Genomic DNA, 56,533 nt, shown 5'->3' on the forward strand with positions numbered 1-56,533 from the left:
GATCCCTGAAAGATGATCAGGTTGATAGGTCAGAGGTGGAAGCGTGGCGACATGTGGAGCTGACTGATACTAATAGATCGAGGACTTAACCAACGCTTTAGAAAATGAAAGGCCTTCTTATTATCTAGTTTTGAAGGAACAACGTTCCTCATATGTTTGGTGACGATAGCGAAGAGGTCACACCCGTTCCCATTCCGAACACGGCAGTTAAGCTCTTCAGCGCCGATGGTAGTTGGGGGTCTCCCCCTGTGAGAGTAGGACGCCGCCAAGCCATTTCAAGATCAGCCATCCGGCTGGTCTTTTTTTGCGCCATTATTTGTTCGTTTTTTGGGGAAAAAGGGAAAACAACTGATAATTCGTCCTTCAATTGAAATAAATCGACCCGGACAGCCAATAATTCGGCCTTCGATGAGATAATCCGTCCCAGACAGCCAATAATTCGACCCTTAACCTAATCATGCTATTATTAGTCGGTTTTAGTATTAATTTCTTGCCTTTCCTTGCTCTTTTCTTTATACTAGGAAGAATTTCAATGAACGGAAAGGCAAACAATAAATAGAAAAAGAAAGGGAACGATAGTGTGAGTAAAAAGGGTAAGCTGAAATTTGAAGTTAATGAGGGCGAGACGATCGATGCTTGCCTGGACCGAATGAAAGCGTTAGGTTACTTTCCTGTAAGAAGGACCGAAGAACCGATATTTGCCGAGAGAATGGAGAACGGAAAGGTCCATTATGAGCCAATTGATAGGAAAATTGTATTTGAAGCAAAATTAATTGAGTAAAACCCGAACAATCAATTAGCGTTTTCATAAAATATTCGATTTTAACTTGACATTAAAATAGCCGGACGGTAAGATGAAGGTACATTAATACATCTCATATAATCATGGGGATATGGCCCAAAAGTTTCTACCTGATGACCGTAAATCATCGGACTATGAGAGAAGCATCTGACTAATTCGGAATCTAGCCAAGTCTTTTTGTGTTTTCTTAAAAGGCTTTCTTTTCCGGACGGATTGCTTCCTCAACAATGAGGAAGCAATCCGTCCGGTTTTTTAATTTATATGTGATAGATAATGAGAAGCGTCCATCTGCATATTCGGACGCGACAACTTGAGTGTTGGAGGGAAAGATGATATGAAACCGCAGGTTGGGGTTATTATGGGAAGTGTCTCGGATTGGGAAACGATGAAATACGCTTGTGAATCATTGGAACAGCTTGACATTCCCTATGAAAAAAGAGTCGTTTCCGCCCACAGGACACCGGATTTACTATTTGAATATGCAGAGAGTGCAAATGAGAGAGGCATTAAAGTTATCATTGCCGGGGCAGGCGGGGCAGCGCATCTTCCCGGTATGACAGCCGCCAAAACGATCGTCCCTGTGATAGGCGTCCCGATACAATCGAAGGCATTAAACGGGATGGATTCATTATTATCCATCGTGCAAATGCCTGGCGGTGTACCGGTTGCGACGGTAGCAATCGGAAAAGCCGGCGCAATCAATGCCGGTTTGTTCGCAGCCCAAATGCTCGCGGCCTTCAATCCTGAAATTGCAGGAAGATTGGAAGCTTTAAGAGACGAAACGAAGGAAAAGGTGTTAAGAAGCAGTGAACAACTTAAATAATACAACCATTTTACCGGGACAGACCATTGGGATCATCGGCGGTGGGCAATTAGGCAGGATGATGGCCCTGTCGGCCAAGGCATCGGGATTTAGGATAGCGGTCCTTGAGCCGACTGCAGAAGGTCCATGCGCGCAAGTCGCGGATATTGAAATAATTGGTGCTTATGACGATATAGATGCATTGAAAAGATTGGCGGAGGTCAGTGACGTCATAACTTATGAGTTTGAGAATATCAGTTCAGAGGCGTTGGATTGGTTAAAGCAGCATGCATATCTTCCGCAGGGCTCCGAATTATTGAAGCTGACACAGGATCGCCTTACTGAAAAAAAGGCCATTTCTGATGCAGGGGCATCGGTTGCTCCCTATCAGGAAATACACGATATTTCGGAAATTCACCTTCATATAGAAAAAATAGGGTACCCTAGTGTGTTAAAAACGACCCGGGGCGGTTATGATGGAAAAGGGCAGTTGGTCATTAAGGAAGAAGCCGATATCAAAAAGGCTGAATCCCTGCTCAAAACAGGTGTATGTGTGCTGGAAGCCTGGATTCCTTTCGTAAAAGAAATCTCCATTATCGTGACACGTAAAGGAAATGGTGAGGCAACTCATTTCCCGATAGCGGAAAACATTCATATTGATAACATTCTTCATAAAAGCATAGTTCCGGCCCGTATTAGTCAACAAGCTGAAAGGAAAGCGATCAATGAGGCTTTGCAACTTGTAGAGAACCTTGAATTGATCGGGACATTGGCAGTCGAAATGTTTTTGACCGATCAGGATGAAATCATCATTAATGAATTGGCGCCAAGACCTCATAACTCGGGACATTATACAATGGAAGCTTGTGAGACTTCACAGTTCGAACAGCATATAAGGGCTGTCTGCAATTGGGAGCTTGGAAATACGGCATTATTGAAGCCGGTTGTAATGGTCAACATCCTAGGCGAGCATATCGGGCCTTTACTGGATGAAATCCCGACGCTTTCGGATTGGAAGGTTCACCTTTATGGAAAGAAGGAAGCCAAGCTTAAGCGAAAAATGGGGCATGTGAATATTTTACGTCCGACGATTGAGGAAGCTCTTTTGGAAAGTGATCGAAGCAAAATTTGGAAACAACAGGTTGAAACGGAGGAAGTAAAATGATTGAACGTTATACCCGCCCAGAGATGGGCAACATTTGGACAGAGACGAACCGATTTAACGCGTGGCTGGAAGTCGAGATTTTGGCTTGTGAAGCGTGGTCTGAACTTGGTGTCATTCCGAAAGAAGATGTGAAGCTGCTTCGTGAAAATGCTACATTCGATGTGGAACGCATCAATGAAATTGAAAAGGATACCCGCCATGATGTTGTAGCCTTTACACGTGCTGTTTCTGAAACGTTAGGTGAAGAACGGAAGTGGGTACATTACGGATTGACTTCCACTGATGTAGTCGATACAGCTCTTTCATATGTGATTAAGCAAGCCAATGAGATTCTTGCGAAGGATTTGAACAACTTCGTCGAGATCCTGAAAAATAAAGCAAAAGAACATAAATACACGGTTCAGATGGGGCGTACGCATGGAGTTCATGCCGAACCGACTACTTTCGGTTTGAAGCTGGCATTGTGGTATCAAGAAATGAAACGCAATGTCGAACGCTTCGATGAAGCGAGAAAGAACATCGAGGTTGGGAAAATTTCCGGTGCTGTCGGAACTTATGCAAACATCGATCCGTTTGTAGAAAAATTCGTTTGTGAAAAGCTTGGACTTGAAGCAGCGCCCATTTCGACGCAAACATTACAGCGCGATCGCCATGCACATTATATGAGCACGTTGGCGCTGATTGCGACATCGATTGAAAAGTTCGCAGTCGAAATCCGCGGCTTGCAAAAAAGCGAAACACGTGAAGTGGAAGAGTTCTTTGCAAAAGGGCAAAAAGGATCGTCGGCAATGCCTCATAAACGGAATCCGATCGGTTCTGAAAATATGACGGGGATGGCCCGTGTCATCCGCGGTTATATGATGACAGCTTATGAAAATGTGGCATTATGGCATGAGCGTGATATTTCGCATTCTTCAGCTGAGCGCATCATTTTACCGGATGCAACGATCGCTCTGAACTATATGCTGAACCGTTTCAGCAACATCGTTAAGAACTTAACCGTCTATCCGGAAAACATGAAACGCAACATGGACCGTACCCTAGGATTGATCTTCTCGCAACGTGTATTGCTTTCGCTTATCGATAAAGGGCTTGTCCGTGAAGAAGCTTATGATACGGTTCAGCCGAAAGCGATGGAAGCATGGGAGCAGCAGGTTCCATTCAGAAGCCTGATCGAAAAGGATGATAAGATCACGAGCTTGCTTACGAAAGAAGAGCTTGATGATTGCTTCGATCCTACGCATCACTTGAAAAATGTTGATGTGATCTTTGATCGTTTAGGTTTATAAAAAAAGCAGGCGGCAAACACGGGACATACCCTGTCCGATGTTTGCCAAGCCTGGCTAATGATAGGAAAATTCATAATATTCACAATGTGGGGGTCTTGACGGATGGAAAAACGAGAATTGTTGTATGAAGGAAAAGCGAAGCAGATTTATGCAACGGACAACAGTGAAATAGTATGGGTGGAATATAAGGATTCGGCAACGGCGTTCAATGGTGAAAAAAAGTCGGAAATCGCCGGCAAAGGCAAGTTGAACAATCAGATTACCAGTTTACTATTTTCAAAGCTTGCCCAAGAGAATATTCCGTCCCATTTTATTGAAATGCTTTCCGACAGGGAACAGTTAGTCAAAAAAGTCTCCATCATTCCCCTTGAAGTCGTCGTCAGGAATACGGCTGCAGGCAGTTTTTCCAAAAGAACGGGGATAAAGGAAGGGCAGCCCCTCAAGAAAGCATTGACTGAGTTTTACTATAAAGATGACGAGCTCGGCGATCCTCTGTTAACAGAAGACCATATTGAAGAATTGGAACTTGCTAGCAAGGAAGATGTAGCGATTTTAAAAGAAAAAGCACAGGAAATAAATACCGTCCTGACCTCGTTCTTTAAAGAGCTGGATATTAGACTGATAGATTTTAAATTAGAGTTCGGAAAAACACCGAATGGAGATATTCTACTGGCTGACGAAATATCACCCGATACCTGCCGGTTATGGGATGCAGCAACGAACGAAAAATTGGACAAAGATGTATTCCGCCGTGATTTAGGCAGTTTAACAGATGCTTACGAAAAAATTCTAGCAAAATTGGAGGGCATTCAACATGCATAAGGTTAAGGTATATATCACACTAAGGGAAAGTGTATTGGATCCACAGGGAGCAGCTGTCCAACAATCACTTCATAGCATGACCTATAACGAAGTGAGTGACGTTCGAGTGGGGAAATACATTGAACTGACCATTGAGGATACGGATCGTGATTTAGATCAGCTTGTAAAGGAAATGTGTGAAAAACTTTTGGCCAACACGGTAATTGAAGCGTACCGTTATGATGTTGAGGAGGTTATCACCCAATGAAATTTGCTGTCATAGTTTTCCCAGGCTCCAATTGTGATGTCGATATGTATCATGCGATAAAGGATGCCCTGGGGGAAGAAGTGGAGTATGTATGGCATTCCACAAACAACCTAGATCAGTATGATGGGATCCTTCTTCCTGGAGGTTTCTCTTATGGAGACTATTTACGCTCCGGAGCGATTGCCCGTTTTTCGAATGTGATGGCCGAAGTCGTAAAAGCGGCTAAAGCAGGAAAGCCTGTTCTTGGTGTCTGCAATGGTTTTCAGATTTTACTTGAAGCAGGCCTTTTACCAGGAGCGATGCGCCGAAATGAAGGTTTGAAATTCATTTGCCGCAATGTAGGTTTGAAGGTTGAAAACAATCAATCGATGTTTACATCAGGCTACGAATTGCATGAAACGATTACGATCCCGGTTGCCCATGGTGAAGGGAATTATTACTGTGATGCTGAAACATTGGCTGAATTGAAACGAGATAACCGCATCTTGTTCACTTATGATGGTGAAAATCCAAACGGAAGCTTGGAACAAATAGCGGGAATTGCAAACGAACAAGGAAATGTCCTCGGAATGATGCCTCATCCCGAACGTGCTGTTGACTCACTGCTTGGCAGTAAAGACGGCTTAAAGATTTTTCAATCCATCGTAAAAAACTGGAGGGAATCACATGTTATTACAGCTTGAACCAAGTCCGGAAAAAATTAAATCGGAGCTATTGTACGCAAGTATGGGGCTATCCGATGAAGAATTTGCCATGGTGGAGAAAATCTTAGGCAGACTGCCGAATTATACGGAAACAGGATTGTTTTCCGTTATGTGGTCAGAGCATTGTTCCTACAAAAACTCAAAACCCATCTTAAGGAAATTCCCGATTACGGGGGAGAAAGTGCTGCAAGGTCCTGGTGAAGGAGCGGGCATCGTCGATATCGGTGACGACCAGGCCGTCGTTTTTAAAATTGAAAGTCATAACCACCCATCAGCGATTGAACCTTACCAAGGTGCCGCTACTGGTGTCGGCGGAATCATCCGTGACGTATTCTCCATGGGGGCACGTCCGATTGCGATGCTGAATTCACTTCGCTTTGGCGAACTTGATAATGATCGCGTGAAATACTTATTCAAAGAAGTCGTTGCCGGGATTGCCGGTTACGGGAATTGTATCGGGATACCGACTGTCGGCGGTGAAATTCAATTCGATCCTTCTTATGAAGGAAATCCGTTAGTCAATGCCATGTGTGTCGGCTTGATCGATCATAAGGATATAAAAAAAGGCCAGGCGCACGGAGTGGGCAACACCGTCATGTATGTGGGGGCAAAAACTGGACGCGATGGCATTCATGGAGCCACATTTGCATCTGAAGAGCTGTCGGAGTCTTCCGAAGAGAAACGCCCTGCCGTTCAAGTGGGAGATCCATTCATGGAGAAGCTCCTTCTGGAGGCCTGCCTTGAATTGATTCAAAACGATGCCCTTGTTGGCATTCAGGATATGGGAGCGGCAGGACTTACCAGCTCATCTGCCGAGATGGCAAGTAAAGCGGGCTCTGGCATTAAAATGAACCTGGACCTTGTCCCTCAGCGTGAAACGGGCATGACGGCTTATGAAATGATGCTTTCCGAATCACAAGAGCGGATGCTCATCGTAGTCACGAAAGGCCGTGAACAGGAAATCGTCGATTTGTTCACGAAGTATGATTTAGAAGCAGTTGCAGTTGGTGAAGTGACGGACGATAAAAAACTGATCTTAACGCATCAAGGTGAAATCGTTGCGGAGGTTCCTGTTGACGCCTTGGCGGAAGAAGCTCCGATCTACCATAAGCCATCCGCGGAACCGCAATATTTCCGTGACTTCCAAAGCATGAAGGCTGAAGTGCCGGTCATTGAAAATTATAAAGAAACACTATTGGCACTATTGAAGCAACCGACCATTTCAAGTAAGGAATGGGTTTACGATCAATATGATTACATGGTCCGTACGAATACGGTGGTTTCACCTGGTTCCGATGCAGCTGTAGTACGTGTCAGGGGAACGAATAAGGCCCTTGCGATGACGACGGATTGCAACTCCCGCTATATTTATCTTGATCCTGAAACAGGCGGAAAAATCGCGGTCGCTGAAGCAGCCCGCAATATCATTTGTTCAGGTGCGGAGCCATTGGCAATAACGGATTGCTTGAATTTTGGCAACCCGGAAAAACCTGAAATCTTTTGGCAGCTGGAAAAAGCGGCTGATGGCATGAGTGAGGCTTGCAGGAGTTTAAGCACGCCAGTCATTGGCGGAAATGTTTCGCTTTACAATGAAACGAATGGCGAAGCGGTTTATCCGACACCTGTGGTAGGAATGGTCGGCCTTGTTAATGAACTTGAGCATATCACTACACAAACGTTTAAGACTGAATCCGACCTGATTTACGTTGTCGGTGAAGCAAAAGTGGAGTTTGGCGGCAGTGAATTGCAAAAAATGCTTGAAGGGAAAATTTTTGGACGCGCACCGGAACTTGATTTGACTGTTGAACAAAAACGTCAGCAGCAAATCCTCGCGGCGATCCAAACCGGTCTTGTTGCATCAGCACATGATCTTTCGGAAGGCGGTCTGGCAGTCGCATTAGCTGAATCTTTATTCGGTTCAGGCAAGCTTGGGGCGAAAGTGACTATTTCCGGCGAAGCGGTATCCGAACTATTCAGTGAAACGCAATCACGCTTCTTGCTTTCCATCAAACCTGAAAACAAGGAGGCTTTCGAAGCGCTTGTGGAAGATGCGATATGCATAGGCTCTGTAACGGAGGATCGTAAGCTGGTCGTGATTGCAGGCACGGATGGAACTGTATTGGAAGCGGACGTTAATGAATTGCAAACAGCTTGGAAGGGAGCTATACCATGCTTGCTGAAATAAGGAGCCTTAACGAAGAATGCGGCGTAGTCGGAGTCTGGGGGCACCCTGATGCAGCGCAGCTTGCTTATTACGGGTTGCATAGCTTGCAGCATCGCGGACAAGAGGGAGCAGGCATCGTCGTCACGGATGGCGAGCAGATGTCGATCTCTAAAGGTGAAGGTCTCGTCACGGAGATCTTCACGGCTGAAAAAATGCAAGCACTTTCCGGCAGCGGAAAAGCGGCCATCGGCCATGTCCGCTATACAACGGCAGGCGGCGGCGGGTATCAAAACGTCCAGCCCTTCTTGTTCAATTCACATACGGGCGGCCTGGCCCTTGCCCATAATGGGAATATCGTCAATGCCAATCAGTTAAAAGCACAGCTTGAGGGACAGGGAAGCATCTTTCAAACGACATCGGATACGGAAGTCCTAGCCCATTTGATTAAACGGTCCGGCTACTCAGATGTAAGGGATTCAGTGAAAAACAGTTTGAGCATGCTGAAGGGGGCCTATGCTTTCGTCATCATGACAGAAAACCAAATGATCATGGCAAGAGATCCGCATGGCTTCCGCCCGCTTTCCTTAGGTAAAATAGGCGATGCTTATTTTGCCGCATCCGAAACATGTGCTCTTGATATTGTAGGTGCAGAATTTATCCGCGATATTGAGCCTGGTGAACTTGTTGTCATTAATGATGAGGGAATCTCGTCCGAATACTTTTCGCTTTCCAGTCAACAGGCAATGTGCACGATGGAATATGTGTATTTTTCCCGTCCGGATAGCAATATCGATGGAATCAATGTCCATACGGCCCGCAAAAACCTTGGCAAACAAATGGCACTGGAAGCCAAAATTGAAGCGGATGTCGTAACAGGGGTACCTGACTCGAGCATTTCAGCAGCGATTGGCTATGCTGAAGCGGCAGGCATTCCTTATGAAATGGGCTTAATTAAAAACCGTTATGTCGGACGGACATTCATTCAGCCATCGCAGAGCCTGCGTGAACAGGGCGTGAAGATGAAACTTTCACCTGTAAGAGGGGTCGTGGAAGGCAAGCGGGTGATAATGGTGGATGATTCAATCGTCCGTGGAACAACGAGCAGAAGGATTGTCCGCATGTTAAAAGATGCAGGAGCTAAAGAAGTGCATGTTGTCATTAGCTCACCTCCGATCAAGAATCCTTGTTTTTACGGAATAGATACGTCTAAAAAAGAAGAACTGATCGCAAGCTCTAAATCGGTGGAGGAAATAAGGGAAATCATTGGTGCTGATTCTTTAACGTTCTTAAGTGTCGAAGGTATGGTCGAAGCGATTGGCCGTCCTTTTGCTGGAGAAACGCGCGGGTCATGTCTAGCTTGTTTCACCGGAAATTATCCGACTGAAATTTTTGAATACGAACGAGAAAAGACAAAATGTTAATCATGTCGGAATTAAAAGAATGATTTTCGGAGGGGGATTCCAAATGGCTAATGCCTATAAACAGGCTGGTGTGGATATTGAGGCTGGTTATGAAGCGGTAAATCGGATGAAAAAACATGTGAAGCGTACATTTCGTCCGGAAGTAATGAATGGACTGGGCGGTTTCGGGGGCATGTTCGATTTGTCTTCCTTGAATCTAAAAGAACCTGTGCTCATTTCGGGTACAGATGGAGTCGGTACGAAACTTTTGTTGGCGTTCATGATGGATAAGCACGATACGATTGGAGTGGATTGTGTAGCGATGTGCGTCAACGATGTTGTCGTTCAAGGTGCTGCACCTTTATACTTTTTAGATTATATAGCCTGCGGTAAAGCCGATCCGGAACGGATTGAAATGATCGTCAAAGGAATTGCGGATGGCTGTGAACAGGCTGGATGTGCCTTGATCGGCGGTGAAACGGCGGAAATGCCGGGGATGTACGAAGCTGAAGAATATGATGTCGCAGGTTTCACTGTCGGCGCAGTCGAAAAACCACGTCTGATTACGGGTGGGTCGATTCAGGCGGGCGATGTCGTGATTGGGCTGGCTTCAAGCGGCATCCATAGCAACGGTTATTCGCTGGTTCGTAAAATTCTCCTTGAAGATGCAGGGATGGTCCTTCATGATTTCGTCCCACAGCTTGATTGCAAGTTAGGCGAGGAGCTGTTGAAACCGACCAAGATTTATGTAAAATCCATATTAGCGACATTGGAAAAATTTGAAATCAAGGGCCTTGCCCATATCACGGGCGGCGGGTTCATTGAAAACATCCCACGTATTCTACCAGAAGGATGCGGTGTGGAGATTGAGTTGGGAAGTTGGAAAATACCAACTATATTTTCTTTCCTTGAAGAAAAAGGAAACCTTGTGAAAGAGGAAATGTTCAATATATTCAATATGGGAATCGGGATGACGGCCATCGTGAAGAAAGAAGAAGCGGCCGATGTGCTGGCCTATCTGCAAGCCTGTGGTGAAGAAGCATCGATCATTGGGACGATTGTATCGGGAAATGGAGTGTCGTTCAAATAATGAGGCGTCTTGCTGTCTTTGCATCAGGTAACGGTAGTAATTTTCAATCAATTGCAAATGCGATAAAAAGCGGAAAGGTGGAGGCGGAAATCTGCCTGGTCGTTTGCGATCGCGAAGATGCATATGTGCTAGAGAGGGCGAGGCTTGAAAATGTAGATTCTTTCTCTTTTTCAGCGAAAGATTACTCTAGCAAGGCTGAGTTTGAATCGGAAATCCTGAAGGAACTTCGCCAACGTGATGTGGAATTGATCATTCTGGCTGGCTATATGCGTTTGATAGGTCCGACATTATTACATGAGTATCCACAAAGCATCGTGAACATCCATCCTTCACTCCTGCCTGATTTTCCCGGCAAGGATGCGGTTGGCCAGGCTTATGAAGCCGGAGTGAAGGAAACCGGGGTCACGATACATTATGTCGATGAAGGAATGGACACAGGACCGATCATTGTCCAAAAAACGGTGCCGATTCTTGATGGAGATACGATTGGCATTCTTCAAAAGAGGATTCAGGAAACGGAGCATGATCTGTATCCGTCCGTCTTACAGCAGCTTTGCCAACAGCAACTTACTTAATGGAGGGACCAACTTAACATGAAAAAACGTGCTTTAATTAGTGTATCGGATAAAACAGGCATCATCGAATTTGCTCAAGGATTAATTGAGGCAGGATTTGAAATCATCTCAACGGGTGGTACGAAAAAAACGTTGCAGGATCATGGTGTTGACGTAATTGGAATCAGTGAAGTCACTGGTTTTCCCGAAATCCTGGATGGGCGTGTCAAAACACTTCACCCGAATGTCCATGGGGCGGTGTTGGCGAAACATGATGACAAGGATCATGCGGCGCAGCTTGCAGAGCATAATATTGAACCGATTCAATTAGTCTGTGTAAACCTTTATCCTTTCCAGGCGACAATCTCCAAGCCGGAAGTCACTGTGGAAGATGCGATTGAAAACATCGATATCGGCGGACCGACGATGCTACGTTCTTCTGCCAAAAACCACGAATATGTGACCGTTATCGTCGATTCCAGTGACTACCCTGCCGTATTGGGAGAGCTGAAGCAAAACGGTGCTGTATCAAAAACCACGAATCGCCGTCTGGCAGCAAAAGTCTTCCGCCATACTGCAGCATATGATGCTGTCATTTCGGAGTATATGACAGAGCTTGCCGGCGAAGAAAATCCTGAATCATTGACTGTTACCTATGAATTGAAGCAGTCACTTCGTTACGGGGAAAATCCACATCAAAAAGCTGCATTCTATAAAAAACCGCTTGGTTCCGTTTTTTCGATTGCAAACGCGAAGCAATTACACGGAAAAGAACTCTCATACAACAACATTAATGATGCCGACGCAGCGCTACAAATCGTTAGGGAATTCAATGAGCCGGCTGCCGTTGCCGTCAAGCATATGAATCCTTGCGGCGTCGGGGTCGGGACTACGATTTTAGAGGCTTATGAAAAAGCTTATGAAGCGGATGCCACTTCCATTTTCGGCGGTATCATCGCCCTGAACCGCGAAGTTGATAAGGCGACTGCTGCAAGGCTTCATGAAATTTTCCTTGAAATCATCATCGCTCCTGGGTTTACGGACGAGGCAGCGGAAATCCTGACGAGCAAGAAAAACCTTCGTTTATTAACGATCGAATTCGATATGGCCAATAAAACTGAACGTAAATTGACTTCCATAGAAGGCGGCTTACTCATTCAAGACCGCGATGCACATAGCTTAAAGGATGCAGAAGTGAAGGTCGCAACGAAGCGTGAGCCAACACCTGCAGAGTGGAAGGCTTTGGAGCTTGGCTGGAAAATCGTCAAACATGTGAAGTCGAATGCAATCGTCGTCTGCGATGACCAAATGACTTTAGGCGTTGGCGCAGGGCAAATGAATCGTGTCGGAGCGGCGAAAATCGCACTTGAGCAAGCTGGTGAAAGAGCGGCAGGAAGCGCATTGGCCTCGGATGCCTTCTTCCCGATGGACGATACCGTCGAAGCAGCAGCGAAAGCGGGAGTTACGGCAATCATTCAGCCTGGTGGCTCTGTAAAAGACCAAGATTCAATCAACAAAGCTGATGAATACGGAATCGCAATGGTATTCACAGGGATTCGTCACTTTAAACATTAATCAAAGGATGAGGTGCGATAATGAATGTACTAGTGATTGGCAGGGGCGGCAGGGAGCACGCTATTGCCCGTAAACTATTTGAAAGCGATCGGGTCGGGACGGTTTTTGCAGCACCTGGAAATCCAGGCATGTTGGATGTAGCGACACTTGTACCGATTTGTGAAAGCGATCATGGGGAATTAATTGCTTTTGCCAAGGCAAATGACATTTCATTGACGATTGTTGGACCAGAAACGCCATTGCTTAACGGGATTGTTGATGATTTTACGGAAGCGGGCTTACAGGCATTCGGTCCTAACGGCCGCGCTGCAGTCATAGAAGGAAGCAAATCCTTTGCTAAAGATTTAATGAAGGACTACAGCATTCCGACAGCAGAATATGAAACATTTACTGACTACGATTCTGCAAAGGCATATATCGAAAAAATCGGGGTTCCGATCGTAATCAAGGCGGATGGGCTGGCTGCAGGCAAGGGCGTCGTTGTCGCAATGACGATGGATGAGGCGTTGGACGCCATCCGTGATATGCTGATCGGTGCTAAGTTTGGCGAAGCTTCCGCCAAGGTGGTTATTGAAGAATTCCTTGATGGAGAGGAATTCTCGTTGATGGCATTCGTTAATGGGGATAAAGTGTATCCTATGGTCATAGCGCAAGATCACAAGCGGGTTTTCGATGGAGATCAGGGGCCGAATACAGGCGGAATGGGGGCTTACTCACCGGTGCCGCAAATCACCGATGAAATGGTACAGTCTGCAGTGGAAACGATCCTTCAGCCAACTGTCAATGCGATGATTTCTGAAGATCGACGTTTTACCGGCATATTATATGCCGGGTTGATCGCAACTGAAAAAGGAACGAAAGTCATAGAGTTCAATGCCCGTTTTGGCGATCCGGAGACGCAGGTGGTATTACCGCGACTGAAGACGGATTTCCTTGAAACCGTCGAAGCGGTCCTTTCAGGTGCTGATTTGCAGCTTGAGTGGCATGAAGAAGCGGTTATCGGCGTGGTCGTGGCAGCCGATGGGTACCCTGGCGATTATAAAAAGCATTCCATCATTAAAGGGTTGGAAAAGATTGATCAGGATGCCCATATTTATCATGCCGGGACGGCACTTGATACTGAAGGGAACTTCATCTCGAATGGAGGACGTGTTCTTCTCGTTGCTGCAAAAGGGAAAGATTTAGCCTCCGCCAAAGCTCACGTATATAAAGAGTTAGGTCATGTGGAGAAAGAAGGATTGTTTTGGCGTACGGATATCGGTTATCGTGCAATCCAATACCATTTTTCATGAAAAATGAAAGAAGCTGACTCTAATCGGAGTCAGCTTCTTCTATAGGATCAAGACTTTAATTGGAATCTGATGGGTGAGGGGCTTCTTCCTGAGTGTGTTCTTTCTTCATTAGTGTTTGCCCATTTTCCATAACATCGACAATAGGACAATAGCGGAGGATACCTTCTCCTATTTTCATGGCAGAAAGCATGACCACGACTAGATAGGATTGCTTTTTCCACGGTTTTTTCACCATCTTTGCCGCTGCCCATGTAAGGAAGGTCAAGCCGCAGGTAATTCGCATTAACGCATTTATTATACTGATATTTTGTTTAAACTTCATAATTATGTCCATCCCTTCACAAAAATTTAACAATATTCCGGATAACATTACTGTTCTAATGAGGCAAGTATGTTACTATGAAATAAAATTGGATTGAAAATGGTTTTTATTATACATTTTTTTCTAAAAACTTATGGGGGAATGTTTTATGCTTGAACAGCGCTATAGATGGAAAAATAAACATCTTAGAGAACATATAGATGTGCTGGATGGCAATAGGGCACCACACATTCTGCTTAAAAATGCGACTTACTTAAATCAAGCTTTACGAAAATGGGTGAAGGCGAATATATGGATATATGATGATCGCATCATCTATGTTGGAGAAAAGCTTCCTGATAATATAGACCATTGTGAAATGGTTGATTGCACAAACCAGTATTTGGTCCCGGGATATATTGAGCCGCACTCACATCCTTCTCAATTATATAATCCCCTTACCTTTTCACGTTATGCATCTCATTTTGGCACAACGACATTAATCAATGATAACTTGCCTTTCCTTTTGCAGTTAGATAAAAAGAAAGCGTTTTCTCTTTTGAAAGAATTACGTAACATTCCTGTTACAATGTATTGGTGGAGCCGTTTTGACGGACAGACCGAATTGATCGATGAAGATACGGTGTTCTCCCATGGTGCGGTCAAATCCTGGCTGGAGCATGATGCCGTATTACAGGGCGGGGAACTGACGGGATGGCCGAAGCTTCTTGACGGGGATGACATGATGCTGCATTGGATCCAGGAAGCGAAGAGAATGAGAAAGAAAATAGAAGGCCATTTTCCGGGGGCATCCGAGAAAACGTTGGCAAAAATGACCCTATTCGGGGCTGACTGTGACCATGAAGCAATGTCGGGTGAAGAAGTCATGTCCCGCCTGCTGCAAGGCTATTATGTATCGCTAAGGCATTCTTCGATACGTCCGGATCTGCCTAAGCTGATTTCCGAAATCCATGAACTCGGCATCGATCAATACGACAAATTCTTTTATACGACAGATGGATCGCCGCCATCTTTTTATGAGGGTGGTTTCATTGATTGCTTGATCAAAATAGCGATAGAGCATGGCGTACCCGTCATCGATGCTTATAATATGGCAACCATCAATATCGCCCGATACTATAATATTGAGTACCTTCATGGGAATATTGCTACTGGAAGGGTGGCGAACATCAACTTCCTTACCGATATAAAGGAGCCTGCACCGGTTTCGGTAATGGCAAAGGGGAAGTGGGTGAAGAGGGATGGGGAGATCATTCCCGATGAACAGGAAATCGAATGGGGTGATTTCGATTTTAAGCCACTCGACCTTGATTGGAATCTTAGCTTAAAGGAAGATTTTGAATTTTCGATGCCGTTTGGGATCGAACTGGTCAATAACGTAATAACGAAGCCGTACTCCCTTTCCAATGATGTTGGGCATGAAGAGCTGAACTTTGAGGATGATGAATGTTTTTTCATGCTTATTGATCGGGAAGGGAAATGGCGCATCAATACGATCTTGAAAGGCTTTGCCAATAAACTTTGCGGCTTTGCCGGATCTTATACGAATACGGGTGACATCATACTGATCGGCAAGCGGAAACAGGATATGCATTTGGCATTTAGGCGTCTGAAGGAAATTGGCGGTGGCATCATCTTAACGGAACATGGCAAAGTGATCCATGAACTGCCTCTAAAACTACAGGGGATCATGTCGACCAAGGAGGTACCTGAACTGATCGAAGAAGAGAATGTGCTGAAAAGATTGCTGTGCGAGAGGGGCTACCGCTTCGACGATCCAGTGTATACACTTTCATTCTTTTCGACGACACATCTTCCTTATATAAGGCTGACCCAACGCGGAGTGTATGATGTTATGAATAAAACTATACTCTTTCCTACTATAATGCGTTAAAATATAAGAGGAGAAAGTGCTAATAAATCAGAGGAGTGGAAAGATGAATCTTAAGAGAGTTCTTTTCATCGTTTTGGCTATTTTACTGCTCGCAGGCTGTTCGGCGAAAGAAGAATCTGCATTGGATGACAGTAAGACGAAAGACCAGGCTGATAAAAAAAACACGGATGTGAAAGATGAATCTCGCAATCAGTTTCCACTTACTGGTGAATTCACCGATGAAAGCACTGAGCAAAGGGCTGTAGCCGTGATGGTTAATAACCATCCACAGGCAAGGCCGCAATCCGGGCTCTCTGAAGCCGATTTGGTATACGAAATGCTCGCAGAAGGTGATATAACCAGATTTTTAGCTATCTTCCAAAGTGAAGAGCCGAGCCAGATCGGTCCGATCCGTAGTGCAAGGGACTACTATATCGAAATGGCTAAAGGCCTCGATTGCCTCTACGTATGTCATGGGAATAGCCCCGAGGCGAAAACCATGCTCGACAAAGGGTATATTGATAACTTGAACGGATTATATTATGATGGAACTTTGTTTCAACGCTCGGACGATCGTAAAGCGCCGCATAATTCCTACATCTCTTTTGCTGACATCCTAAAAGGCGCGAAGGAAAAGGGATATGAAATGAAAGGCGCACCAGATCCACTCACTTTCCTTTCAAAGGAAGAGGCTGCTGGAATTCAAGGGGAATCGGCACTCAAAGCCGAGATATCCTATGGTTTAAAAGAGTATGATGTTGAGTATGAATACGATGCCACGGATAAGAAATATAAACGTTATTCGAATGGTGAACTAACAGTCGAATATAAATCGCATAATCCGATTTTACTGGATAATATATTGATCATTGAAGCCGATCATCAAGTGATTGACGAAAAGGGTCGTCGCAAAATCGATTTGAAAAGTGGCGGAAAAGGTTATTTACTTCAACGAGGAAAAGTGAATGAGGTAGAATGGGTTAATGAGAGTGGGCGAATCATACCAGTGAAAAACGATGAGGAAGCAGGGTTGATCCCAGGGAAAACTTGGATCAATATCATTCCGGATCAACCTGGTTTAGAACAAGATGTCTCATTTTGATACCCATGAAATTGAGGGGGAGTAACATGCAAATTGATAAGTTAAGAGGAAAAGAGACGGATCAGCTGTTCAAGTCGATCCTTTCCTTGCGTGATTTGGACGAATGCTATCGATTTTTTGATGATTTATGTACAGTTAATGAAATCTCATCTTTAGCACAGCGTCTAGAAGTAGCACGGATGCTTGAAGAGGGTAAAACCTATCACAAGATTGAAACGGAAACGGGTGCAAGCACAGCTACGATTTCCAGGGTCAAACGCTGTTTGAATTACGGGAATGACGCGTATACAATGGCTCTTAACCGCATTAAGGAAAACGTTGAGGAAACAACTGAATCTTAATGCTATCGATTTTTTATAGGGTGAATTAGAAAAAGCCGAGGAATCCATTCCCGGCTTTTTCTTTTGGGATCAACGCATTCCCGTTTCCCCGCCTTTCGACCGTACCGCTCCAGTTTTAGGTTTTAAAATTACAATTTATTTTTGGTAAAGATTTTATCGATACTTCTCGTTTTTAATGAAAAATCTTAATGCTATAATGGTGTAATGGGAAGTGTGAATGGAGGATAAAAATGTACGATTTTCGCGAGTGGAAACATGTTTTCAAGCTCGATCCAAATAAAGAAATAAGTGATGAGGCGTTGGAAAAAGTCTGTGAATCCGGTACTGATGCAATCATGGTCGGAGGAACGGATGGCGTCACGCTTGAGAATGTTCTTCATCTAATGGCACGGATCAGACGGTATACCGTCCCATGCGTAATGGAGATTTCTTCTGTTGAAACGGTGACGCCTGGCTTCGATTTATATTTCATTCCGAGTGTCCTCAATAGCTCCAACCCCGATTGGATGATGAAGCTGCATCAGCAAGCAGTTAAAGAATACGGATATTTGTTGAATTGGGATGAGATTTTCGTTGAAGGCTATTGCATCCTGAATCCTGATTGTAAAGCGGCGCAATTGACGAAAGCCGATACTGATCTGGATCTGGATGATGTGGGGGCTTACGCAATGATGGCCGAAAAGATGTTCAACTTGCCGATTTTTTACCTGGAATATAGCGGGGCTTATGGAAATGTCCAGATGGTGGAAGCTGCCAAAGAGAACTTGGACAATACCGTCTTATTTTATGGCGGCGGAATAAAGTCGGTTGCACAGGCAAAAGAGATGGCGCAGTTTGCGGATGTCATCGTTGTCGGTAATGTGATTTATGAGGATTTGAAGGTGGCACTTGCCACAGTTTCAGCAGTTAAATGAAAAAACGGAATAAATGTAGTATACTAAAACGAAAACGAATGTTCGTATAGGCGGTGTGATAATGCAATATTTAGCGGAAAAATTACTAACAGGTTTGAACCAACAGCAACAAAAAGCAGTGAAATCCACAGATGGTCCACTTTTGATCATGGCTGGAGCTGGCAGTGGAAAGACGCGTGTGCTGACTCACCGGATAGCTTACTTGATGGTCGAGAAGGAAATAGCACCTTGGAATATCCTTGCCATTACGTTCACCAATAAAGCGGCACGTGAGATGAAAGAGAGGATTCGCGCCATTCTGGGCGGTGCCTCGGAGGATATCTGGATTTCGACGTTCCACTCGATGTGTGTCCGCATTTTGCGCAGGGATATTGATCGAATCGGATATAATAGGAATTTCTCGATATTGGATACGACCGATCAGCAATCGGTCATCAAGCAGATCATGAAGGAACGGAACATGGATACGAAGAAATATGATTACCGTGCCATATTAGGCAGCATCAGTTCAGCGAAAAATGAATTGGTCGGTCCGGAAGAATATATGAAGACTGCATCGAAGTTCTTCACTAAAGTAACGGCCGAGGTATATACGGAGTATCAAAAACGGCTGCGGAAAAATTCAGCACTCGATTTCGATGACTTGATCATGATGACGATCCAATTGTTCCAACTTGTCCCGGAAGTGCTTGAATACTATCAGCGCAAGTTCCAATATATCCATGTGGATGAGTATCAAGATACGAACAGGGCACAATATATGCTTGTTAAACTACTGGCTTCACGCTTCCGTAACCTCTGTGTCGTCGGGGACTCAGATCAATCGATCTATCGCTGGCGCGGTGCGGATATTGCGAATATCCTTTCATTTGAAAAGGATTACCCGAATGCCAACATGATTTTCCTTGAACAGAATTACCGCTCGACGAAAAAGATTTTGGAAGCGGCGAATAAGGTCATCGATAACAATCAAAACCGCAAGCCGAAAAATCTCTGGACCGAGAATGCCGATGGCAATAAGCTATTCTATTACCGTGCGGATAATGAACAGGGTGAAGCGCAGTTCGTAGCCGGGAAGATCAATGAGCTGGTTCAGGACGGCAGCAGGAAATATTCCGATATAGCGATTCTTTACAGGACAAACGCACAATCACGTGTAATGGAGGAAGTTCTGCTCAAATCCAACATAAATTATGCCATCGTCGGAGGCACCAAGTTCTATGACCGTAAAGAGATCAAGGACTTACTTGCCTACCTCCGCCTTATTGCCAATCCTGATGATGATATCAGCCTTCGCCGTGTGATCAATGTACCAAAACGCGGAATTGGCGCAACCTCCATGGATAAAGTCGCGGATTATGCAAACCAATATGATGTTTCCATTTATAAAGCTCTTGAATCCGTGGAAATGGTCGGGATAAGCGGGAAGGCCACCAAGGCAGCAAGGGAATTCCATACGTTGATCACGAATTATACAAATCAGCAAGAGTACTTATCTGTGACGGAACTGGTGGAAGAAGTGATTAAGAAAACCGGTTACCGAGAGATGCTGCAGGCAGAAAAAACGATCGAATCACAAAGCCGGCTTGAAAATATAGACGAGTTTTTATCCGTTACGAAAGCATTCGAAAGCAACAGTGACGACAAGTCTTTGGTTGGCTTTCTAACAGATCTGGCGTTAGTGGCCGATATTGACCAACTTGATGAGAATGCAGAAGAGTATACAAATACGGTAACGTTGATGACGCTGCATTCAGCGAAGGGGTTGGAATATCCTGTAGTCTTTTTACTGGGACTTGAGGAAGGTGTTTTCCCTCATAGCCGTTCGCTAATGGATGAAGAGGAGATGGAGGAAGAACGCCGTCTTGCTTATGTAGGAATTACAAGGGCTGAGAATGAGCTATTCATGAGCAATGCCCAAATGCGGACATTGTATGGGCGTACGAGCATGAATCCCGTTTCACGTTTCATCGGTGAAATACCGGCGGAGCTGCTTGAAGACCTGAAACCGAAGCCGGCTCCAAGGGCAAGGCAAACCCCTTTCAGTTCTTCAGCAAGGGCCAGCACTTCTTCAGCTGCGACAAGAAAAGCACCTGCATTCGGCAGGGCTGTTTCTGCACCATCTGCCACGGGCGGTGAAGAGATTGGCTGGGCTGTCGGTGACCGCGCCTCTCATAAGAAGTGGGGTGTAGGAACCGTAGTGAGCGTCAAAGGGGAAGGCGAAGGAAAGGAATTGGATATTGCATTTCCAAGTCCAATTGGCATCAAGCGCCTATTGGCAAAATTTGCACCAGTTGAAAAAGCTTAAGCTATTATTATGCGAATACTGGTAAAGAATAGGGATATCTGACTTTAGACACCGCTCTTCCATATTGAAGTGCGGTGGAGTCTTCTTTAGAAAGGATTGAACGTATGGACTTAAAAGCTGCAGAGAAGAAAGTGCTAGAACTGCAAACGTTATTGAACCAATATAGTTATGAATATTATGTGATGGACCAGCCGTCAGTGCCTGATGCCGAATATGACCGATTGCTCCGTGACCTCATTGAGTATGAAGAGAAATTTCCTGAGCTGCAAACGCAAGACTCACCGACACAGCGGGTCGGCGGAGCGATTTTGGACATGTTCGAAAAAGTGGAGCACTCCACACCGATGCTTAGCTTGGGAAATGCTTTCAATGAAAGTGACTTACGCGATTTCGATAGGAAGGTCCGCCAAGCTGTAGGTGATGATTTTTCCTATGTTTGTGAATTGAAAATAGATGGACTTGCCGTCACGCTGCAATATGAGAATGGATATTTCGTAAGAGGGGCAACCCGGGGAGACGGAACGATTGGTGAGGATATTACGGCAAATCTAAAAACGATCAAGTCGATTCCTTTGAAGCTACGGGAGCCGATTTCTTTAGAGGTGCGCGGCGAGGCATTCATGCCGAAAAAATCATTCGAATCTCTGAATATGGTTAAGGAGGAACGTGGTGAAGAACCGTTTGCAAACCCACGGAATGCGGCTGCAGGCTCGTTAAGGCAGCTTGATCCAAAGCTTGCAGCAAAACGGAACCTCGATATTTTCCTTTATGCGATTGCTGATTTGGGTGAAACGGGAGTTATCAGCCAAAGTGAGGGCTTGAATCTATTGGATCGCTTAGGGTTCAAGACCAATCGGGAAAGAAAAACATGCTTCAATATAGAGGAAGTGCTAGCCTATATAGTAGAATGGACGGAGCAGCGGCCAAACTTAGCCTATGATATCGATGGGATTGTCGTAAAGGTGAATTCCCTTGAACAACAGGATGAATTAGGTTACACTGCCAAAAGCCCGCGTTGGGCCATCGCTTATAAATTCCCGGCTGAAGAAGTCATAACGACGCTAAGGGAGATCGAGCTGAATGTGGGCCGTACGGGTGTCTTGACGCCGACTGCTGTTTTGGATCCCGTTCGGGTTGCAGGCACGACCGTACAGCGGGCATCACTGCATAACGAAGATTTGATTCGAGAAAAGGATATCAGAATCGGAGACCAAGTGGTCGTGAAAAAAGCCGGTGATATCATTCCAGAGGTGGTCAATGTACTGGCGGAGCGCCGGACTGGCGATGAATTGGAGTTCCAGATGCCGACTGAATGCCCGGAATGCAGCAGTGAACTCGTCCGTCTGGATGGGGAGGTTGCCTTACGCTGCATCAATCCGAAGTGTCCGGCGCAAATACGGGAAGGCCTGATTCACTTTGTATCCCGGACGGCTATGAATATTGATAGTCTAGGTGAGAAAGTGATCAGCTTGCTGTTTAAAGAAGAACTGATACAAGATGTGGCTGATATTTATAAGCTTACATATGATCAATTGATCGCATTGGAACGGATGGGCGATAAATCGGTCAATAAACTCCTTCAAGCGATCGAGGCTTCGAAATCCAATTCCTTGGAAAAATTACTATTCGGGTTAGGGATTCGGCATGTTGGGTCGAAAGCGGCAAAAACACTGGCCCGGGAATTTGGCACGATGGAAGCCTTAAGCAAGGCAAGCCGTGAGGAATTAACGTCCATTAATGAAATAGGCGATAAGATGGCAGACTCCATCGTCGCATATTTTGAGTTGGAAGAAGTCCATGCATTATTGAATGAGCTGGAAGCGGCCGGTGTGAATCTAGCTTATAAAGGGGCAAGAGCTGTTCCTGTTGAGGAAATCGATTCGTTTTTTGCCGGGAAAACGGTTGTGTTAACTGGTAAATTGCATCAGCTAACACGTAATGAAGCAAAAGAAAAATTAGAGGCGCTTGGCGCTAATGTTGCCGGAAGTGTCAGTAAGAAAACCGATTTGGTCGTGGCTGGGGAAGATGCCGGATCAAAACTGGATAAAGCCGAAAGTTTAGGCGTCCTGGTTTGGGATGAAGAGAGACTGATTGAGGAACTAAAAAAATAAGAGGTGTAGCTATGAGGAAACACTCTGTTTTGGGGATGGTCCTGATACTGCTTCTTGCTGGGTGTGCGCCTAGTTTTGAGGATAAGCAAGAGGTAGTTAAAGACTCCAAAGACAAAAAAGAAACGGCAATCATTCCGAAGTATAAGATTTCGGAAGAATATTATCAAACAATCCTTCCGTTTGAGCCATCAAAAGCCCGCGGTTTGGTCGTATCGAACTTAAATACCCGCTATGATATTGAAGAATTCGAAAATGGACTGATGAGGCTGGCCCAAACTCAATTCGACCCGGAGGAATATCTATTCCAAGAGGGACAAATGCTTAGCAGCTCCACGATTTCCTCCTGGCTTAACAGGAAATTCACCAAAAGTCAGCTGCAAGAAAAGGATTTGAAAGCATCAGAAAATCTGGGTTTGAACCCGCTTGATCCCGGTAAAGGTGACATCGATAAGCGGAATGAAGAAAACCCGATCTATCTTGCTCACATTTTAGAACATAATTATTTAGTCAAATCAAAAGACAATTCAGTGAAACTGGGCGGAGTAGTAATAGGCCTTGCGCTGAATTCCGTGCATTATTATCAAAAGGAAGCCTATGGCGCCACGTATGAACAGAAAATCGATAGTAAGAAGCTTAAGCAAGAAGGCGAAAAAATCGCGGCGCAGGTCTTGAAACGTCTCCGTTCGATGGACAAGCTGAAAAACGTCCCGATTACGATTGCCTTGTTCGAACAAAATGAAAAATCCTCAGTGGTTCCAGGGAATTTCATTTCTTATACCAATATCGGTCAGAATTCCAATAGCATCGGAAAATGGAATGACCTGAACGAGGAGTATTTCCTATTCCCTTCTGCAGGTGCTGAAAAAAAATACCGGGATGACGTCAATACCTTCACGAACTTCAAAGAAGATGTTGAAGAATATTTCCCTAACTTTAACGGAGTCATCGGCAGGGCGTTTTATATGGATGACCAATTACAAAGCTTGAACATTGATATTCCCATTCAATTTTATGGGAACTCGGAAGCGATTGGCTTTACCCAATATGTAGCCGGTCTCGTAATGGAACGCTTCCCTAAATATATTTCCGTACAGGTATCGATTACCTCGGTAAATGGACCTGAAGCTCTCATTGTCCGTGAAGCAAATCAAGCCGAACCAACCGTGCATATATATGAATGATAAAAGATGAAGCTTAACAGCTTCGTCTTTTTTTTGAAAGTAAAATAAACGATTATAAAAGCTTCCATATCAGAAAGTGATTTCCTCTAAAAAGGGGGAGGCTTGTCGAATTACACGGATGTTGTGCCATTTCCCCGGAAATTCCGCCAACTTTCTCATATTTCCCGGAAAATATCTGATTTTGCTTATCAAATATTTGAATTTCGACATGGTATCTCCTGTTGCTTTACTGTGTAATAGTTTGATATGATTTAAACGATGATTTTATGGAGAAAAGCGGCGAAATTCAGTCGATTTGGATATTTTTTCGGAGGTGAAGAGAATGTCACGTATTTCAATGGAACAAGTTAAACACGTTGCCCATTTGGCACGTTTGGCCATTACGGAAGAAGAAGCAAAGCAGTTTCAGCATCAGCTTGACCAAATGATTTCATTTGCGGAGCAGTTGAATGAGCTTGATACAGATCAAGTGAACCCGACTTCTCACGTTTTGGATATGAAGAATGTAATGCGGGAAGATGTTGCAAAGCCTGGATTGCCTGTGGAAGAAGTAGTGAAAAATGCACCGGATAGCAAAGAAGGATATATCCGTGTACCATCCATAATTGAATAAGGAGGGACAATGATGTCGTTGTTCGAACAAAAGGTTTCTGAACTGCATGAACGCTTACATAAGAAAGAGATCAGTGTTACTGATCTTGTTAACGAATCGTATAAGCGAATAGGCGAGGTAGAGGGCAAGGTGAAGGCATTTTTGACTCTTGATGAGGAAAACGCCCGCACTCAGGCAAAACAATTGGATGACCAACTCGTAAAAGGCGGGAACGAAGGCGCTTTATTTGGCATGCCAATCGGAGTTAAAGATAATATTGTCACAAAAAATTTACGGACGACTTGTGCGAGCAAAATCTTGGAGAACTTTGATCCGATTTATGACGCAACCGTCGTTCAAAAGTTACAAAAGGCTGAAACGGTGACCATCGGTAAATTGAACATGGATGAATTTGCGATGGGGTCTTCAAATGAGAATTCGGCCTATCAGGCCACACGCAATCCTTGGAACACGGATTATGTACCAGGCGGCTCTTCAGGTGGCTCTGCTGCGTCAGTCGCTTCAGGTGAAGTCTTATTCTCTTTAGGCTCAGATACAGGTGGATCGATTCGCCAACCAGCGGCATACTGCGGCGTAGTCGGCCTGAAGCCTACTTATGGACGGGTTTCCCGTTACGGACTAGTGGCATTCGCATCCTCATTGGACCAAATCGGACCGGTTACAAGAACAGTGGAAGATAATGCCTATTTGCTTGAGGCGATTTCAGGTGTAGATCCAATGGATTCCACCTCAGCCAATTTGGACGTGCCGAATTTTGTGAATTCATTAACAGGCGATGTACGAGGTTTGAAAATTGCCGTTCCTAAAGAATACTTGGGCGAAGGCGTTGGTGAAGAAGCGCGTAACTCCGTTCTTGAAGCGTTGAAAGTATTGGAAGGCCTTGGAGCTGAATGGGAAGAAGTATCCTTGCCTCATTCCAAATATGCCTTAGCTGCTTACTATCTGCTTTCTTCATCCGAAGCCTCGGCGAACCTTTCCCGCTTCGATGGAGTTCGGTTCGGACACCGTACGGATAATGCGGAAACGCTTATTGAAATGTATAAACAAACCCGTGCCGAAGGATTCGGTGACGAAGTGAAACGCCGTATCATGCTAGGGACGTTCTCCTTAAGCTCAGGCTATTATGATGCGTATTATAAAAAGGCTCAAAAAGTACGTACTTTAATCAAGCGGGACTTTGAGGATGTCTTTGAAAAATATGATCTTATCGTTGGCCCGACTACACCAACGCCAGCATTTAAAATCGGTGAAAAAATGGACGACCCATTAACGATGTACGCGAATGATATTTTAACGATCCCAGTGAACCTTGCTGGTGTACCAGGGATATCCGTGCCGTGCGGATTCGGGGCGAATGGGCTTCCGCTTGGACTTCAAATGATTGGAAAGCATTTTGATGAAAGCACGATTTATCGCGCAGCTCACGCATTCGAGCAAGCAACAGATTTTCATAAACAATTTCCTAAGCTGTAAGGGGTGAAAGAAATGGACTTTGAAACGGTAATTGGTTTAGAAGTGCACGTAGAATTAAAAACGGATTCAAAAATATTCTCGGCGAGCCCGAATCATTTCGGTGCCGCTCCGAATAGTAACACGACCGTAATTGACCTAGGCTACCCAGGCGTATTGCCTGTCGTCAATAAAAAGGCTGTTGATTTTGCAATGAAGGCAGCCATCGCACTGAATTGTGAAGTGGCGGAAATTACGAAATTCGACCGGAAAAACTATTTTTACCCGGACAATCCTAAAGCGTACCAAATTTCGCAGTTCGATCAACCAATCGGTGAACATGGCTGGATTGAGATAGAAGTAGGCGGCAAGAAAAAGAAAATCGGCATCACCCGCATCCATATGGAAGAGGATGCAGGAAAGCTGACCCATAAAGGAAACTACTCACTATGTGATTATAACCGTCAGGGAACTCCACTCGTTGAAATCGTTTCCGAACCGGATATCACTTCTCCTGAAGAGGCATATGCCTATCTGGAAAAATTGAAATCGATCATTCAATATACAGGCGTTTCCGATTGCAAAATGGAAGAAGGCTCACTTCGCTGCGATGCCAATATTTCCTTGAAACCTGTCGGGCAAAAGGAATTCGGTACGAAGACCGAATTGAAAAACCTGAATTCCTTCAACTTCGTTCGCAAAGGCTTGGAGCATGAAGAAATCCGCCAAGCGGAAATCTTGAATGAAGGCGGCATAATCGAGCAGGAAACACGCAGGTTCGACGAAGCGACAGGCAGAACGGTCCTGATGAGGATCAAAGAAGGTTCCGATGATTACCGCTACTTCCCGGAGCCGGACTTATTGACGATCCATATCGATGATGAATGGAAAGCGCGCATTGCAGCTGAAATTCCAGAGCTTCCGGATGCCCGGAAAAAACGGTATGTCGAGGAATTCGGCTTACCGGAATACGATGCTGCCGTCTTAACGGTAACGAAAGAAACAGCCGATTTCTTTGAAGCGACAGCAGCGGCCGGTGCAGATGCAAAACTGGCATCCAACTGGATCATGGGCGAGGTTTCCGCATTCTTGAATGCCGAAGGAAAAGAACTGCATGAGGTCCAACTGACGGCCGAATCATTGGCAGGCATGATCAAGCTGATTGAAGACGGGACGATTTCTTCAAAAATCGCTAAAAAAGTTTTCAAGGAATTGATTGAAAATGGCGGGGATGCAGAAACGATCGTCAAGGAGAAGGGACTCGTCCAAATCTCCGATGAAGGAGCATTGTTGACTGCGGTTGAAGAAGCGCTCAATAATAATCCGCAATCAATCGAAGACTTTAAAGCCGGAAAGCAAAAAGCGATCGGCTTCCTTGTCGGGCAGATTATGAAGGCGACGAAAGGACAAGCCAATCCACAGCTTGTTAATAAAATCTTGGTCGAGCAAATCAATAAACGTTAATTTTTGGCCGTACCACTGTTAAAGTGGTACGGTTTTTACTTGATTTGGAATAGGGTTTAACGAGAATAATAAAAGGCAGCCGGCAAGCGAAAAAAAATTTGGAGTTATCTGTAGGGGTAACTCCTTTTTGTGTCGTCTATTACATGAATGTTTAACAGAAAGGAGGAAGAGAAGTGACGGATGAGCTAGTGGAGAAGGTCAGGGCTGGGAATGATCATGCATTCCGGATATTGATTGAAACGTACAAACAGACGATATATCGAACCGTCTATTCCGTTTTGCGCAATCAAAAAGATGCAGAAGATGTAACCCAGGAAGTCTTTATCAAAATCTATACTTCTCTTCCTCAATATAAGAATCAGGGCTTCAAAACTTGGATCACCCGTATAGCCGTCAATCATGCAATCGATCTTAAGCGAAAAAGGCAACGCCAAAAGGAAGAGCCGCATGAGGAAAGATCATCGGAAGCGGATTTGGGCGCATCTGATGATGTCGAGGCTGTTTTTTTTCAAAATGAAAGACGAAAGCAGGTATTGCGCAAGCTGAATGACCTCCCGGAGGGCTATCGTGACGTGGTATATGATTACTACATAAAGGAGAAGACATTCAAGCAAATTGCAGAGGAACAGCAGATCCAAGTGAAGTCTGTCGAGGTTAAGTTATATCGTGCAAGAAATTGGATGAGAAAACATTGGAAAGAGGAGGATTTTTCATGAATCATGTTTCCAAGGCTGGATGGGTTGCTTATTTGGCAGATGAAATGCCCGAGGATATAAAAATAGAATATGAAAATCATCTATACTCCTGTGACGAATGTTTGTCCGTTTATATGGAAGCGATGGAAATGGAAGAGGCCAGCCTGCTCATCGTCGGTGACATTGCAGATTCTGTCATGAAGTCGATCAAGCGGGAAAAAGGCGGAGGTGAGGAAGAGGCCACGCAAATCCGGAAAGAGCAATCACTTCGGACGATTGCCAGACATTATCTGATAGCGGCCGGATTCACGGTTTTATTAATGGCCGGCGGAGTATTTCAATCATTGACTGAATACGTGGATTCCGTGGAGACGACCAGTGTGAAGGAAACAAAATCCCTGACAGATGGGATTATCGATAAAACATTCAATTGGATGGACTCGATCGAAAAGAAAAATAAGGAGGGGTTTATTAATGAATAAAAGTCCTGTCATCGCTTTTTTATTATCGTTCCTTCCAGGATTCGGGCATTTTTATCTGGGCAGGACATATAAAGGATTATTTTATTTTCTTGCTGCGTTCGGATTTGGGTTTGGAGGGCTCATGCTTGCATTGATCAGTCATACGGATGCATTCCTGGCCTTTTCCGTAATTGGCATGGTGTTTTACTTCATTAGTATATTTGACTTGGTGGTCACCTCTTTAAGAAATCCGCATGGTGAAGCAGATATGGAGAAAGTGGCTGCCCAGCCGGAAGCGGAAAGATTTTATGTGATCATTCTTTCATTCGTTCCGGGCGTCGGGCATTTTCAGCTTGGCCTCATGAATCGGGGCCTCATTTTTCTCATCGGTTTTTTGGGATTGGGGATTATGGTGGTATTCCTGAGCATGCTGACACAGATGGAGGGTCTGTTAATATTCATGGCGCTATTGCCGGTCATCTGGATTTACAGCTTTTTTGATTCCGTTCAACAGCTGAATAAAAAGCAGCGAGGCGAGGAACTCATCGATCGGACCGTGCTGGAGGATTTCGAGCAAAGGCGGGAAACAGGCAAGAAGAGTAAATCAATTGCAACTTTATTCTCCATCTTCCCTGGGGCCGGCCACTTATATTTGGGCCTGCAAAAACGCGGAATTCAATTGATGGCAGGTTTTTTGTTTGCCATTTACATATTGGATTTGCTCCGGTTGGGCTTCTTCTTTTTCCTTATTCCGATCATCTGGTTTTATAGCTTTTTCGATGGATTGCAAAAAGCCTCGAAAATGGAAGAAGGACCTGTTGAAGATACGCCGATCATTTCAGGAATCGACAACCAACAAAAATGGATAGGGTTCGGTTTGATGGGACTTGGAATCTATTTCTTGACCAGTAATATCATCGTACCTGCGATTGCCCCCCATTTGGATGAATGGATTGGAAGTAACCTGGAATATTGGTTCAGAGATTACTTCCAAAAAGGATTGGTGTGTATCCTTCTTATAGGCGGCGGAATCAAATTGATTGCGGGTAGTAAAAAAGCTAGGGTGGAGGAGGAGACAAAATGAGGACATGGAGAGTCGGAACGATTTCAATGGGTGCTGCCCTTGCAGGTTTAGGTGTGGTTTTACTGGTATCCCAATTCCTGCATCTGGATTTGACGACGATTTTCCTATCATGGTGGCCGCTAGTGTTCATCATCTTGGGAGCTGAGATTCTTTTCTTTGTCTTTTTCTCCAGAAAAGAAAGTTCCTTCGTTAAGTATGATATTCTTAGCATTCTGTTCGTGGGCTTGCTTGGGATGCTGGGAATAGTATGCATTTTGCTAACGTCTAGCGGCCTGATGGATCAGGTCAGGGCAGCGGTGAAAAGCGAAGAAAAGACCGTCCATTTACCTGGCTTCAATGAAAAAGCCGGAAAAGGAATACAAAGAGTCGTCTTGGATTCCGGTTCATACCCCTTGACGGTCGAAAGCGGTACAGAGGAGTCGGTTTCCATTTTCGGAACATATGATGAGCTGGGAATGGAGACTTCAGGGCCACTGCTGAAACGGGTGGAAGATTATTTACTGGTTCAAAGAAATGGGGATACGCTTTATATCAGCTTCAAGGATTTACCGATCCAAAACCGGCTTTTGGACACTGGCAGCATGGATCTTGAGGCAACTCTCGTCATCCCTGCCGAGCTGGCCTTGGAGATAGAAGGCCAAAGTGCCGACCTTGTCTTGAAACCTCGTCAGCTCCTGAATGACTGGAATGTGAAGGGCAGCGGGAACCTTAGTGTGTTCCTTCAAGACAATAGCGATATCAAGATAGAGGCAAGAGGGGCCGACGAACTGGAAGGCCCCAAAGACGGCTGGAAGGTGAATGAAGGAAAACCGGAACAAATAAGTGAAAATGACCCTGCAAAAAAGAACGGAATATTCAAGTATGGAAAAGGGAATCATAGTTTAACGGTCACAGATACGATCCATGTTACGGTTCATAATCCGTGATCGAAATCATTTACTAGAATAAAATGATAAAAAGCATTATAATTTCCCTGATAACAATTCTGGAAAAATGCATATAAAGGTATGGACCGAAAGTTCGGTCCTCTTTTTTTTTTCGAATATTGCTTTTCATGTAACGAAGGATTAAGATGTAAATTATGGAATCAATATGTATAAGGATGATGGGAAATGAAAAGAGCAAGGTTGATTTACAATCCGACTTCTGGCCGGGAAGCCATTAAGAAGAGTCTGCCAGGTGTGCTAGCGAAGCTTGAGGAAGCTGGTTATGAAGCTTCTGCACATGCCACGACTGGTGCGGGTGATGCGACGAATGCAGCTAAGATCGCCATTGAACGAGGCTATGATATTGTCATTGCGGCAGGGGGCGACGGTACGATTTATGAGGTTGTTAATGGACTGGCCACGGCAGAAAAACGCCCGAAACTAGGGATCATTCCGACGGGAACGACGAATGACTTCGCCCGGGCGCTGCATTTACCGAAGTCAATTGAAGGGGCAGCTGAAATCATTGCCCGCGGGCATACGATGCCGATCGATATCGGGAAAATGAATGATAAATATTTCATCAATATTGCTGGCGGAGGCCGATTGACTGAATTGACTTATGACGTGCCGATCAAGCTGAAAACGATGCTGGGGCAGCTGGCATATTATATAAAAGGTATCGAAATGCTTCCATCGATTAAACCGACGGAGGTTTCCATTGAATATGATGGAAAGCTGTTTGAAGGAGAGATCATGCTTTTCTTGGTCGCCAACACGAATTCCGTCGGCGGCTTTGAAAAATTGGCTCCTGATGCATCCCTGAATGATGGCATGTTTACACTGCTCATCTTGAAAAAAGCCAATCTCGCGGATATTGTCCGTGTCGCCACATTGGCAATGCGCGGAGAGCATATTCATGATAAGAACGTCATTTATGAAAAAGCGAATCGGATAAAAGTACAGGCTAAAAAGGATATGATGCTTAACTTGGATGGCGAATTTGGCGGGATGGCCCCGGCTGAATTCGTAAATCAGTACCGCCATTTTGATGTATTCATCCCACAAGGAATATTGCCGGACGATCCGACAAATAAATAGGAAAAAAGGTCACGGAAATCCAGTGGCCTTTTTCAGTAAAACGTTGCAAGGAGAATGCGTGAATATGTATATTAGGCAAGCGAAACCGGAAGATGCGGACAAGGCAGCTTCATTGATCCGGTTAGCGATTAAGGAAATTGCAGAAGCATTGACCGGAGAAATGGAAGAAGAAAGGATTCTTTCCGTTCTTGCCGATTTTTTCAAAAAAAGCGGAAATCGGATCAGTTATGAAAACACCTTCGTAAGTGTTCATGAGGGGGAAATATCGGGATTGATCATTGCCTATCATGGGAAGGACGCGCAGGAATTGGATGCGCCGATCGTCGGACACTTAAGGCGGAAGCGGAAAGATCCCAGCATCACGATTGACAAAGAAGCGGATACGGATGATTTTTATTTGGATACAATATGCGTCGACCCAAATTTCCAAGGAAAAGGGATTGGGAGCGCATTGATTCGATATGTTGAGGAATATGCCAAACAAAAAGGATATCCAAGGGTTTCTTTAGTTGTTGAACATGTAAATGAAGGGGCAAGCCGCCTTTATAACAAATTAGGCTATAAAGAACTTAAGACGGTTACCATCAGCGGTTATGAATTTGGCTATTTGGTTAAACGAATAGAAGAACCCCCTGCTTGACAGGAGGTTCCCACTGTAGACAAACTCGATGATAATCAAGTTTGTCTATTTTTATGAGTTGTACTATGTAGCCGTGAATTTCCACTCCAGGCACTCGCTTATCCAGAGGCGGTCGGGGAGCCTCCTTGGCGCTTTGCGCCTACGGTGTCTCCACTAGACGTGCTTTCCCCGCAGGAGTCTCGTACCTTACGTTCCAATCAACTTTGTTTAAATTCATAGGTAGAAGCCTTTTCCACTGGATAAATTTGATAAGAAATCTCACCACTTTTTGATGATTTTTGTTGTCTGTACATCGTGATAAAGATGAGCAGGTTGCACAGGTGTATTGGGGAGATTTGTACTCACGATAGCCCTCTTTATTCGTTGGTTGTCGAGTACGTTAAAAGCTAACAATTAAAATGTTCATCGTATACCTAGTCATGTTTGCGAAAGTACCCTTATTTGTTCGAGGGTGTGTATAGGGTAAAGCCCGTATGTTTTCTTTATTAAATAGCTAGTGATTGCTGGTGTTTTATAAGCGGCATCTGCGGCAATGGCTTTTGGCAAACCCGTTGCGGTCTGCAGCGCGTGGAATGAATAGGCAAACTGTTTTGTTCGTTCATCTTTTACCTAGTAGCCACTCTCAGAATCTGTTGTACTTTCTTGTATTTCTTTGCCGGAATATCTGGCAAACACATGTGGAAGGTCAGATCATCTGCGTCATCATCAAGATGTAAACCCTGTCTATGCGATACGTAAGAAACGATAGAGCGTGTATTCGCAGATGCAAAAGAAATGGTATGCCTTGGACTACTTTAAGGGGACTTAAAAAATTGTCGTTGCAGGCGATGCTTACTTTCGCTGCCATGAATGTAGAAAAGATGGCCAATTGGACATGGCAAGGTCCAAGACTGGCCTAATAAAGGGTGGTCGTAGAGCTACGATCTCTAAAAATCAGGAGAACATTCGAAAAGAATTTCAAAAGGGGGGCGGAATATATAATTCCGCCCCCCTTTTGTCTACAAACTGGCCCCCCTTCTTGACAGGGGGGTCTTCTTATATGCCAGCGATTACATTTGCTGTCCGTTCATGGCTGCCCAATCGGCATAGGTTCCGCTGCCGTTACAACCAGGGCAATCGTGGATATCGGAAAAATGATATTCAGTTGGCACGAAGGAGCTGTATCCACGCCCGTAACAATCCGGACAAAGGCCTTTTTCCTCCATACTTGCTCGATGTTTTTCTAACCGTGTTGCATTCCAGGCTGATATAGAGTTAAACAAACCCATTTTTCTCACCTCAACTAATTTTCCTTATTTTTCTTTTTTTATCGTACTTTTATGCATGGAACTATGAAAAACCCATAATTCCTTCCCCTATATTTTTATGAAAAAAAGGGTAATTTGGTGAGTCGTTTTGTGGCAAGGCTCCGATTGTGGTAAAATACAGGCTAGCATAAAAAAGAAAAGAGAAGATGATATGAAAAAAACAGCACCTGTTGCTAAAAACGATATAATAGAGGTTTTATTCGAGGACTTAACACATGAAGGAGCAGGAGTCGCTAAAGTCGATGGCTACCCAATCTTTGTTCAGAATGCCCTTCCTGGTGAAAAAGCGAAAATTAAAGTGATGAAGGCCAATAAAGGATATGGCTTCGGCCGATTGATGGAGATTATAGAAAACAGTCCATATCGTGTCGAGGTTAAAGCGGAAGACTTCCATAAATATGGCGGATGTCAGCTGCAGCATATGAGCTACGAAGGACAGCTGGAATTCAAGGAAAAGCAAGTCCGTGAAGTGATGGCGCGGATCGGGAAATTGGAAGGCGCGGTTGTCCATCCGATCATCGGCATGGAGAACCCGACTCATTATCGAAATAAGGCGCAAGTGCCTGTCGGCGATAAGGATGGAGAGTTAATCGCGGGATTCTTTAAACCACGGACACATGAGATTGTCGAAACAAAAGAAAGCATCATCCAACATGAAGTGATCAGTGAGGCTGTTCAAGTTGTGAAGGAGATTTTCAGTAAGCTTGGCATTCCTGCTTACGATGAGGAGTCACACAAAGGTGTATTGCGGCACATCATGGCCCGTTACGGCAAGCAAACAGGCGAATTGATGATCGTTCTCGTTACAAGAACGAAAAGCATTCCTTTCATAGAAACCATCGTCAAGGAAATCGTGGACCGCCTGCCTAAAGTGAAATCAATCGTACAAAATGTGAATTCCAAGAAAACGAACGTCATCCTAGGCGATCACATGACCTTATTATGGGGCGACGAAGTGATTCATGATATGATCGGCGATGTGAAATTTGCCATTTCCGCTAAATCCTTTTATCAAATCAACCCCGATCAAACCAAGGTTCTTTATGATAAAGCACTTGATTACGCGGGGCTAACGGGAGAAGAGACGGTGATTGATGCATATTGCGGCATTGGCACGATCTCGTTATTCCTGGCTAAACAAGCGAAAAAAGTCATCGGTGTTGAAGTGGTGGAAGAAGCGATCGAAGATGCTCGCCGCAATGCTGAGTTGAATGAAATCACGAATGCCGAATTCATCGTTGGTGATGCTGGCAATGTTATTGCTGAATGGTACCAAAAAGGAAACACGGCCGATGTCATCGTCGTCGATCCACCTCGCAAAGGCTGTGAGGAATCTCTTCTTAACACAATCATCGAGATGAAACCGAACAAAGTGGTCTATGTATCATGCAACCCAGGCACTTTAGCTCGTGATCTTCATATCTTGGAAGCTGGTGGATATAAAGCAGTCGATATCCAGCCAGTGGATATGTTCCCGATGACGACACATGTGGAAAACGTTGTGTTATTAGAGCTTAAATCATAACCTAACAAAGAGTCCAGTCCTCGTGACAGGGCTCTTTTTCCTTAAGTTCTGCTGTTGATAAGGAGGGTTTTTTTCACTTGTATATTCTCGACTCCCTAACTTGGACATATATTAAGAAATATGAAATGGGAGGCAAGGTGATTTTATCAATTTTCAAAAAGTGGTGGCTGTCATTGTTGGTAGCTTTTTGTTGGGTTTCGGAATCAATGGTTTTTTAGTCCCTCATCACCTGATAGACGGCGGCGTTATTGGAATTGCCCTCATCCTACATTATTTTTTTGGTTTTCAAACGGGACTTTCGATGCTAGTCCTTAGTGTGCCTATATTTTTTTATGCATGGTGCTATGAACGGCCCTTTTTCTATAGCAGTGTCCACGGTCTGCTTTTGACCTCCCTGTTCATGGATTGGCTAAACCCGCTGAAAAAGGTTTTTTCCTTATCGATACTGACCAGCTCCTTAATAGGCGGAGTTATCATAGGAATGGGCATCGGGCTCATGCTTCGATATGAGACAAGCAGCGGCGGAACGGATATGCTAGCCAAAATCATATCCAAATCCTCCTCATTGGATATTGCTTTAGCGATTATCCTTATAGATACCCTCATCATTTCAGCGGCTGTCTTCACCCTGGGTGTGGAAATATTCTTGTTTTCATGCGTGACGATCGTCATTATCGGTCTGACCACCTCGCTTTTGAAAGTGAGACATTAACTTGCGGCCATCAGTTTTTTAAGATATATGCTACATCGTCAATTGCTTTTTGCAGCTTTACGCTGTTCTTGCTATACATTTCTTTAGCTTCCTTTGACTCCGTCCCGAGGGCAAACAATTCCAAATCGGCCTGGCATTTTTTCAAGGTTGCCAGCAGTAAAGGTTTTTCTTGTGGAGAAGGAATCTTGAGTTTATCATCAAAAAGGTCGACCGTTAATTCCCCATTGGAATTCGCTTGGGCAAGAAAAACATTTTCAAGGGTCACCCCCAGCTTATCTATTTCAGTATGAAGCCAATTACGATTCAGTCCTATCGTTGAAAGTGGTTCATCAAGTATAAGGCCGTCCATGACGACTGTTTGCGGCTCCTTGACTGCTGCGACTGGAATGTTAAGATCTTTAGGTGTCAAAGGCTGATTCTGCTTCTTTAACATGACCGAAAAATCCCCGTTCGCTTCCAGTAAGGCAAACTCGACTTCGGAAACATCGAAGACATCCTTTTTCCGAAGCAAGGCTAACAACTCATCGATTGTATATTTTTCTTTCTTCAGATTATCTTCCATGACCTTGCCATCCTTGATGAAAACGGACGCTTTTCCTTCTACAAGATCACGGAAGGTTTTGCTTTTTAATGATATCGACCCTGCAAGGAAGGGAGCCAAGGCAAAAACGAGGATGGACAGTACCCCGTGTATAATGTTTCCCTCCACTTTGGTAGCCAATTCCGCCCCGACATTACCAATGGTTATGCCTGTAACATATTCAAAAAAGGAAAGCTGGGATAATTGTTTTTTCCCTAACACTTTCGTGATCAAGAAAAGAACGATTAAAAAGAATAGTGACCGCATTACGATTTCTAACCAATTCGGCATTACCTAACACCTCCTGCAATAATCCATGTTCTAAAAGCCTTTATATTGCGGTTCTTCCAGCTCCAGTTTTCCGACGCGTTCCTGTACCTCCCTCATGACCTCATTCACCACCAGCATCGTTTCATGCAAGGCTCGCTTCGATTCTTCATCTTGGGTCCGAAGTGCCAAGCTGGATAACCCGGCTTCGATTCCTTTTAGGCTGGAGACACATTGCTTCACTTCTGATGCTATCGTCATGGTGCATCCTCCTCTAAATTCGAAAATCAAGCATCATTTCCTAAAAAGTCATGGTTGCGGCTCACCGTCAAATTCAATTGATACAGCATGGGCAATTGCTGGAATCGTTTCATTTTGTTGAAAGGAAAGGGGAGATAACAACGCACCCGTGGCCACGACGAGCATCTTATTGATTTCGCCTTTTTTCATCCGGTTCAATAAATGCCCATAAACGACGGCCGCCGAACAACCCGGTCCGCTTGCCCCTGAGAGGACAGGCTGTCCGTCCCGATATATCATTGTACCGCAATCCATATATTGCTCTTTCTTCATTTTGATTCCATGGTTATTCAATAACTCCAATGAAACATCATGCCCAATCTGGCCTAAATCGCCGGTCACAATTAAATCATAATAGGATGGATCCAAATTCCGTTCTCTTAAATGGGCTTCAATGGTATCGACCGCAGCAGGTGCCATGGCCCCACCCATATTGAAAGGGTCGGTCAACCCCATGTCGATCACACGTCCGATCGTAGCTGAAGTGACCCTCGGTCCTGTTCCAGCCTTGCTTAATAAAGCCACTCCTGCACCAGTAACGGTCCATTGTGCGGTTGGTGGTTTTTGCCCGCCATATTCAGTAGGGTAGCGGAATTGTTTCTCCACGGCAGCGTTATGGCTCGATGCCCCTGTCAATAAGTAATCTGCCCCGTTCGTATTGACGAGGTACGCGCCGAGAGCTAGACCCTCCATGGACGTGGAGCAGGCTCCAAACAAGCCGAGGTAAGGAGTGCCCAGAGTGCGGCAAGCAAAGCTGGTGGGTGTCATTTGGTTGATAAGGTCGCCTCCAAGGAAAAATTGAATCTGTTCCTTCTGGAGGCCAGCCTTTTCGATTGCCTTCGTACACGCGTCTTCCAATAACACCTTATGAGCTTTTTCATAGGTATCTTGATTAATCCACAAATCGGAATGAAGGAGATCGAAATCATCGGCAAGCAATCCGTTCGCCTCGAAAGGGCCGCCGACGGTACCGGTTGAGACAATGACGGGCTTCTGGTCAAACACCCAAGTGCGATGCCCTGTATGCATGGAAAACCACCTCTTTTTGTTTTTTTACTCGTATGTACAAATGGACTTATATATATAAAAAAGGTTGATCGATGAAACCAACCTTTTTTATAGGAAAGTCCATTATTGTTTGTATTGTGGTTCCTCGTTCTCGATTTCATTAATGCGAGGAGTAATGCTGTCTACAATCGTTTGGGTTTGTTGCGCCGCTTGTTGGTAGAGCTGTTTGGCTTGCTCATTATCGGTGGAAAGAGCGAAGGTTTCAAAGCTCGCTTGCGCACTTTTAAGACCGGCTAAAGTAGTTTTAACATCATTGATTACAGTCATTTCCGGATTCCCCCTTGTTTTATATTGCCTTTTTAGCGTAAGGAAAATTTCGGCTTTATATACGTGCCAATTTTTCCTTTAATCAAACGTTTGATTAATAGGAAGAGAGCAAGTTTTGATTTAAATATTGACTCAATTCAGAATTGTGCATATAATAATTAGAAAATATAACGTCATCACGTGAGGTGATATAACATGGAAATTATGGATGATGTATATAATAGAACGGTTTTAGAGATATCATCTGAAGATGCCGTAAAAGACTTGCAATTCATTAAAAATAAACAACAGTCTGAAATTGAATCGATTAAATACAAAATTCATAAATACGAACAAAAGCGAAGTGCTGAGGAAGCTTGGTATCAATCCCTTTCTCCATTGAAACGGTTTTTTACCGGGCATGCACCAAGCCATCACAAGGCAGTGGAGCATTTGGTGAATGTCAAAGATAGATATAAAAAAATCGAGACGATAAAGCGAAAGATCGCTTTTTTGGATGAAGTGATTGGCATGCTGGAAGCGGAACCGGAAAGGCGGGAATTACATTTGCCCACTGACATCATTAAAGAGATGATCGCCAGTCAGAAAGACGAGGGACGACCAAGATGACATTAGAAACGTTAAACGCGGGCTTGGATACGATTTGGGTCGTTTTGACGGCAGCGATGATATTACTGATGGAAGGTGGGTTTGCCTTATTGGAGGCGGGATTCGTTCGGACCAAAAATAATGTGAATATCATCATGAAGGTTTTTGCCGATATCACGATCGGGACGCTATGTTATTTTGTCATTGGTTTTGGCTTAATGTATGGAACCGATGTATTTGGTCTTGTCGGGACAAGCGGCTTTCTGCTCAAAGGTGATTTATCGCATATCGACCTGACGATTTCCATTGATGCCTATTGGTTATTTCAAGGGGCATTCGTCATTGCCGTCATCTCCATCGTTTCCGGAGCGGTTGCCGAGAGAATTAATTTTCGGGCATACCTCATTTTTGTCGTCATGATGACGGCCTTCATCTATCCGGTAGCAGGACACTGGATTTGGGGCGGAGGCTGGTTAAACGAGTTAGGCATGCAGGACTTTGCAGGGTCGGCTGTCATTCATGCACTCGGTGGTTTTTCTGCACTGGCGGCCGCCATAGTCATTGGGCCGAGAGCAGGAAAATTCACCGCGGTGGGAACAAGCTCGATTTCACTGCCGAGCAACCTCCCGTTGGCTTCTGTCGGAGCCTTTCTCTTATGGTTCGGCTGGTTTGGGTTTAATGCTGGAAGCACTTTGCAGGCTACAGATGCCCGCATTGGCCATATTGCCATCGTCACGATGCTCTCAGCGGCATCTGGAGGGGCTGTGACGTTGCTTTATACACTATTCAGGTATGGCAGATCGGATGCACCATCCGTCATTAATGGCTCACTTGCAGGACTTGTCGGGATCACGGCAGGCTGTGCATTCGTTAGTGATCTTGCTGCAATACTGATCGGAGCCATTTCCGGGCTGCTGATGCTCGCTGCAACCAATTGGCTGGAGGCCAGGAAAATCGACGATCCGGTGGGCGCCTTTCCCGTTCATGCGGCCTCTGGCATGTGGGGGACGATAGCATTGGGCCTTTTCTCCACTGAAGGCGGATTGTTTACAGGTGGAGGATGGCATTTACTTGGGGTGCAATCGGTAGGATTAGTGGCACTATGCCTATGGGGCTTCTCACTGACATGGATCGTTTTTAAAATCATCAATATTTGGGTCCCGACAAGATCGACTGATGAAGAGGAAGAACTGGGTTTGGATATCAGCTATCACGGAATCATGGCCACACATACTTCGCCGGAATTCATCAAGGTCGAAGAATACTTTAAGCGGGATGAAGAAGCGAAAGATGTTTCACGTTAAAACTAATGGTAGAATCAAGTAAGAGGTGATTACAAATGAGCACATGCAACCTTAATCATTCACAGCAAGATGTCAACCTGAAATTGAATGCTCAACTGGAATTTTTACCACCAACATTGAGCCAAGCATTAAATCTTTTTCTGGATAATGACCATTCGCAGGAAACCTTGAATGAACTTTTTCACCTATTGAAAAAATATGACTTGTCCTCCAAGGAGGAACAAGAATCAAGAAATCAAAAAATGAACCATCTTATGCTGGAACGGGAATGAAGCCCGTTCTTTTTTTATCTGTTTTTTTGTTGTAATGACATTATTAATCGATCGATTGATTAATTTTTTATAGAAATGGGCGAGTGAAAGAAGAACACGTCAATTCGCGAGTGAAAGTTCGAAACTCGCGAGTAAAGTGCCCAAATTGAAGATAAAAAAATGAAGCCCATTATGAGCTCCACTTATCTTACATTTAAAAGCCATCATCTGTTGCGTTGAAGGGGATATTGAGGTTCCTTTCGACGGCGCGCAGGCGTTGATTAAGCCTGTTCAGTCTATTGGTATGACGCTGATCGGTTTGACTTAGCCTGGATATTTCTTGGTTAACACGGTTCACTTCCCGGTTTACACGTGTGATTTCTTGGTTGAGGCGAGTGAGTTCCCGCGTTTGTCGCTCATTTTGCCGCTCTAGTTCACGTACCCTTCTTTCGAGTTGCTGAGATTGCGGCGGCTGCCTGTCGGAGTCGAATGGGTCTGTTGAAGAATTGAATGGGTTTTCTTGATTCTGTGGGAGGTTCCATTCCTGCTGAGGAACATACTCAGAATCAAATCGTTCTGGCTGTTGAAAATAGGGGTTGAAACTCGGCTGAATGTACTGCTGATTTCCGTTTTGTTGTGGATAAGGATAAAATCCGGATGAATTCATTGTCAACACTCCTTTTAAATTCAGGATGGATACGTAATAACTTATGTAAGTTCTGGTGAAGTGGCAAGGCGATAGCCTATAAAAGCCAGTTGGGCGGGTGTGTTTTTCAAAGAAAAATTTCAATAAATTTGCAGAAATCAATCTGTTCCTATATCGTTTAAGATAGAGAGAAATCTTCGCATATTGAAACTTATCAAAAGGATAATCCGTATATATAGAAAAGCGTGTAAGTCAGGAGTGTAATGATCATGAATCGATTTCTTACTGATTTTATTTCCATATTGATGGCATTTCCAGTCATTTTGCCGGTGTTGCTGGTGAGCTATTTCGCCTTTAATCTGCCCCTTGCTGCCTCCGTTGCCATTTCCATTGCCGGAGGTGCGCTTGCATACTGGCTGAGTACGGCTTACTTTTCTTCGCGATTCCTTAAAAAGCATGGATTGACAAGAAAAGAATATCAATATATAAAGAAAAATATAAGTGAAGCAAAACAGAAAATATGGCGGGTGCAAAAGGCGTTAATCTCTGTCAGGCATATTTCTTCTTTTAAGCAAAGGAAGGATATGATTAAAATGATCAGGAAAATATATAGTCTTACCAAAAAAGAACCGAAGCGGTTTTATCAGGCTGAACAATTTTACTATTCCCATCTCGATTCTGCCACAGAGCTTGCTGAGAAATATGTTTTTTTATCACAGCAACCAAGAAAGAACAGGGAACTCGAGCTCTCTTTAGCGGAAACCCGAAAAACTTTGAAGGACCTCACTAAAACGATAGAAAAGGATTTATATCATGTGATTGCCGATGATATCGATAACCTTAATTTCGAGTTGGATGTAGCAAAGCATTCGATCAAAACGAGAAAAGAATCACAAGTAATCGATGAAAGCAGGAGGTTAAAATGAATAATAACGATCCAAACCTGTTGAATAAAACGGATAATGCCAATTTACTCGATGATCTCCTGTCCAATCCATTCAATGAGTTGCAGGAAAAGACGCCTTCATCCTCACAGGAGGCTAAGCCGGTTAAATTGATTGATGTCATCCCAGAGGAAAATCGGGCAAAGGCTTATCAGCTTGCCGAACAAATTGATCCAACGAATCATCAGGCGATGATATCTTATGGCACGCCTGCCCAATCGAAGCTTTTGACCTTTTCCAATTCGATGCTTGAGCATGTTCAGAAAAAGGATGTCGGTGAAGTGGGGAGCATTATCAGTGACTTAATGAAGAAGTTAAACGAATTGAGTCCTGATGAGCTTAAACCGGATAAACCGTCATTTTTTGCGCGTATGTTCGGTAAGCTGTCCGGTTCCGTTCAGGAAGTGCTTTCTAAATATCAAAAAACTGGCGCGCAAATTGACAGAATCAGCGTGAAGCTTGACCGGAGCAAGAATATCCTGCTTTCGGATATCGTCATACTGGAAAAACTTTATGAAACGAATAAGGACTATTTTCAGGCGTTGAATGTCTATATTGCTGCCGGGGAAATCAAACTGGAAGAAATTCATGGGAAAACGATCCCTGAGCTGAAAAAATCCGCTGAATTAAGCAATGACCAAATGAAGTTTCAAGAGGTCAATGATATGCGCCAATTCGCCGAGCGACTGGATAAAAGGCTGCATGATTTGAAACTGAGCCGTGAAATCACGATTCAAAGCGCACCGCAGATCAGGCTGATTCAAAACACGAATCAGGCGCTAGTCGAGAAAATACAGTCTTCGATCATGACGGCCATTCCTCTTTGGAAAAATCAGGTGGCGATAGCCTTGACCTTAATCAGGCAGCGCCATGCAGTTGAAGCGCAAAAGCAAGTTTCCAAGACTACCAATGACTTGCTCTTGAAGAACTCTGAAATGCTGAAAGTAAATACCATTGAAACGGCAAAAGAAAATGAACGGGGACTTGTCGATATTGAAACATTAAAGAATACTCAAGCTAACTTGATTTCGACATTAGAAGAAACGATGAGAATCCAAGAAGAAGGCAGGCATAAACGGCGACAGGCGGAGCAGGAACTGGCATCGATGGAAAATGAATTGAAGCAGAAACTATTGGAGATAAAGGGATAGGGGGAGAACGGCATTGGAAATAATGGAAGCGATAAAAACGAGGCGAAGCATAGGAATCGTTAAGCAAGACCCTGTACCTAAAGAAATCATCGAGCAAATCATCGAGGCGGGTACATATGCACCAAACCATCATCGAACGGAGCCGTGGCGTTTTTTTGTATTGACAGGGGAAGGCAGAAATAAACTTGGCCATGTATTCGAGGAAATAACAAGGATTGAAAATGCAGATGACACACCGGAAAGCTTGATCAGCAAACTTGAAAGGCAAAAGAAAAATCCCCTGAGGGCACCGGTCATCATCGCAGTGGGCATAGAGCCCAGTGATAAGAATAATGTCCTTGTAGCCGAAGAGTATGCCGCAGTGAACAGTGCCATCCAAAATATGCTGCTTGCTGCACATTCCCTCGGGCTGGGTGCAGTGTGGAGAACGGGAAAAATAACTTATCATGAGAAGGTGCGGGATTTCTTCCGTTTATCCTCAAAAGGTGAAGTGCTGGCATTCATTTACTTGGGCTTTCCTGACATGGAGCCGAAGCCTGCCAAGAAAACACCGATTGATCAATTGACCACTTGGATCGGGTGAAATGAATGGCTGCAGCAGTGAAACATCCTGCTGCAGCTTTTTTTATTGGAGGGACTTCGGAAAGGACAGGCTTCATTTCAAGTGACGAGTGCGGATTTAGGTTGTACAATACATAGGAAGAATAAATTATGATGAATTAGGATGTGTCTATAGATGAGAACGATTGATCCATTTGAGATTCTCGATGGAAAAGCGATTAAATTTCTGGATGTTTTTGGCGTCGAGGATGGGATTGCTTTAAAGAGCAAATATGAAGATAAAACGTATTGGATATATGATTATTATTGCATGCATCAGTCATGTGACTGTCAGGAAGTGTACCTTGAATTCGTGGAGGCCCGCAAAAACAATAACCAGGCAGGGCAGCATTTTGGGATTCGCGTATCTTTCAGCGATCATAAATTCACCCTAGAGGACTATAATATATCCAAGCAAAAGGCGATGGATATTGCGGAAGACACGTTAAAGTACAGCAACGACATCATGGCGTTATTTAAGCAGCGGTATCAGCAAATGAAGGAAAAAGGAACGCAAATCATCATGGAAAGTGCAAAGGCAGCCAAAATGCCTCATGTTCATACAGAACCAGTTATCGGAAGAAATGAACCATGTCCTTGCGGAAGCGGAAAAAAATACAAAAAATGCTGCGGAGCAGCTTGATCGATCTTGGAGGGTGACTCGAAATAGAGCGCCCTCTTTTTTTGTAAAAAATTGAAAAAAATAGTAGCGGAATAAGAACGTTTGTTCTATAATTGATTATACCAGATATCAACAGATAAAGAAATAAAAAGTAGGATTTTAGACCGAATTTTCTAAAAACTTCTTTTTTATTTTCAAAAATCTGGTATATATAAGAGAGAAGGGTTTTTTGATCTCATCTCTTTCAACGGTAGACGGCAACCAGACGGGATGCGAATCCCTGCACTGATGGCAGTTTAACTTAATGAACGAAGGAAGGGGTAATCAAATGACAAGAGAAAAAAGATTAATACCTTACAAAGTTCTTGAAGTAATGGAAACGGTGAAAGAAAAGATTCCCGAGGGCATCGAGCTTGTGAAAGCCCCTGCAGTTTGGGAAAAAAGCAATTATGGTGAGGGTGTTGTAGTCGCCGTCATCGATACAGGAATTGATAAGGAGCATCCAGACCTCAAAGAGAGAATCATTGGCGGGAAGGATTTTACCAATACCGGAGATTTTCAAGATGATAACGGGCATGGAACACATGTATGCGGTACGATACTGGCTTCCATTAATAACGTTGGTGTAGTGGGAGTGGCTCCGAAAGCAAGCATTTTGGCCTTGAAGGCCTTGAATGGGCAGGGTCAAGGTGAAATAGATTGGATCAATGGAGCCTTGGAGTATGCGATCAATTGGCAGGGGCCGAATGAAGAAACGGTTTCGGTCATTTCACTTTCACTTGGGGGGCCGCCGGATGAGGCGGAACATAAGCTGATTCAAAGGGCCATCCAGAAGGACATTCTTATTGTTTGTGCGGCTGGGAATAGCGGGGATGGGCGTCATGAAACCGATGAATTGGATTATCCAGGTGCGTATCCAGAGGTAGTGGAAGTCGGAGCTGTGGATTTAAGCAGAAATTTAGCGGATTTCTCAAATACGAATGATGAAATTGACTTGGTTGCGCCAGGAGTCGATATACTCTCTACGTATCCAGGTAATAAATATGCCAGACTCAGCGGAACATCAATGGCAACTCCGCATGTAAGCGGTGCAGCAGCTCTCTTGAAAGTGATAGCTGAACAGGACTTTGGCCGCAAGCTGACAGAGGCAGAATTGTATGCTCAGTTAGTGAAAAGTACGGAAGATTTGGGAATCAGTAAAAAAGCACAAGGCAATGGGCTGCTCAACTTAACCATTGCGGACCAAAGGGTTGAAAAATCTATTAAGATTACCATAGAGTCAGAGAACCTTAAATTACCGAGTAAATCAGTGGTCATGGAATACTGACAAAAAAGGTGTCCCAGGATTCTTGGGACACCTTACTCAATAATTTTATCGTTTATTTTTTCTTAGCGCTGCAATAAGTGCTACAAGGGACAAGATCAGTGCTATGACAGATAGGGTGATGATCAGTGTTTCATTACCATTACTTTTATCATCTGCTGTTGCCGTGTCCTTTGAATTGTCGGTTGCTTTGGAATCATCGGTTGCAGCTTCATCTTCGTGCCCGTGATCAGGGGACTCTGCATCAGCCTTTGGGGCTACCGAAATTTGCGTTACTGAATGCGGTAGGGCGGAACCTTCATCACCGCTCCATTCGACGATTTCACCATCTTTATAATATTGAAAGGCGTCCCAAGCGACCTTCGTTTCTTCTTTAGGGTTTTGGGCAATGAATGAGAATTGCTGGAATTGTCCAGCGGATATGCCTTCACCGGTTGCTTCCCAAGTTACCGTTTTAACACGCCCATCCTTATCTCCTTCAGTTGTCACTTTCCATCCTGGTACAGGCTCATAGCTTTCAAAGGTAACCCCTTCAGGAACCTTTAAAGTCACTTTCGTTGTCGGCGTTTCTTTTTCGACTGGAACTTTTATCGAGTAGGTTTCCCATGCCTCAGGGGCAGATGAACTAGGTTTGACAGTAACGTGTGCATTCGCCGAACCAGCGAATATGAGTAATGCTGCAAATGTAGAGATGAGTAGTTTTGTAATGTTTTTCATCAGTATAATTCCCTCCAGTTATGAATTCCCTATAAAAATTGTAAAATCAGCATTGATCGAATCGAGATTTTCCGTTAAACCGTGAACATGAATATTCCACTTTCCTGGCAAGGTTAGTATAGACTTTGAGGTGAACTTACCTTTGGTTTTCCCCTGCAATTGCAGCTTTATTTCACCGCCCTGCCCATCTGCAGGCTGCATCGTGAGGGTTAGCTGCTCGATATCAGCAATTGGCTCACCGCCATTTGCCAGTTCAACTTGAATCCGGTTATCCCCGACTTCATTCGGGGTGACCATTAATGTAACCTCATTGTTTTCTTCTGTCTTTATCGTTTTTTCAAATGGTCCGGGAGAAGACATCGCAGTTTGGACATTAGTCAATAGAGCTGCAACAAGGAGTACTGCCACACCAATTCCAAGCTCGATTCCTGCGCTATAGCCCAGTTTTTTCGTTTGCTTTTTCCCCTTGAGGAAATGCCAGGCACCTAAAACGATCATGATTGTCATGAGAACGATTTTCGCAAGCAATAATTGACCATAGGTTGTGTTGAACAAGGAATGGATGGTCGGTACATGCTGCAGGCTGCTATATATGCCGCTAATGACCAGGATGATTACACATGCGAAAGCCCATCTGGAAAACTTTTGAATGATCGTCCAGTAAAAGATTTTTTTATCCTCCTGGACTGCCTGCCGGTCGGCTAGCCCAGGCAATATCACCAATAAGGCCATAAGTCCGCCCATCCATAATGCCATCGACAATATGTGGAGGAAATCCATCAAGACGGCGAGAACGTGATTAGGAACGGCTGCCGTATGTCCAGTTAAAGCCTTACCAAGCATTAAGAAGGCCGTCAGGATAAAAGAAAGGAAGGGCAGAGCTTTATTCAAGGGATTCTCAAGCATGAAATAAAGAGCTAAAAATAGAAGGATCAACATGAGTATTTGAATGATCCAGATGGTACCGAAGCTTGTGCCATTCAGTACTTCCTTGATATATGTCCCATTAAAAGCATCCGTCCAGCCCACGCCAGCGTCAATCGTCACCTTTAAAGGCAAACTGCAGAAGGTGGCAAGAGCTAAACCAATGTAGGAAATCCATAGATATAGACGTGCTCTTCCGCTAGCTTGAAAAAGGCGGGAGTCCTTCGTTAAAGATAGGCGGAAAAATAGAATACCAGCAACGGCCGCGAAGCTTATGTATTGAAGGCCTTGCAAGAACACATTTATGGAAGTCGGAAAACCTGCGTTCATTTTTGAATGATCTTGGTCTGATAAGGAGGCTGAGTCGCCGAATTGAAAGGGGATTGTCCCTTCGATCGGATGGCCGTCACTCGAGACCACTCTCCATTTAATATAATAAACGCCTTCATCGACAGTGCCTTTCCACTTAGCTTCCAATATCTTCTCGCTTTGTTCCGATATGGCGCTTTTTTGAACGGGAACCTTCTGTCCATCTTGACTGAAGACTTCAAGCGAATGGAAAGCCGGCTGTATATTCTCGCTGAATTGAATGCTGATCTTTTCAGGAAGAGTATCCATGGCTTCATTCGGGCTAGGATTGGAGCTAATTATTGTAGCATGCCCAAAAGCCATTGCCGGGTATAGAAATAAGGTAAATAGGCTGATTACCAGCCATAAGTAATTCTTCATCTTGGTATGCCATCACCCTTTCATTAGGTTATGTAAGCTTATTATAAAAGGAAAATGTGAAAAAACAGTGAAAATAAATGAAGCATCCAAAGGCAGTTTCAAGGCTCGATGGATTTAGCTAACGATAATGTCAAAGTGGCCTGGCTCCAGTCATTATAGACATGTAAATGATAAGTTGACAATGGAAATGGTGCACCTCATTCACCCAGCTTTAGAAATAATTAAGGTTTCTTTAGTATTATAACCTTATTATGCTTGCTGGAATCATAGGGGGATACAATGCTTAACCAAGGAGTAAAGGAAAAAAGCATGAAGGTGCTTTTGGCTGGTTCTCTCATTGGCATGGGGACATTCACGTACTTGCCTGATGCTAACGCTGCAAAAGCCGGCATCGCACAAGAGGTTAATACGATAAATGTTCTGTCAAAGTTAGAGATGGAAGGGGCTTCTCTCAATTAAGATTTTTCAGAAAGTGTACATGACTATCGAGCAACAGTCGAGAATGATATTGAAAAGTTCGACTTGCATGCCGAAAGTCAAAGTGAGAATGCCGCCATTTTCGTGAACGGTACGAAGCTGATAAATGGTGTGGCCAGGAACCTGCCTCTTCAAACAGGCATGAATAGGTTTGAAATTACCGTCAGCGATGGAATTAGTGAGGCGGTTACCTATACCGTCGTAATCGAAAAGCTTGAAAGTGGCGATAATCGCTTAACTTCAATCGGGGTTATCTCAGGGCTCGCTGGCTTTTAATCCCAATGTATCATCGTATCATGCTTCGGTGGAGAATAAAGTCAAGAGCGTTACGATATCTCCATCCTTGAGTGACCGTGCGGCTCATGTAGTGGTTAATGGAAAAGATGTAACGAAAAGTGGTGTGGAGGTTCCGCTTCCGATTGGTGACACAGCAGTGAAGATTATCGTGACTGCAGAAAATGGGGACGAAAGAACCTACTTGCTTACGATTACGAGGGCTGACGGCAAGAAAACGGAAAAGGAGGAGAAGGATACCTCTCAAGAGGATAAGGGGCAAAAGCAACCAGCAATCGAAACGCCCCCTTCGACTGGAGCGGTTAAAGCAGATACTCTTTCTGCTCGTACATTTAATGATCAAAAAGCGACAAATGTCAGTCACACAGGAAAGGCAGCACAGCCTGAAAATGTTTCAATCCAAAAAATGAATGCCGGTATAGATAAGGGATCGGCAGCAGAGCGTGTAGAAAAAGAGGATGAAGCTCCTGCATTGAACCATTTGACAGCATCAACAGGAGAATGGAATAAACCCTTTCTTTCGAATGAGTATACATACCATATTGAAGTGGATAATGATGTGAACTCTGTGGAATTGGACGCTGCAACAGGAGCAGATGTGACAGCCATCGAATATGACGGCGGAAATAAAAAAAAGGTGAAGGTAAAGAATAAAGCGAAAACAGCCATTTCCGTTACCGTTTCAAAAGATGCGAAGCGACGTACTTACGTGCTTGTTTTCGAAAAGGATATGAAAGTGGAATTGGATGAGGAAGAAACTGTGGATGATGCCAAACAAGAGGAAAAAGGGGATTAATTGGGGGGTGGGAGATAAAGTTCAACACGGGCTTTAGGCGATTTTTCCTAAAAAAAAGGACAAGTTCCAATACTTGTCCTACGCTTTGTAAGGTAAAATGATTTCGACTTCGGTTCCGCGATTTAGCTCGCTGTAAAACCGGACCTTCCCCCCGTGTGCTTCAATGATCCTGCAGCTGACCGTCAAGCCTAGGCCGGTGCCTCTTTCCTTAGAAGAATAGAAAGGCTCTCCAAGATGCTTCAAGCGATTTTTTTCTATTCCACTTCCATTATCTTTAATGATGATCGAAAGGTTTTTGTCTGTATGCTCGAAGTCGATCCATATCTGGTCGGCGGCAGCCTCCATGGAATTCTTGAGCATGTTTATGAATACTTGCTTTAGTTGATTTCCCTCACATGAAAGCAGCGGTATGTCATTTTTAACTGATATTGATATTTGGGCGGAGAAGGAGTCCGCTTCTGGCTTCAACAAGGTCTTGACTTCATTGATCAGTTCCACGATTTGCTGCTTGCTGAAAGGAAGCTCCTGTGGTTTTGCCAGAACGAGTAACTCGCTTACGATCAGATTGATCCGGTCCAGTTCACTTAGCATAATTGAGTAGTATTGTTCATGGGGATGGTCATTCTTTTTAAGTAATTGTACGAAACCTTTTAATGAAGTCAGCGGGTTCCGTACTTCATGGGCAACGCTTGCAGCCAGCTCGCCGACTATCGACAGTTTCTCGCTTCTCCTTAACCGTGCTTCGGTTTCCCGGATCTGCGTGACTTCTTTGGCATAAGTAATGATCCCGACCAAGTCGTCACCAATCATCATGGGGACGAACGTACAAGAAAGCAGGATGGACTTCCCGTATTTCGTTATAAATTGTATATCTTTCCCTTTTTTGATTCCTTTACGATTTTCCACGACATAGTCGCAGGATGTATGAATCAGTTCTGCATCTTCCGGTGAAAAATCCAGGTTAACGAAGGAGGAGCCATGGACTTCTTCTTGATGAAAGCCGGTAACCGTTTCAAACCTCGGATTCACGGTGGTGATCAACCCGTTTAAATCAAGCATGAGCATCGGGTATGGATTGTGTTCGAACAATGATTTATAACGTTGTTCACTATCGAATAATTGCTTCTCCGCAACAACTCTTTCAGATATATCCCTGCCGATGACGACTAGCCCTTTTCGGGAACCATCTTCAAAGAACAAGGGAACCTTGATCGTATCAAAGGTTTTGTGATTGCCATCTGGAAGCGGAATGATTTCCTCGCATCTTGTAATTACCCCTTTCATCCACGTTTCCTCATCGGAAACTTCACAGTAGATCAACGACTCTTTGTAAAATTCAGTGTATTCCGCCAGCTCGCTGTCTTTTTTGCCCTTATAATCCACATGCTCCAATTGAAATAATTGAAGTCCAAAGGTATTCGATTCCAGCCATCGCCCATCGCCATCCTTGAAGTTAACGAAATCGACCATCGAATTAATAAGTGTACGCCGGCGTTGCTCCGCTTCCTTTAATTGCTTGAATTCTTCCCTTTTAGCCAAGTAAAGGTATAAGACCATGCCTATCGATAAAAGAAAGAAAATGCCTTCCACTCTCTGTAGTTGAATGAAGACCTCTTTGTTTTGAATATTTGTCGTTAAGAAATAGTCGAACACGACTAGTGTAAGAATCCCGGAAAGGATATATATACTTAAAATGGAACGCTTGGACATGGAGATTCTCCCTGATTTTAAGACATTGCAATGGTAAAATTACATACACATTTTAACAAACTATCGAAGAAAAATATATGCACAATCATAAATAAAAAAACAGGAACCTAGGCGGTTACCTGTTTTTTCGGAAGATGCGTTGGCTCTTTTTCTTTTTCATCCGTTTGTAGATCATGAAAAATGATAAAAAGAGCAGTGCGAGTGCAGCTAACGTATATTGGTTCATCTCCATAGTTAGCAGGCCATATGGAATCAGCGATAGAAAGAAAAAGTAAATCAGGTTTCCCAGTGTCGTTGCCAATAAAAAATCCTTGAATGTAACCGAACTGACTCCTGCTGCCAGGTTGATCAGGCTTGTAGGGATAAGCGGGAAAACCCTTCCGGTAAAGACATACATAAAACCGTGCTCCACAACACTTTCTTGCCATTTTTTATCCAGCTTCTTCAAAAGAAGGTCTTGAAACCAGTTTCTTGCAGCATAGAAGATCAATCCTGATGCTACTACACTCGTCAACCAACTCCAAAGGTAACCATATAAGAAGCCAAATATCGTGACATTGATCGTCAGGAGCAAAATTAATGGGATGATCGTAAATGAATTTTGGACAAACATTAATACGAATGTGACCAAAAAGGTGAGCGTGAGGTTTTCCTTCAAGATGCCAATAACTGACTCCAGGTCACTTTTCCATACTAAAGTGAATAATTCTGCATTTGTGTAAATGAATATTGCAATACCCAACAGAACAATCAAAGTCAGTAATTTTTTCAAAGGGTCACCACCATTCTTACTTATAGTTTACCAGCTTCAGGTTCATTGGTGAAAAAAGAGCTGTCGCAAAATGCAGACAGCTCTTTTACAGTATAGTAGGTTCAGGAAGCGATGATTCCTTTAAAGCCACTTTTCAAACTGAATTCTTTTGTTCATTGCATAAATGATTGGCGCACCAACCAAAAGGACAACGAATTCACCAACTGCTGTGGTGCCCCAGCTTAACCAAAGCGGTAAGTCCAAGGCAAGGTTCAGTTCTATTGCAATCAAGAACATTGTGAACGTGAAAAAGATAATCGTCGCGATCATCCGTCCTTGGATACTTTTAATGAAACGCGAAACAAAAATGACCAGCAGCAGGGCGAGTATGGATTGCCCGACCCCGAAAATCAAGTCAAACGGAACCATGGGTGAAAATAGCAGATTCGAAATGAATACACCGCCTACGATGCCATAGATGTATTTTTTATTGAATACTATCAGATGGTTCAGCATTTCCGGAACCCGGAATTGGTATGCGCCAAAAGATATGGGTTGAAACACGAATGAGACCGCCACATATAAGGCAGCCAAGATCCCGCTTATCACGAGGGTACGATTATTCATTTTATTCTCTCCTAGTTTTTTATCGTGGGATGGTTACGAACCACGTATAGGTTTTTTCCTGAAGCTTAATAGTAGTCTAAATATGCCCCTTTCGTCAATTTGTAAAGAATGGTTATTGCTCGACCTAGCTCCATGTAGGCCAAACGGAATTTTGATTTCTTGCATGGAAGGATGATATTATTTTTATAGAGAAGTAGAAGGAGTGAGAGTGACGTGTCAATCGAAAGTGTCAAACATCATTTTAAAAAATGGAATCGTGAAGGCGAAGTGATGGAATTCGAAACATCAAGCGCTACGGTTTATGAGGCAGCGGATACCATCGGTGTGATTCCTGCGCGGATCGCTAAGACCCTATCCTTCAGGGGGGAAGGTGACAAGGCGATTTTGGTTGTAGCGGCCGGGGATGCAAAAGTCGATAATAAAAGATTTCGCCAGTCATTCGGTTTCAAGGCAAGGATGCTGGCTCCTGATGAAGTGCTCCAACAGACTGGGCATGCTATCGGCGGCGTTTGCCCATTTGGATTGGCCAACGAGCTGGACGTTTTTCTCGATGTATCAATGAAGCGGTTTGAGTCGGTATTTCCCGCTTGCGGCAGTACGAATTCTGCCATAAAGCTTACACTCGCTGAATTATTGGAATATTCAGGCGCTAAGGGGTGGGTTGATGTGTGTAAGGGTTGGGAAGAAGTGGTAATATAGGAAAAAGGTTAGGAACGGCTGTTATTTTATGAAACGGACAGATTCGCATCAGTTGGAATGCGCTCGATTACAGAAAAATAACCTGTGAAATCGCCCCAGCTGAAGATGCTCGTGAAGAAATCCCCTAAATGGAGCGTGAAGGATGTTAACCGGAAGCCATCGAAAAAACAATAGCAGCTACCTTAGTCTAAAAACTCTTTATGAAGAAAACATCACGGTCAAGAGTATAGCCCAAGAGCTTGAAGCCTGTCACAAAAATGATGAAGCGCTGGATATACGTAATGCGCTGGAAAAAAAGAATTTCGATATCATGGCTGTGCAAGATCAAGGGGACATCATCGGATATATCGAAAGGCACGAGCTTGGTGAAGGAAGGATTTCGAGGTATTTGAGACACTTTTCACCAAGGGAGCTTGTTTCGGACTCAACCCCCTTGATTCAGCTTCTTCATATTTTCAAGAAAAAAACAAGGGTGTTCGTGCTGGAGAACAACTCAATCAAAAAGTTGATTACCCATGCTGACCTTCAAAAGCCGCCTATCAGGATGCTGATATTCGGCTATATCACCCTATTGGAAATGAGGCTGAGCGATATCATTCTGCATCGATTCGGCGATGGCGGCTGGCACTCCATGATAAGCGAGGACCGTCTGGAAAAGGCAATCGAATTATATCGGCGCCGAATCGATAAAAATGAAGATATCAATATAATAGAGTGTCTGCAAATCAGTGATAAGTTCGATATTATCCATAAAGATCAGGAAATGAGGCGTTTTTTTCAAATCCCTTCAAAAAGTAAGGGGAGGAAGGATGCGAATGCGATCCGGAAATTGCGGGATAAGATTTCGCATGCCAATGAATTGGGGCTGGACATGTCCTGGATGGAAATCATTGAAGTGGTCGAATGCTGCGGTCAGCTGCTCGAAATATCCGAATCCTATCAGTACGAGAAGTAAGAACCAGGCATCCATACTGGTTCTTTTTTTGTTTTTGGTACTTCAATCAAGAGAGAAAGCTGCCTATATTTAGGCAGCTTCCCCAAGGTATTAAAACTCTGGCAGTTGGTCGAGATTATTTTCCTTGATGCCATCAGGCTCACTCCGCAATATGTCACGTCCATATTTATGAAAGACATCAACATTGGCAAGCTGACCTGCCTTCGCCTCGGAAAGGGCAGTAGGGTAGTCAAGTTCGCGGCCGGAATTCGTCTTGATGGCAATGATATTGTCATCTTCATTTTTCCTGACAGCAATGATTTCTTCCTTTCCAGTTGAATCAGGCTGATTTGCTTGCGGTGTACCCTGCTGTTTATAGGATTCATAGGCTTTTTCAAATTGGTCCATGTTTTTGACACCTCCTATGTATAGGGTGAACTAATTGTTCTGCAATATACAAACCTCATCCAGCTACGCTGTCGACGTATGTAAATACTGAATACGGTACTTTTTGCATGATTCGATAATCCTGTAAATTTCATTATTATGGTAAAAAGCTACTTTCGTCATGGCTGAATAGGGATGAACCTACCTATTTAGATATCCTTTGCTATTGTAAAATTATGGAGTGAAACTATGAAACTGGGAGGCAATCTATGAAAAAACAATTTCTATCATTTACACTAATCGCTGGAATGGTCCTTCATTCATCAGGGACAGTCACTGCGTTGGCAGCAACATATCCTGCTCCGGCGCATCATGCTGCATCCGCAGATAAGCAGGTCGTTAAAAGGATCGATGTCGAAAAAATCTACAGAAATATTGATTACCTCTCCAAAACACCTCGAGTGGCCGGTACTGAATCAGAGTACAAGGCCGTCCAGTTCATCAAAAAGCAATTCAAATCATACGGCTATAAAGCCAATATCGAAAAGTTCAATTTTTTATCCTATACGGATCCAAATCGGGTTGAGCTATCGATTGGAGGCTTTGATGGGGAAATCAAGCCAAACCATTTAACTTATTCAGTGAATGGAAATCCATCCGGTGAACTGGTATATGCCGGCCTAGGAACGAAGGAAGAGCTTGAAAAAGCAAGTGTCACAGGGAAAATTGCCCTTATCCAAAGAGGCAGTCTCACTTTTGCAGAGAAGGTACTGAACGCGGCAGAAAAAGGCGCGGCGGGTGTCATCCTGTACAATAATGCAGATGGCGAATTGAATGGAACCCTCGGAGGGGACAATGATCAGTATATTCCTTCTGTCACGATCACGAAAAAAGATGGAGAGGACCTTCTGGAAAAAATGAAGGCAGGAGGCAATTTGACCGCTTCATTAAAAATCGAAGGGGCTCATACTGGAGAAAAAACCTCTTATAACGTGGTGGCCATGAAAAAGGCTACCAAGAACATGAAAGCTAAAAAAAGCGATATCATTTATATCACAGGTCATCATGATTCCGTCGCTGGAGCACCGGGAGCGAATGATGACGCATCGGGAACGTCGGTCACACTTGAACTTGCCCGGGTATTGAAGAATCTTCCCACTGATACGGAAATCCGCTTCGTTACCTTCGGCGCCGAGGAGAATGGTCTGCTAGGTTCGCAGCATTATGTCGGGAACCTCCCTGAGGAGGAGATCAAGCGGACGATCGCCAACTTCAACCTCGATATGGTTGGAAGCAGGGACGCTGGAGATTTGGTGATTTTAAGTAATGATGGCGAAATGAATCTTGTGACCAATCTGGCTCAGGCATCAAGTGCCAGGCTGAATGGGACGCCTACTCCATATGGACAAGGCGGCCGAAGTGACCATGTATCCTTCGCCGAGGCTGGGATTCCCGCGGCCTTATTCATCCACAGTCCTTCAGAACCTTGGTATCATACTCCTGATGATACCATTGATAAGATATCTAAGGAAAAGCTTCAA

56 protein-coding genes, 2 rRNA genes, 4 pseudogenes and 2 riboswitches (1 of these 64 cut by a window edge) are annotated in these 56,533 nt (G+C 44.1%); of the genes and pseudogenes, 48 read left to right on the forward strand and 14 right to left on the reverse strand.

Annotation, left to right across the window (positions count from 1 at the left end; translation table 11 throughout):
- The 15 genes from AS888_RS01820 to purD form a co-directional block, all read left to right on the forward strand.
- Window positions 1-93 (forward strand): 23S ribosomal RNA (locus AS888_RS01820); the annotation flags it as partial.
- A 62-nt stretch (window positions 94-155) separates the two neighbouring features.
- Window positions 156-271 (forward strand): 5S ribosomal RNA (gene rrf / locus AS888_RS01825).
- A gap of 309 nt (window positions 272-580) precedes the next feature.
- Window positions 581-781: an NETI motif-containing protein gene (locus AS888_RS01830; protein ID WP_061140511.1), complete on the forward strand. Its 201-nt coding sequence runs from the start codon at window positions 581-583 to the stop codon at window positions 779-781.
- 74 nt (window positions 782-855) lie between these two features.
- A riboswitch (purine riboswitch) is annotated at window positions 856-957 on the forward strand.
- Window positions 958-1,136: 179 nt separating this feature from the next.
- On the forward strand, window positions 1,137-1,625 hold the full coding sequence (gene purE / locus AS888_RS01835) for a 5-(carboxyamino)imidazole ribonucleotide mutase (protein ID WP_061140512.1): 489 nt from the start codon (window positions 1,137-1,139) through the stop codon (window positions 1,623-1,625).
- Window positions 1,609-2,769, forward strand: coding sequence for a 5-(carboxyamino)imidazole ribonucleotide synthase (gene purK, locus AS888_RS01840; protein ID WP_061140513.1), 1,161 nt, complete (start codon window positions 1,609-1,611; stop codon window positions 2,767-2,769). Before purE ends, purK begins: the two co-directional genes overlap by 17 nt.
- A complete protein-coding gene (purB, locus tag AS888_RS01845; RefSeq protein WP_061140514.1) occupies window positions 2,766-4,058 on the forward strand; it encodes an adenylosuccinate lyase in 1,293 nt (430 codons plus the stop codon). The genes purK and purB overlap by 4 nt, the downstream gene beginning before the upstream one ends.
- 102 nt (window positions 4,059-4,160) lie before the next feature.
- Complete coding sequence (gene purC, locus AS888_RS01850) at window positions 4,161-4,880, forward strand: phosphoribosylaminoimidazolesuccinocarboxamide synthase (protein WP_061140515.1); 720 nt, start codon at window positions 4,161-4,163, stop codon at window positions 4,878-4,880.
- A complete protein-coding gene (purS, locus tag AS888_RS01855; RefSeq protein WP_061140516.1) occupies window positions 4,873-5,127 on the forward strand; it encodes a phosphoribosylformylglycinamidine synthase subunit PurS in 255 nt (84 codons plus the stop codon). Before purC ends, purS begins: the two co-directional genes overlap by 8 nt.
- Window positions 5,124-5,810 carry a phosphoribosylformylglycinamidine synthase subunit PurQ gene (gene purQ, locus AS888_RS01860; protein ID WP_061140517.1) on the forward strand — a complete coding sequence of 229 codons (687 nt, stop codon included), beginning with the start codon at window positions 5,124-5,126 and terminating at the stop codon, window positions 5,808-5,810. Before purS ends, purQ begins: the two co-directional genes overlap by 4 nt.
- Window positions 5,794-8,016, forward strand: coding sequence for a phosphoribosylformylglycinamidine synthase subunit PurL (purL, locus tag AS888_RS01865; protein WP_061140518.1), 2,223 nt, complete (start codon window positions 5,794-5,796; stop codon window positions 8,014-8,016). Before purQ ends, purL begins: the two co-directional genes overlap by 17 nt.
- The gene (purF, locus tag AS888_RS01870; RefSeq protein ID WP_061140619.1) at window positions 8,001-9,416 is read left to right on the forward strand and encodes an amidophosphoribosyltransferase; all 1,416 of its coding nucleotides are present in this window, start codon (window positions 8,001-8,003) and stop codon (window positions 9,414-9,416) included. Before purL ends, purF begins: the two co-directional genes overlap by 16 nt.
- Before the next feature lie 43 nt (window positions 9,417-9,459).
- Window positions 9,460-10,485, forward strand: coding sequence for a phosphoribosylformylglycinamidine cyclo-ligase (purM, locus tag AS888_RS01875; RefSeq protein WP_061140519.1), 1,026 nt, complete (start codon window positions 9,460-9,462; stop codon window positions 10,483-10,485).
- Complete coding sequence (gene purN / locus AS888_RS01880; protein ID WP_061140520.1) at window positions 10,485-11,060, forward strand: phosphoribosylglycinamide formyltransferase; 576 nt, start codon at window positions 10,485-10,487, stop codon at window positions 11,058-11,060. The genes purM and purN overlap by 1 nt, the downstream gene beginning before the upstream one ends.
- 18 nt (window positions 11,061-11,078) lie before the next feature.
- Entirely contained in the window at window positions 11,079-12,614 is a 1,536-nt protein-coding gene (purH, locus tag AS888_RS01885) for a bifunctional phosphoribosylaminoimidazolecarboxamide formyltransferase/IMP cyclohydrolase (protein WP_061140521.1), read from the forward strand.
- A 20-nt stretch (window positions 12,615-12,634) separates the two neighbouring features.
- The gene (gene purD / locus AS888_RS01890; protein WP_061140522.1) at window positions 12,635-13,906 is read left to right on the forward strand and encodes a phosphoribosylamine--glycine ligase; all 1,272 of its coding nucleotides are present in this window, start codon (window positions 12,635-12,637) and stop codon (window positions 13,904-13,906) included.
- A 55-nt stretch (window positions 13,907-13,961) separates the two neighbouring features.
- On the opposite strand, the gene AS888_RS01895 is transcribed toward purD, so the two are convergent.
- Window positions 13,962-14,228 carry a YgaP-like transmembrane domain gene (locus AS888_RS01895; protein ID WP_061140523.1) on the reverse strand — a complete coding sequence of 89 codons (267 nt, stop codon included), beginning with the start codon at window positions 14,226-14,228 and terminating at the stop codon, window positions 13,962-13,964.
- Window positions 14,229-14,376: 148 nt separating this feature from the next.
- Between AS888_RS01895 and AS888_RS01900 the strand changes: the two genes are divergently transcribed.
- From AS888_RS01900 to AS888_RS01975, 16 genes are all read left to right on the forward strand, one after another.
- The gene (locus AS888_RS01900) at window positions 14,377-16,122 is read left to right on the forward strand and encodes an adenine deaminase C-terminal domain-containing protein (protein WP_061140524.1); all 1,746 of its coding nucleotides are present in this window, start codon (window positions 14,377-14,379) and stop codon (window positions 16,120-16,122) included.
- A gap of 43 nt (window positions 16,123-16,165) precedes the next feature.
- Window positions 16,166-17,203, forward strand: a complete 1,038-nt coding sequence (locus AS888_RS01905) for a DUF3048 domain-containing protein (protein WP_061140525.1) — start codon at window positions 16,166-16,168, stop codon at window positions 17,201-17,203.
- Between the two features lie 26 nt (window positions 17,204-17,229).
- Window positions 17,230-17,544, forward strand: a complete 315-nt coding sequence (locus AS888_RS01910) for a YerC/YecD family TrpR-related protein (RefSeq protein WP_057913894.1) — start codon at window positions 17,230-17,232, stop codon at window positions 17,542-17,544.
- A gap of 230 nt (window positions 17,545-17,774) precedes the next feature.
- A complete protein-coding gene (gene pcrB, locus AS888_RS01915) occupies window positions 17,775-18,458 on the forward strand; it encodes a heptaprenylglyceryl phosphate synthase (protein ID WP_061140526.1) in 684 nt (227 codons plus the stop codon).
- Between the two features lie 61 nt (window positions 18,459-18,519).
- Window positions 18,520-20,766 (forward strand): DNA helicase PcrA, encoded by a 2,247-nt coding sequence (gene pcrA, locus AS888_RS01920; RefSeq protein ID WP_061140527.1) that lies wholly within the window; start codon window positions 18,520-18,522, stop codon window positions 20,764-20,766.
- Window positions 20,767-20,870: 104 nt separating this feature from the next.
- Window positions 20,871-22,877, forward strand: coding sequence for an NAD-dependent DNA ligase LigA (gene ligA, locus AS888_RS01925; protein ID WP_061140528.1), 2,007 nt, complete (start codon window positions 20,871-20,873; stop codon window positions 22,875-22,877).
- A gap of 11 nt (window positions 22,878-22,888) precedes the next feature.
- On the forward strand, window positions 22,889-24,058 hold the full coding sequence (locus AS888_RS01930; RefSeq protein ID WP_061140529.1) for a CamS family sex pheromone protein: 1,170 nt from the start codon (window positions 22,889-22,891) through the stop codon (window positions 24,056-24,058).
- 322 nt (window positions 24,059-24,380) lie between these two features.
- Window positions 24,381-24,671, forward strand: coding sequence for an Asp-tRNA(Asn)/Glu-tRNA(Gln) amidotransferase subunit GatC (gene gatC / locus AS888_RS01935; protein WP_034306082.1), 291 nt, complete (start codon window positions 24,381-24,383; stop codon window positions 24,669-24,671).
- Between the two features lie 12 nt (window positions 24,672-24,683).
- Window positions 24,684-26,144 (forward strand): Asp-tRNA(Asn)/Glu-tRNA(Gln) amidotransferase subunit GatA, encoded by a 1,461-nt coding sequence (gene gatA, locus AS888_RS01940; RefSeq protein WP_061140530.1) that lies wholly within the window; start codon window positions 24,684-24,686, stop codon window positions 26,142-26,144.
- A gap of 12 nt (window positions 26,145-26,156) precedes the next feature.
- Window positions 26,157-27,584, forward strand: a complete 1,428-nt coding sequence (gene gatB / locus AS888_RS01945; protein WP_061140531.1) for an Asp-tRNA(Asn)/Glu-tRNA(Gln) amidotransferase subunit GatB — start codon at window positions 26,157-26,159, stop codon at window positions 27,582-27,584.
- Window positions 27,585-27,757: 173 nt separating this feature from the next.
- The gene (locus AS888_RS01950) at window positions 27,758-28,300 is read left to right on the forward strand and encodes an RNA polymerase sigma factor (RefSeq protein WP_061140532.1); all 543 of its coding nucleotides are present in this window, start codon (window positions 27,758-27,760) and stop codon (window positions 28,298-28,300) included.
- On the forward strand, window positions 28,297-28,761 hold the full coding sequence (locus AS888_RS01955) for an anti-sigma factor (protein WP_061140533.1): 465 nt from the start codon (window positions 28,297-28,299) through the stop codon (window positions 28,759-28,761). The genes AS888_RS01950 and AS888_RS01955 overlap by 4 nt, the downstream gene beginning before the upstream one ends.
- The gene (locus AS888_RS01960) at window positions 28,754-29,824 is read left to right on the forward strand and encodes a TM2 domain-containing protein (protein WP_061140534.1); all 1,071 of its coding nucleotides are present in this window, start codon (window positions 28,754-28,756) and stop codon (window positions 29,822-29,824) included. Before AS888_RS01955 ends, AS888_RS01960 begins: the two co-directional genes overlap by 8 nt.
- Complete coding sequence (locus AS888_RS01965; RefSeq protein ID WP_061140535.1) at window positions 29,821-30,750, forward strand: hypothetical protein; 930 nt, start codon at window positions 29,821-29,823, stop codon at window positions 30,748-30,750. Before AS888_RS01960 ends, AS888_RS01965 begins: the two co-directional genes overlap by 4 nt.
- Window positions 30,751-30,936: 186 nt before the next feature.
- Window positions 30,937-31,851, forward strand: a complete 915-nt coding sequence (locus tag AS888_RS01970) for a diacylglycerol kinase (protein WP_061140536.1) — start codon at window positions 30,937-30,939, stop codon at window positions 31,849-31,851.
- A 64-nt stretch (window positions 31,852-31,915) separates the two neighbouring features.
- Window positions 31,916-32,491 carry a GNAT family N-acetyltransferase gene (locus AS888_RS01975; protein WP_061140537.1) on the forward strand — a complete coding sequence of 192 codons (576 nt, stop codon included), beginning with the start codon at window positions 31,916-31,918 and terminating at the stop codon, window positions 32,489-32,491.
- 256 nt (window positions 32,492-32,747) lie between these two features.
- Here the strand turns inward: AS888_RS01975 and AS888_RS26600 are convergent.
- Window positions 32,748-33,172, reverse strand: a pseudogene (locus AS888_RS26600) (IS5/IS1182 family transposase); the annotation flags it as partial.
- Between AS888_RS26600 and AS888_RS24825 the strand changes: the two are divergent.
- Window positions 33,148-33,390 (forward strand): annotated as a pseudogene (locus AS888_RS24825) (transposase); the annotation flags it as partial. The pseudogenes AS888_RS26600 and AS888_RS24825 sit on opposite strands and share 25 nt — an antisense overlap.
- 150 nt (window positions 33,391-33,540) lie before the next feature.
- Here the strand turns inward: AS888_RS24825 and AS888_RS01980 are convergent.
- Window positions 33,541-33,759, reverse strand: a complete 219-nt coding sequence (locus tag AS888_RS01980; protein ID WP_057913908.1) for a hypothetical protein — start codon at window positions 33,757-33,759, stop codon at window positions 33,541-33,543.
- A 190-nt stretch (window positions 33,760-33,949) separates the two neighbouring features.
- On the opposite strand from AS888_RS01980, the gene rlmD reads away from it, so the two are divergent.
- Window positions 33,950-35,323 carry a 23S rRNA (uracil(1939)-C(5))-methyltransferase RlmD gene (gene rlmD / locus AS888_RS01985; RefSeq protein WP_061140538.1) on the forward strand — a complete coding sequence of 458 codons (1,374 nt, stop codon included), beginning with the start codon at window positions 33,950-33,952 and terminating at the stop codon, window positions 35,321-35,323.
- Between the two features lie 160 nt (window positions 35,324-35,483).
- Entirely contained in the window at window positions 35,484-36,035 is a 552-nt protein-coding gene (locus AS888_RS01990) for a YitT family protein (RefSeq protein WP_081092269.1), read from the forward strand.
- 10 nt (window positions 36,036-36,045) lie between these two features.
- Here AS888_RS01990 and AS888_RS01995 read toward each other — a convergent pair whose 3' ends face one another.
- The 4 genes from AS888_RS01995 to AS888_RS02010 all read right to left on the reverse strand — a co-directional run bounded on the left by AS888_RS01995 (window position 36,046) and on the right by AS888_RS02010 (window position 38,517).
- A complete protein-coding gene (locus AS888_RS01995; RefSeq protein ID WP_061140540.1) occupies window positions 36,046-36,906 on the reverse strand; it encodes a DUF421 domain-containing protein in 861 nt (286 codons plus the stop codon).
- A gap of 30 nt (window positions 36,907-36,936) precedes the next feature.
- Window positions 36,937-37,143, reverse strand: a complete 207-nt coding sequence (locus AS888_RS02000) for a DUF1657 domain-containing protein (protein ID WP_061140541.1) — start codon at window positions 37,141-37,143, stop codon at window positions 36,937-36,939.
- Window positions 37,144-37,191: 48 nt separating this feature from the next.
- The gene (spoVAD, locus tag AS888_RS02005) at window positions 37,192-38,211 is read right to left on the reverse strand and encodes a stage V sporulation protein AD (RefSeq protein WP_061140542.1); all 1,020 of its coding nucleotides are present in this window, start codon (window positions 38,209-38,211) and stop codon (window positions 37,192-37,194) included.
- A 102-nt stretch (window positions 38,212-38,313) separates the two neighbouring features.
- Window positions 38,314-38,517 carry a DUF1657 domain-containing protein gene (locus AS888_RS02010; protein ID WP_061140543.1) on the reverse strand — a complete coding sequence of 68 codons (204 nt, stop codon included), beginning with the start codon at window positions 38,515-38,517 and terminating at the stop codon, window positions 38,314-38,316.
- 195 nt (window positions 38,518-38,712) lie between these two features.
- Between AS888_RS02010 and AS888_RS02015 the strand changes: the two genes are divergently transcribed.
- From AS888_RS02015 to AS888_RS02025, 3 genes are read left to right on the forward strand one after another with little or no spacing between them, the layout of a single operon-like run.
- Entirely contained in the window at window positions 38,713-39,126 is a 414-nt protein-coding gene (locus AS888_RS02015) for a hypothetical protein (protein ID WP_061140544.1), read from the forward strand.
- Window positions 39,123-40,409 carry an ammonium transporter gene (locus tag AS888_RS02020; RefSeq protein WP_061140545.1) on the forward strand — a complete coding sequence of 429 codons (1,287 nt, stop codon included), beginning with the start codon at window positions 39,123-39,125 and terminating at the stop codon, window positions 40,407-40,409. Before AS888_RS02015 ends, AS888_RS02020 begins: the two co-directional genes overlap by 4 nt.
- Before the next feature lie 35 nt (window positions 40,410-40,444).
- Window positions 40,445-40,681, forward strand: a complete 237-nt coding sequence (locus tag AS888_RS02025; protein ID WP_061140546.1) for a hypothetical protein — start codon at window positions 40,445-40,447, stop codon at window positions 40,679-40,681.
- Between the two features lie 193 nt (window positions 40,682-40,874).
- Here AS888_RS02025 and AS888_RS27010 read toward each other — a convergent pair whose 3' ends face one another.
- On the reverse strand, window positions 40,875-41,327 hold the full coding sequence (locus AS888_RS27010; RefSeq protein ID WP_155645352.1) for a hypothetical protein: 453 nt from the start codon (window positions 41,325-41,327) through the stop codon (window positions 40,875-40,877).
- Between the two features lie 248 nt (window positions 41,328-41,575).
- Here AS888_RS27010 and AS888_RS02035 point away from each other — a divergent pair, with 248 nt between their 5' ends.
- The 5 genes and pseudogenes from AS888_RS02035 to AS888_RS02055 all read left to right on the forward strand — a co-directional run bounded on the left by AS888_RS02035 (window position 41,576) and on the right by AS888_RS02055 (window position 45,950).
- Window positions 41,576-42,232: a 5-bromo-4-chloroindolyl phosphate hydrolysis family protein gene (locus tag AS888_RS02035; RefSeq protein WP_061140547.1), complete on the forward strand. Its 657-nt coding sequence runs from the start codon at window positions 41,576-41,578 to the stop codon at window positions 42,230-42,232.
- Complete coding sequence (locus AS888_RS02040; protein WP_061140548.1) at window positions 42,229-43,401, forward strand: toxic anion resistance protein; 1,173 nt, start codon at window positions 42,229-42,231, stop codon at window positions 43,399-43,401. The genes AS888_RS02035 and AS888_RS02040 overlap by 4 nt, the downstream gene beginning before the upstream one ends.
- Before the next feature lie 22 nt (window positions 43,402-43,423).
- Complete coding sequence (locus AS888_RS02045; protein ID WP_311316459.1) at window positions 43,424-43,984, forward strand: nitroreductase family protein; 561 nt, start codon at window positions 43,424-43,426, stop codon at window positions 43,982-43,984.
- Between the two features lie 582 nt (window positions 43,985-44,566).
- Window positions 44,567-44,644 (forward strand): annotated as a pseudogene (locus AS888_RS27190) (SEC-C metal-binding domain-containing protein); the annotation flags it as partial.
- A gap of 307 nt (window positions 44,645-44,951) precedes the next feature.
- Window positions 44,952-45,950, forward strand: a complete 999-nt coding sequence (locus AS888_RS02055) for a S8 family peptidase (protein WP_061140551.1) — start codon at window positions 44,952-44,954, stop codon at window positions 45,948-45,950.
- A gap of 45 nt (window positions 45,951-45,995) precedes the next feature.
- Here AS888_RS02055 and AS888_RS02060 read toward each other — a convergent pair whose 3' ends face one another.
- Window positions 45,996-46,664, reverse strand: coding sequence for a YcnI family copper-binding membrane protein (locus tag AS888_RS02060; RefSeq protein WP_061140552.1), 669 nt, complete (start codon window positions 46,662-46,664; stop codon window positions 45,996-45,998).
- Window positions 46,665-46,682: 18 nt separating this feature from the next.
- Window positions 46,683-48,317 (reverse strand): copper resistance CopC/CopD family protein, encoded by a 1,635-nt coding sequence (locus AS888_RS02065; RefSeq protein ID WP_061140553.1) that lies wholly within the window; start codon window positions 48,315-48,317, stop codon window positions 46,683-46,685.
- 279 nt (window positions 48,318-48,596) lie between these two features.
- Between AS888_RS02065 and AS888_RS02070 the strand changes: the two genes are divergently transcribed.
- The 3 genes and pseudogenes from AS888_RS02070 to AS888_RS02080 all read left to right on the forward strand — a co-directional run bounded on the left by AS888_RS02070 (window position 48,597) and on the right by AS888_RS02080 (window position 49,884).
- On the forward strand, window positions 48,597-48,776 hold the full coding sequence (locus AS888_RS02070; RefSeq protein ID WP_061140554.1) for a hypothetical protein: 180 nt from the start codon (window positions 48,597-48,599) through the stop codon (window positions 48,774-48,776).
- A 15-nt stretch (window positions 48,777-48,791) separates the two neighbouring features.
- A pseudogene (locus AS888_RS02075) lies at window positions 48,792-49,070 on the forward strand (cadherin-like beta sandwich domain-containing protein); the annotation flags it as partial.
- Window positions 49,071-49,098: 28 nt separating this feature from the next.
- Window positions 49,099-49,884 (forward strand): cadherin-like beta sandwich domain-containing protein, encoded by a 786-nt coding sequence (locus AS888_RS02080; RefSeq protein ID WP_081092271.1) that lies wholly within the window; start codon window positions 49,099-49,101, stop codon window positions 49,882-49,884.
- 78 nt (window positions 49,885-49,962) lie between these two features.
- Here AS888_RS02080 and AS888_RS02085 read toward each other — a convergent pair whose 3' ends face one another.
- The 3 genes from AS888_RS02085 to AS888_RS02095 form a co-directional block, all read right to left on the reverse strand.
- Complete coding sequence (locus AS888_RS02085) at window positions 49,963-51,594, reverse strand: PAS domain-containing sensor histidine kinase (protein ID WP_061140557.1); 1,632 nt, start codon at window positions 51,592-51,594, stop codon at window positions 49,963-49,965.
- A gap of 115 nt (window positions 51,595-51,709) precedes the next feature.
- The gene (locus AS888_RS02090) at window positions 51,710-52,366 is read right to left on the reverse strand and encodes a TVP38/TMEM64 family protein (protein ID WP_061140558.1); all 657 of its coding nucleotides are present in this window, start codon (window positions 52,364-52,366) and stop codon (window positions 51,710-51,712) included.
- Between the two features lie 120 nt (window positions 52,367-52,486).
- Window positions 52,487-52,972 (reverse strand): QueT transporter family protein, encoded by a 486-nt coding sequence (locus tag AS888_RS02095; protein WP_061140559.1) that lies wholly within the window; start codon window positions 52,970-52,972, stop codon window positions 52,487-52,489.
- 5 nt (window positions 52,973-52,977) lie between these two features.
- Window positions 52,978-53,022, reverse strand: a riboswitch (PreQ1 riboswitch).
- Window positions 53,023-53,185: 163 nt separating this feature from the next.
- Here AS888_RS02095 and AS888_RS02100 point away from each other — a divergent pair.
- Both AS888_RS02100 and AS888_RS02105 read left to right on the forward strand, forming a co-directional pair.
- A complete protein-coding gene (locus AS888_RS02100; RefSeq protein WP_061140560.1) occupies window positions 53,186-53,671 on the forward strand; it encodes a YbaK/EbsC family protein in 486 nt (161 codons plus the stop codon).
- A 142-nt stretch (window positions 53,672-53,813) separates the two neighbouring features.
- A complete protein-coding gene (locus tag AS888_RS02105) occupies window positions 53,814-54,626 on the forward strand; it encodes a hypothetical protein (RefSeq protein WP_061140561.1) in 813 nt (270 codons plus the stop codon).
- 90 nt (window positions 54,627-54,716) lie between these two features.
- Here AS888_RS02105 and AS888_RS02110 read toward each other — a convergent pair whose 3' ends face one another.
- Window positions 54,717-55,013 (reverse strand): DUF3892 domain-containing protein, encoded by a 297-nt coding sequence (locus AS888_RS02110; RefSeq protein WP_061140562.1) that lies wholly within the window; start codon window positions 55,011-55,013, stop codon window positions 54,717-54,719.
- 248 nt (window positions 55,014-55,261) lie between these two features.
- On the opposite strand from AS888_RS02110, the gene AS888_RS02115 reads away from it, so the two are divergent.
- Window positions 55,262-56,533, forward strand: the 5' portion of a protein-coding gene (locus AS888_RS02115; protein ID WP_061140563.1) for a M28 family peptidase. 126 nt of this gene lie beyond the right edge of the window; only the first 1,272 of its 1,398 coding nucleotides appear in the window; its start codon is at window positions 55,262-55,264; the stop codon falls past the right edge of the window.

Source organism: Peribacillus simplex (assembly GCF_001542915.1).
Taxonomy (GTDB): Bacteria; Bacillota; Bacilli; order Bacillales; family DSM-1321; genus Peribacillus; species Peribacillus simplex_B.

What these genes read in the sequence shown, in the direction of transcription:
- purE (WP_061140512.1), top strand. Translation starts at nt 1,137, where the DNA reads ATGAAACCGCAGGTTGGGGTTATTATGGGAAGTGTCTCGGATTGGGAA.
- purB (WP_061140514.1), top strand. Translation starts at nt 2,766, where the DNA reads ATGATTGAACGTTATACCCGCCCAGAGATGGGCAACATTTGGACAGAG.
- purC (WP_061140515.1), top strand. Translation starts at nt 4,161, where the DNA reads ATGGAAAAACGAGAATTGTTGTATGAAGGAAAAGCGAAGCAGATTTAT.
- purS (WP_061140516.1), top strand. Translation starts at nt 4,873, where the DNA reads ATGCATAAGGTTAAGGTATATATCACACTAAGGGAAAGTGTATTGGAT.
- purQ (WP_061140517.1), top strand. Translation starts at nt 5,124, where the DNA reads ATGAAATTTGCTGTCATAGTTTTCCCAGGCTCCAATTGTGATGTCGAT.
- purL (WP_061140518.1), top strand. Translation starts at nt 5,794, where the DNA reads ATGTTATTACAGCTTGAACCAAGTCCGGAAAAAATTAAATCGGAGCTA.
- purF (WP_061140619.1), top strand. Translation starts at nt 8,001, where the DNA reads ATGCTTGCTGAAATAAGGAGCCTTAACGAAGAATGCGGCGTAGTCGGA.
- purM (WP_061140519.1), top strand. Translation starts at nt 9,460, where the DNA reads ATGGCTAATGCCTATAAACAGGCTGGTGTGGATATTGAGGCTGGTTAT.
- purN (WP_061140520.1), top strand. Translation starts at nt 10,485, where the DNA reads ATGAGGCGTCTTGCTGTCTTTGCATCAGGTAACGGTAGTAATTTTCAA.
- purH (WP_061140521.1), top strand. Translation starts at nt 11,079, where the DNA reads ATGAAAAAACGTGCTTTAATTAGTGTATCGGATAAAACAGGCATCATC.
- purD (WP_061140522.1), top strand. Translation starts at nt 12,635, where the DNA reads ATGAATGTACTAGTGATTGGCAGGGGCGGCAGGGAGCACGCTATTGCC.
- AS888_RS01895 (WP_061140523.1), bottom strand. Translation starts at nt 14,228, where the DNA reads ATGAAGTTTAAACAAAATATCAGTATAATAAATGCGTTAATGCGAATT.
- AS888_RS01900 (WP_061140524.1), top strand. Translation starts at nt 14,377, where the DNA reads ATGCTTGAACAGCGCTATAGATGGAAAAATAAACATCTTAGAGAACAT.
- AS888_RS01905 (WP_061140525.1), top strand. Translation starts at nt 16,166, where the DNA reads ATGAATCTTAAGAGAGTTCTTTTCATCGTTTTGGCTATTTTACTGCTC.
- AS888_RS01910 (WP_057913894.1), top strand. Translation starts at nt 17,230, where the DNA reads ATGCAAATTGATAAGTTAAGAGGAAAAGAGACGGATCAGCTGTTCAAG.
- pcrB (WP_061140526.1), top strand. Translation starts at nt 17,775, where the DNA reads ATGTACGATTTTCGCGAGTGGAAACATGTTTTCAAGCTCGATCCAAAT.
- pcrA (WP_061140527.1), top strand. Translation starts at nt 18,520, where the DNA reads ATGCAATATTTAGCGGAAAAATTACTAACAGGTTTGAACCAACAGCAA.
- ligA (WP_061140528.1), top strand. Translation starts at nt 20,871, where the DNA reads ATGGACTTAAAAGCTGCAGAGAAGAAAGTGCTAGAACTGCAAACGTTA.
- AS888_RS01930 (WP_061140529.1), top strand. Translation starts at nt 22,889, where the DNA reads ATGAGGAAACACTCTGTTTTGGGGATGGTCCTGATACTGCTTCTTGCT.
- gatC (WP_034306082.1), top strand. Translation starts at nt 24,381, where the DNA reads ATGTCACGTATTTCAATGGAACAAGTTAAACACGTTGCCCATTTGGCA.
- gatA (WP_061140530.1), top strand. Translation starts at nt 24,684, where the DNA reads ATGTCGTTGTTCGAACAAAAGGTTTCTGAACTGCATGAACGCTTACAT.
- gatB (WP_061140531.1), top strand. Translation starts at nt 26,157, where the DNA reads ATGGACTTTGAAACGGTAATTGGTTTAGAAGTGCACGTAGAATTAAAA.
- AS888_RS01955 (WP_061140533.1), top strand. Translation starts at nt 28,297, where the DNA reads ATGAATCATGTTTCCAAGGCTGGATGGGTTGCTTATTTGGCAGATGAA.
- AS888_RS01960 (WP_061140534.1), top strand. Translation starts at nt 28,754, where the DNA reads ATGAATAAAAGTCCTGTCATCGCTTTTTTATTATCGTTCCTTCCAGGA.
- AS888_RS01965 (WP_061140535.1), top strand. Translation starts at nt 29,821, where the DNA reads ATGAGGACATGGAGAGTCGGAACGATTTCAATGGGTGCTGCCCTTGCA.
- AS888_RS01970 (WP_061140536.1), top strand. Translation starts at nt 30,937, where the DNA reads ATGAAAAGAGCAAGGTTGATTTACAATCCGACTTCTGGCCGGGAAGCC.
- AS888_RS01975 (WP_061140537.1), top strand. Translation starts at nt 31,916, where the DNA reads ATGTATATTAGGCAAGCGAAACCGGAAGATGCGGACAAGGCAGCTTCA.
- AS888_RS01980 (WP_057913908.1), bottom strand. Translation starts at nt 33,759, where the DNA reads ATGGGTTTGTTTAACTCTATATCAGCCTGGAATGCAACACGGTTAGAA.
- rlmD (WP_061140538.1), top strand. Translation starts at nt 33,950, where the DNA reads ATGAAAAAAACAGCACCTGTTGCTAAAAACGATATAATAGAGGTTTTA.
- AS888_RS01995 (WP_061140540.1), bottom strand. Translation starts at nt 36,906, where the DNA reads ATGCCGAATTGGTTAGAAATCGTAATGCGGTCACTATTCTTTTTAATC.
- AS888_RS02000 (WP_061140541.1), bottom strand. Translation starts at nt 37,143, where the DNA reads ATGACGATAGCATCAGAAGTGAAGCAATGTGTCTCCAGCCTAAAAGGA.
- spoVAD (WP_061140542.1), bottom strand. Translation starts at nt 38,211, where the DNA reads ATGCATACAGGGCATCGCACTTGGGTGTTTGACCAGAAGCCCGTCATT.
- AS888_RS02010 (WP_061140543.1), bottom strand. Translation starts at nt 38,517, where the DNA reads ATGACTGTAATCAATGATGTTAAAACTACTTTAGCCGGTCTTAAAAGT.
- AS888_RS02015 (WP_061140544.1), top strand. Translation starts at nt 38,713, where the DNA reads ATGGAAATTATGGATGATGTATATAATAGAACGGTTTTAGAGATATCA.
- AS888_RS02020 (WP_061140545.1), top strand. Translation starts at nt 39,123, where the DNA reads ATGACATTAGAAACGTTAAACGCGGGCTTGGATACGATTTGGGTCGTT.
- AS888_RS02025 (WP_061140546.1), top strand. Translation starts at nt 40,445, where the DNA reads ATGAGCACATGCAACCTTAATCATTCACAGCAAGATGTCAACCTGAAA.
- AS888_RS27010 (WP_155645352.1), bottom strand. Translation starts at nt 41,327, where the DNA reads ATGAATTCATCCGGATTTTATCCTTATCCACAACAAAACGGAAATCAG.
- AS888_RS02035 (WP_061140547.1), top strand. Translation starts at nt 41,576, where the DNA reads ATGAATCGATTTCTTACTGATTTTATTTCCATATTGATGGCATTTCCA.
- AS888_RS02040 (WP_061140548.1), top strand. Translation starts at nt 42,229, where the DNA reads ATGAATAATAACGATCCAAACCTGTTGAATAAAACGGATAATGCCAAT.
- AS888_RS02045 (WP_311316459.1), top strand. Translation starts at nt 43,424, where the DNA reads ATGGAAGCGATAAAAACGAGGCGAAGCATAGGAATCGTTAAGCAAGAC.
- AS888_RS02055 (WP_061140551.1), top strand. Translation starts at nt 44,952, where the DNA reads ATGACAAGAGAAAAAAGATTAATACCTTACAAAGTTCTTGAAGTAATG.
- AS888_RS02060 (WP_061140552.1), bottom strand. Translation starts at nt 46,664, where the DNA reads ATGAAAAACATTACAAAACTACTCATCTCTACATTTGCAGCATTACTC.
- AS888_RS02065 (WP_061140553.1), bottom strand. Translation starts at nt 48,317, where the DNA reads ATGAAGAATTACTTATGGCTGGTAATCAGCCTATTTACCTTATTTCTA.
- AS888_RS02070 (WP_061140554.1), top strand. Translation starts at nt 48,597, where the DNA reads ATGCTTAACCAAGGAGTAAAGGAAAAAAGCATGAAGGTGCTTTTGGCT.
- AS888_RS02085 (WP_061140557.1), bottom strand. Translation starts at nt 51,594, where the DNA reads ATGTCCAAGCGTTCCATTTTAAGTATATATATCCTTTCCGGGATTCTT.
- AS888_RS02095 (WP_061140559.1), bottom strand. Translation starts at nt 52,972, where the DNA reads ATGAATAATCGTACCCTCGTGATAAGCGGGATCTTGGCTGCCTTATAT.
- AS888_RS02105 (WP_061140561.1), top strand. Translation starts at nt 53,814, where the DNA reads ATGTTAACCGGAAGCCATCGAAAAAACAATAGCAGCTACCTTAGTCTA.
- AS888_RS02110 (WP_061140562.1), bottom strand. Translation starts at nt 55,013, where the DNA reads ATGGACCAATTTGAAAAAGCCTATGAATCCTATAAACAGCAGGGTACA.